Raw genomic sequence first — 44717 nt, 5'->3', positions numbered from 1 at the left:
ATCCAGGTCCAACGCCCAACCCGACACACTCACCGTCGCCCCCGACGCCGACAACCCGTCCCAGCTCCCGACCGGCAAGGCCTGCTGCGTGGTGATCGACCGGCAGCCCAGCTCCGCGTTCCGCGAGGGCACGTCCACGTCGATCGCGAACACACACACCCGGTGCGCCCCCGGCGCCACCGTCGTCGACCACGCGAAGCCGTGCGCGGACCCCGCACCGGAGAACGCCGCACCGATGTCCGGCCGCGACCGGTCAGCCGTCAACTCCACACCCCGACCGTCCACGTACACATGCACCTTCGACGACACCGACGGCTGATCCAGGTCCAACGCCCAACCCGACACACTCACCGTCGCCCCCGACGCCGACAACCCGTCCCAGCTCCCGACCGGCAGCCTCTGCTGCGTGGTGATCGACCGGCAGCCCAGCGAGTTGTTCTCCCCAGGATCGTCCACGTCGACCGCGAAGACGCAGACCCGATGCGTCCCCGGCGCCACCGTCGTGCTCGACGAGAAGCCGTGCGCATCCCCCGCCCCCGGGAACGCCCTGCCCACATCCGGCCGAGCACCGTCGGCGGTCACCGACCTCCCCCGGCCGTCCACGTAGACGTGCACCTGCCCCGACACCGCCGGCTGATCGGGGTCGAACGCCCACCCACTCACCGACAACGTCGAACCCGACGCCGACAGCCCATCCCAACTGGCCACCGGGAGGTTGTTCGCCGGCCGCACCTCCACCGACGCGGTGGCACCGAGGCCGGTGACCTTCACGCGGAACTGGCCGTCGGCCAGCAGGACCTCCGCGCCGACCGGCAGCACCGCGACCGTGTCCCTGTTCCACGACGACTGGCTGGACGGTGTGGCGTCCAGCAGCAGCGAGGAGTCACTGGCGCCTGCATGGGCCCGGCGTACCAGCACACCCGGCTGGACGCCGACCACGTTGGCCGCAGTCGTGAGCCAGCTGTCCTGCCCGCTGCCCGGCCGGAACTCCAGCCAGTAGGCGACCTTGCTGGAGGCGGTCAGCTTCACCGCTCGCGTGCCGCTGGACCCGGAGATGGGCGAGAGCGTGAAGGTCCCCGCCCCGCTGGCCGGGGTCACCTCCACCTGCTGCGCGGCCGGCAGGACGCCCAGGGCGCTCGCGTGGAGAGCGCTCAGGCTCCCCACCTGGCCCCAGGAGATCCCCATGACGTCGTAGTAGTCGCGGTAGGAGCTGACCTGACAGGTCGAGGCCGCCGACTCCTCCACCGTCGCCGAGCACTGGAGCTGCGACGAGTGGTTCAGCCCGAGGTTGTGCCCGAACTCGTGTGCCACCACCGAGGTGGCCGGGGCCTGGACGTAGGCGAGCCCGCCGCTGTCGATGCTCGTGCCCAGGGTGCCCAGGCCATAGCTGCAGCCGGGCGCCCCGGAGGGCACGTAGACGAGGAGGTGCTTGCGGGCGCCCGCGCTCCAGCCCGCCCGATCGGCGGCGGCCTGCCACAGGGCGAACGGCTCGCTGCAGGTCGCGGTCGTCGTCGCCCAGTCGAACCCGGCCACCACGCCGAAGCGCGCTGCGCCGGCGGACTGCTGCTCCCAGAAGTCACCCACCGCGCCGTTCACCACGTTCGTCAGGGTCGCGAGGGTGGTGGAGTCGCGGGCGAAGCCCCCGGGCTGCATCAGCACGACGGTGACCTCGTGGTTGACCGCGGCCACCGTCGGCGCTGTCGCCGGTTCCTCGGATGAGGCGAGGACCTCCGCAGCGACGAGTTCGTGTGCTGGCTCCAGCCCCTCAGCCGCCGCCTCGTCCTGCACTTCAGCGCCCAGGGTCACCTGGACGGTGGCACCCGCCTCCACGTCCGTCACGTCACCGGTGGAGACCCGGACCGTGTCGCCGGACTCGGTCTGGACCCAGCTGAGCAGCGTGGCGTCGTGCCCGCCCTCGTCGTGCCCGGCCGCGTCGTGCCCGGCCGGGTCGTGCTCGGCCTCCGCCTCGTGGCTCGGGTCGGACGGAGCCGGGTCCGCGTAGGCCTGCACCAGCTCACCCAGCACGGTGTCACCGGGCTCGGGCGCAGCCGCGTCGTCCGCCGGTTCCTCGGTGGTCGTCGCGGGCGCCTCGGTCGTCGCGGGCGCCTCGGTCGTCGCGGGCGCCTCGGTCGTCGCGGGCGCCTCGGTCGTCTCCGGTGCCTCGGTGGCCGAGGGCGCCTCGGTCGTCGCCGGTGCCTCGGTCGTGACCGGTGCCTCGGAGGTCAGCGGCGCCGCAGAGGTCGCCGGTGCCTCGGTCGCCGTGGGTGCCTCGGTCGCATCGGCGGTGACGGTCGGGGTGGCCGATGACGCGTCGTCCGCACGGGCGTGACTCGGGCCGGTCGCGAGCATCCCAGCCAGCACGAGTGAGACCGTGACCAGTCCTCCGGAACGGAGGCGCAGTCGGGGGTGGAAGTGCACGGGGAGAGCTCCTGACCGAGAAGGGATCTCGATCAGGATCGGCACGGCTGCGCCAGAACTGGAGTGGACGACCCGAGGGCCTCCCTCAGGGGCAGCGAGCCGGGCTCAGCTGTGCTCGTCCTCGATCCCCATCAGCCGGCGGCCGGCCTCGGTGATCGACCCGGACAGCGACGGGTAGATCGCGAAGGTCTGCGCCAGGTCCCCGGCGGTCAGGCCCTTGGTGACGGCCAGCGCGATCGGCAGGATCAGCTCCGACGCACCCGGCGCGACCACGACACCGCCGACGACGACGTCGGTGGAGCGGCGGGTGAACAGCTTGACAAACCCGCTGTGCAGGTCGCCCATCTTGGCCCGGGCGTTGGTGGCCAGCGGCAACCGCACGACCTCGACGTCGGCGTCCTCGGTCAGCGTCTTCTCCTGCACGCCGACGGTGGCGATCTCCGGGTGGGTGAAGACGTTGGCCGAGACGGTCTTCAGCCGGATCGGCGCGACCGCCTCGCCGAGGGCGTGCCACATGGCGATCCGGCCCTGCATGGCGGCGACGGAGGCGAGCTGGAACACCCCGGTCACGTCGCCGGCGGCGTAGACCCCGGCGACGGTGGTGCGGGAGACCCGGTCGACGACGATGTGCCCGGCCGGCGTGACCTCGACCCCGCAGGCCTCCAGGTTCATCCCACCGCTGTTGGGGACGGTGCCCACGGTCATCAGCGCGTGCGACCCCTCGACGACGCGACCGTCGGTGAGCTCGACCCGGACGCCCTTCTCGGTGCGTACGACCTTGTCCGCGCGGCTGCGCTCGGCGATCCGGCCACCCCGGGACTGGAAGACCTCCTCCACGACGGCCGCGGCGTCCGCGTCCTCCCCCGGCAGCACCTGGTCGCGCGAGGACACCAGGGTGACCGGTACGCCGGCTTCCAGGTAGCCGGAGGCGAACTCCGCCCCGGTGACGCCGGACCCGATCACGATCAGGTGCTCGGGCATCTCGTCGAGCTCGTAGACGTCGCGCCAGGACAGGATCCGCTCACCGTCCGGCTCGGCGCCCGGCAGCACCCGCGGGTCGGCGCCGGTGGCGATGAGCACCACGTCGCCCTCCAGCGTCTCGGTGACCTGCCCGTCGGCGTCCACGACCTCGACCCGGTGCACGGTCAGCCCGAGCTTCTCGTCGGCCAGCCGGGCCGAGGCACGGATGATCCGCACCCCCTCGGACTCCAGGCGGTGGTGGATGTCCGAGGACTGCGCGACCGCCAGCCCCTTGATCCGGCTGTTCACCGTCGCCAGGTCCAGCGCAGCCCGTCCCAGCTCGGTGCCGGTGACCCCCAGGGCGACGGAGTCGCGCACCCAGGTCATCGCACCGGCGGAGGCGATGAAGGTCTTCGACGGCACGCAGTCGGTCAGCACGCTGGCGCCGCCGATGCCGTCGCGCTCGACGACGGTGACGTCCGCGCCGAGCTGGGCGGCGACGAGCGCGGCCTCGTACCCGGCCGGGCCACCGCCGATGATCACGATGCGGGTCATGGGTGCTGCTCCCAGTGCTGGACCGATGTGTGCACCCGCCATTGTCCCTGTTGCCGTGTCCGCCGTCGCCCACCCACGCGGGCGGGCACCGGACGGCGTGCTCGTTACGCTCGTGCCGATGGGCGTCCATGCGGTGGACGGGTCGAACGCGAACTGAGGACGACGTGACCACCGAGCAGCAGAGGCCGGGCGACCTGTGGGGACAGCTGGTCCGTTTCGTCGTCGTCGGCCTGTTCAGCGCCGTCGTCGACCTCGCCGTCTACACCCTCGCCCTGCACCTCGGCCTGTGGGTGCACGCCGCCCGTGCGCTGAGCTTCCTCTGCGGCACGTCCACCGCGTATGCGTTGAACCGGCGGTGGGCATTCCGGGTGGCAGGTGGCCGTAACCGGGCGCTGGGCTTCACGCTGCTCTACAGCACGACGTTCTTCGTCATCCTCGGCGTGAACGCGCTCGCGCTCGCCGTCCTCCCCGAGCGCTCGTGGACGATCACGCTGGCCTGGGCGATCTCCCAGGGGTTCGGCACGGCGGTCAACTTCGTGATGCTGCGGACCGTCGTCTTCCGGAGCTGAGGGTCACGCCGGGGAGGTCCCGAAGGCGTCCAGCAGCCGGCGGGCGGCCAGCGCCGGGGTGAGCTCGCCGGCCAGCACCGCCGTCTCCAGCTCCGGCGCCGCTGACCGCACCGCGGGGTGCTCGCGCAGCTGGTGCTCCAGCCCGTCCCGGACCAGCTGCCAGGTCCAGCGCACCTGCTGCGCCCGGCGCCGCTCGTCGAGCTGCCCCGAGGCCCGCATCCGGTCCTGGTGCGCGACGACCGCGGCCCAGACCTCGGACAGCCCGGCGCCGCTGAGCCCCGCGCAGGTGAGCACGGGGACGGCCTCGCCGCGCAGCATCCGCATGGCCCCGGCCAGCTCGCGGGCGGCGCGGCGGGCGTCGACCTCCCCGGGGCCGTCGGCCTTGTTGACCGCGATGACGTCGGCGATCTCCAGGATCCCGCGCTTGATCCCCTGCAGCTGGTCGCCGGTGCGGGCCAGGGTGAGGAACAGGAAGGAGTCGACCATCTCCGCGACGGCGACCTCGGACTGGCCGACGCCGACGGTCTCCACCAGGACGACGTCGTGGCCGGCCGCCTCGACCACGACCATCGACTCCCGGGTCGCCTGGGCCACCCCGCCCAGCGTGCCGGCGGTCGGGGCGGGGCGGATGAACGCGTTCGGGTCGACGGCGAGGCGGGCCATCCGGGTCTTGTCGCCCAGGATCGAGCCGCCGGACCGGGCCGACGACGGGTCGACGGCGAGCACCGCCACCTTCGACCCGGCCGCGGTCAGGTCGACGCCGAGGGCGTCGATGAACGTCGACTTCCCGACCCCGGGGACCCCGCTGATCCCCACCCGCCGGGCGTTCCCGGCGTGCGGCAGCAGCTCCACCAGCAGCTCCTGGGCGGCCTCCCGGTGATCGGCCCGCCGCGACTCGACCAGCGTGATCGCCCGCGCCATCGCCCGCCGGTCCCCGCCGAGCACCCCCTCGGTCAGCCCGGGGACGTCGACGGTCCGACTCACACCGGCCCCCGACCCACCAAGATGGCCATTTTGGTGGAGATGGTCACGCGTGGCCGAGCCGGGTGGAGAGGGTGCGGAGCAGGTCCTGCGCGGCGTCGGCGATCACCGTGCCGGGCGGGAAGACGGCGGCCGCCCCCATCTCCTTCAGGGTCGGGACGTCGTCCGGCGGGATCACCCCGCCCACCACGACCAGGACGTCGTCGGCCCCCAGCTCGGCGAGGGCGTCGCGCAGCGCGGGCACCAGCGTGAGGTGGCCGGCGGCGAGCGAGGAGACGCCGACGACGTGCACGTCGGCCTCGACCGCCTGCCGGGCGACCTCCTCCGGCGTCTGGAACAGCGGGCCGACGTCGACGTCGAAGCCGAGGTCGGCGAAGGCGGTGGCGATCACCTTCTGCCCGCGGTCGTGCCCGTCCTGGCCCATCTTGGCCACCAGGATCCGGGGACGGCGACCCTCGGCCTCGGCGAACGCCGACGCCAGCGCACGGGTCTCGTCCACCGGGCCCGCTCCCCCTGCCTCGTCTCGGTACACGCCGGAGATGGTGCGCACCTGGCCGGAGTGCCGCCCGTAAACCGCCTCCAGCGCGTCGGAGATCTCCCCGACCGTCGCCTTCGCGCGGGCGGCATCGACGGCCAGCTTCAGCAGGTTGGCATCCAGGCCGCTCCCCCGCCGTCCCTCCGCCGCGGCGCGGGCGGCGTCGGTCAGCCGGCCCAGCGCCTCGGTCACCGCGGCGCCGTCCCGGGAGGCACGCAGCTCGGCCAGCTTCGCCTTCTGCTGGGCCAGCACGTCGGCGTTGTCGACCCGGAGCACGTCGACCGCCTCGTCGGCCTCGACCCGGTACTTGTTCACCCCGATCACCGGCTGGCGGCCGGAGTCGATCCGGGCCTGGGTGCGGGCCGCGGCCTCCTCGATCCGCAGCTTCGGGATGCCGTCGTCGATCGCCTGCGCCATGCCGCCGTGCTCGGCGACCTCCTGGATGTGCGCCCACGCGCGGCGGGCCAGGTCGTAGGTCAGCTTCTCCACGTACGCGGACCCGCCCCACGGGTCGATGACCCGCGTCGTCCCGGACTCCTGCTGCAGCAGCAGCTGGGTGTTGCGGGCGATCCGGGCGGAGAAGTCGGTGGGCAGCGCGAGCGCCTCGTCCAGGGCGTTGGTGTGCAGCGACTGGGTGTGCCCCTGGGTCGCGGCCATCGCCTCCAGGCAGGTGCGGACGACGTTGTTGTAGACGTCCTGCGCGGTCAGCGACCAGCCCGAGGTCTGGCAGTGGGTGCGCAACGACATCGACTTGTCCTTGGTCGCCCCCGCCTCCTTCACCAGCTTCGCCCACAGCAGCCGGCCGGCCCGCAGCTTGGCGACCTCCATGAAGAAGTTCATGCCGATGCCCCAGAAGAAGCTCAGCCGGGGCGCGAAGACGTCGACGTCCAGGCCCGCCGCCTTGCCGGCCTGCAGGTACTCCACCCCGTCGGCGAGGGTGTACGCCAGCTCCAGGTCGGCCGTCGCCCCGGCCTCCTGGATGTGGTAGCCGGAGATGGAGATCGAGTTGAACCGCGGCATCTGCGTGGAGGTGAAGCTGAAGATGTCGCTGATGATCTGCATCGAGGGCTTCGGCGGGTAGATGTAGGTGTTGCGGACCATGAACTCCTTGAGGATGTCGTTCTGGATCGTCCCCGTGAGCTGGTCCGGGCTCACCCCCTGCTCCTCCGCGGCGACGACGTAGAGCGCCATCACCGGCAGGACGGCGCCGTTCATCGTCATCGAGACGCTCATCTTGTCCAGCGGGATGCCGTCGAACAGCTGCCGCATGTCCAGGATCGAGTCGATCGCCACCCCGGCCATCCCCACGTCGCCGAGCACGCGCGGGTGGTCGGAGTCGTAGCCGCGGTGGGTGGGCAGGTCGAAGGCGACCGAGAGGCCCTTCTGCCCGGCGGCCAGGTTCCGTCGGTAGAAGGCGTTGGACTCCGAAGCGGTGGAGAACCCGGCGTACTGGCGCACCGTCCACGGCTGGGTCGTGTACATCGTCGGGTACGGCCCGCGCAGGTAGGGCGCGATGCCCGGGAGGGTGTCGAGGAAGTCGACGTCGGCCAGGTCGGCGGCGGTGAACAGCGGCGGGACGGCGATCCCCTCCGGTGTCTGCCAGGTCGCCTCGCCGGCGTCCCGGCCGGTGGCGTCGGCGTAGGCCTTCGCCCAGTCGTCCGGCGCCGCTGTCGGCACCGGGCGGCCCAGCTCCAGGTCGCCGAAGTCGGGGATCGCGCTCATGCCGACACCTCCTGGTCAGGACCACCGAAATGGCCATTTTGGTGGTCGGGGAGGAGGTCGGCGAGGACCGTCGTCAGCACCTCCAGGGCGTCACATCCCGCGTGCACGTAGCCGTCGACGCCGTCCACGCCCAGGGACGGCGGACCGGCCAGCCAGACTTGGGTGGCACCGGCGGCCCGCAGCTCCGCGGCGAGCGAGGCAGCGGAATCGGCGTAGTCGCGGTCGGTGCCGCAGATGCAGGCCACCGTCGTCCCGGCGAGGCCGTCCACCCCGTCCCCGGTCGGCGCCGCCAGCCCGCCGGCGCCGAAGAGGTTGGCCGCGAACGTGGCCCGGGCGGTGTGCCGGGCCACCGGACCGAGCGTGGCCAGGTGCACCCGCGGCCGGGGCTCGACCGCGTCGACCCGGTCGCGCAGCTGCTCGAACGCCTGCGCGGCCCGCACCCGCGGCAGCCCGCCCGGCGCCGCGGGCAGCGCCTCGGCCGCCGGACGACGGGTGGGCAGCACTTCGGTCGGGTTCGGGAACTCGGTGACGCCGGTGATCGCGTCGGTGCGGTGCGCCACCCGCTCCTGCCGCTCCGCCCACGCGGCACCGATCCGGTCGGCGACCAGCCCGGACGACAGCGCCGCGGCCAGCCCGCCGGCCCGCTCGACCTCGGTGAACCAGGCCCAGGCGGCCTGGGCGAGGGACTCGGTCAGCGACTCGACGTACCAGGAGCCACCGGCCGGGTCGAGCACCCGGGCGAGGTGCGCCTCCTCCACCAACAGGGCCTGGGTGTTGCGGGCGATCCGCCGGGCGAAGGCGTCGGGCAGCCCGAGCGCGGCGTCGAAGGGCTGCACCGTCACCACGTCGGCACCGCCGACCCCGGCGGCGAAGCAGGCGACCGTGGTGCGCAGCATGTTCACCCACGGGTCGTGCCGGGTCACCATCACGTTCGAGGTCACCGCGTGCTGCCGCATCGCCCGCGCCTCGGCCGGCACGCCGCTGGCCTCCCCGACCCGGTCCCACAGCCGGCGCGCCGCCCGCAGCGCGGCGATGGTGGTGAACTGGTCGGCGCTGGCAGAGAGCCGGAACTCCAGCTGGCCGAGGGCGTCGGCGACGTCCAGCCCGCCCTCGGTGAGCGCCCGCAGGTAGGCCACCCCGGCGGCGACCGCGCAGCCGAGCTCCTCCACCACCGAGCCACCGGCGTCGGTGAACACCGTGCCGTCGATGACGACGGTGCGCCAACCCGTGGGGGCGCGGCGGGCCAGGTCGGCCAGGCCGGTGAGGTCCTGGGGCTCCCCCGTCGCGGCCTGCACGCCGAGCGGGTCCAGCCCCAGGCAGCCCCCCGCGGCCAGGTCGGTGCGCCCCTCGACCAGCGCGAGGAACGCCTCCGCCGCCGGCACCCCGCCCTGCAGGGTCACCGGCGCCAGGTCCAGCAGGACGTCGGCCAGCACCTCGCCCAGCGCGTCGGCCGGCACCGCACCGTCGCCGACCACCAGCCACAGCGAGGAGACGCCGTTCTCCAGGTCCGCGGCGATCGCCTCCCGGGTGCGCGCCACGTCGGGGTCGGCGTGCCGCTGCCGCACGTCCCAGCCGGCCGGGACGTCGGGGTCGGCGCCCCCGGCCGCGGTCACCCCGGCGGCACCGGCCCGGGACCCGCGGACGAACGGCGGGAGACCCGGCACCCCGGCCAGCGCGGGCAGGTCCCCGGCGTCCTCGGCGGTGTAGAGCGGGGCGACGGTGACCCCGGTGGCGACGGTGCGCGCGAGCGCGTCCTCCACCGGGTCGGGCAGCTCGTCCCGGCCGGCCTTGCGCAGCACCCCGGCCACCAGGTCGCGCCACTGGGCTCGGCTCGCCGCGGGGAACTCCCCGGCCAGGGTCAGCAGGTCGGGGGCGGCCGGCTCGGCCGGTGGGCCCGTGGGGCGCTGGTCGGTGGAGCTCATCGTCGGGTCCCCGCCTCTCAGGTGCCTGAGGAAGTGCGTCGGAAGAGGTCTACAGGGCCGGGCCGACGGGTGTACCAGCGGGTACGGCATCGGCCGCCAGCGCGTGCAGCGCCGTGCGGGCCAGCAACCGCACCCCCACCCCGATCGCCCGCTCGTCGACGTCGAAGGTGCCGCGGTGCAGGTCCAACGTCTCGCCGCTGCCGTGCGTGCCCAGCCGGGCGAGCGCGATCGGCAGCACCTCGGCGAACCAGCCGAAGTCCTCCCCGCCCATGCTCTGGGGGGACAGCGCCACACCCTCGCTGCCCACCGTCTCCAGCGCCGCGGAGCGGAGCAGGGCCACGCTGCGCGGGTCGTTGACCACCGGCGGAACTCCGCGCACGTAGTCGATCGACACCCGGGCGCCCGAGGTGGTCGCGACGTCGGTGACCAGCCGGCGCACCAGCTCCTCGGCCTCGCTCCACACCGCGCGGTCGAGCACCCGCAGCGTGCCGCGCAGCTGCCCGGTCTCCGGGATGGTGTTGGCCGCCACCCCCGCGCTGATCGCACCCCACACCAGGGACACGCCGGCCCGCGGGTCGACCAGCCGGGACAGCAGCCCGGGCACCTCGGTGACCACCTGACCCATCGCGTGCACCAGGTCGACGGTCAGCTGCGGCCGGGCGGTGTGCCCACCGGGGCCGGTGAGCGTCACCTCCACCCGGTCACAGGCCGCGGTGATCGCCCCGGTGCGCAGCCCGACCGACCCGGCCGTCAGCGAGGGGTCGCAGTGCAGCGCGAACGCGCGGGTCGCACCGGCCAGCACGCCCTCGTCCAGGACCTCCAGCCCTCCACCGGGCACCTGCTCCTCGGCCGGCTGGAAGACGCATCGGACGGTGCCGGGCAGCTCGTCCAGCGAGGCCAGCGCCAGCGCGACCCCGAGCAGCACGGTGGTGTGCACGTCGTGGCCGCAGGCGTGGCAGAGCCCCTCGCGGGTGGAGGCGTACGGGACGACCTTGAGGTCTGCCAGCGGCAGCGCGTCGATGTCGGCGCGCAGCACGACCACCGGCCCGGCGTCCGGGTCGCCCCCGACGTCGCAGACCAGCCCGGTGCCGGACTTCAGCCGGCGGGGCACCAGGCCCGCCGCGGTGAGCCGCTGCTCCAGGAAGGCCGTCGTCTCGTGCTCGACGAAGCCCAGCTCGGGGTGGGCGTGCAGGTGCCGGCGGACGGCGACCAGCTCGTCCTGGTGTGCCTCCGACCAGGCGTCGACGGTCTGGCCGTGGACCTCCACCGCGCTGATCGTCTCCCCGCCGCTCACGCCGTCCCCGTCGTCGGCAGCCCGTCGCGGAGCTCGGCGAGCAGGCTGTCGACCACCGGCGGGAGCTCGCCGTCGTGCGCGGCGGCCACGGCGCGCTGGCGCTGGTAGGAGGCGCCGGCGTCCAGCACCCGCCGGACGTCGAGCAGCTCGTCCTCGCAGCCGAGCTTGCGGGCGGTCGGCAGCAGCTCCTCGACCACGTCGGCGATCGCCTCGCGCACCGGGCGCACGGTGCCCTGCTCGTCGACGACGATCTCGGCGTCCAAGCCGTAGCGCACCGCCCGCCACTTGTTCTCCCGCACGACCCAGTCCGCCGGCGAGGGCAGGGTGTAGCCACGGTCGAGCTGGGTGTCGAACTGCTCGACCAGGCACTGGGCGAGCGCGGCGACCGCACCGATCTCGTCGAGGGTGGGCAGGCCGTCGCAGATCCGCAGCTCGACGGTGCCGAAGTCGGGGTGCGGGCGGATGTCCCACCACACCTCGCGGACGCTCTCGATGGCGCCGGCGTCGATCAGCGTGCCCATGTACTGCTCGAACTCGCCCCAGTCGGCCAGCTGGTAGGGCAGCCCGGCGGTCGGCATCGCCTCGAAGACCTTGGTGCGGGCCGACGCCAGCCCGGTGTCGCAGCCGGACCAGTAGGGCGAGGACGCCGACAGCGCCAGGAAGTGCGGCACGTACTGGGTCAGCGCGTTCACGATCGGGATGATCTTGTCGGGCGAGCGGACGCCGACGTGCACGTGCACGCCGAAGATCTGCAGCCGCCGGGCCGGCCACTGCATCCGCTCGACGAGCTCCGCGTAGCGCTCCTTCGGCGAGATCTCCTGGCTGTCCCACCGGGTGAAGGGGTGACTGCCGGCGCACATGACACCCAGGCCGCGCCGCTCGGCGGAGGCGACCACCTCGGCCAGGGTGCCGGCCAGGTCGGCCTTCGCCTCGGCGACGGTGGTGCAGACCCCGGTGATGATCTCGATCGTCGACTGCAGCAGCTCGTGCTTGGCCTTGGGGTGCTCGTCGAGGCCCTCGGGGGTGAGCTCGGCGAGGATCTCGGTGGCGCCGGAGGTCAGCTCGCGGGTCTGGGGGTCGATGAGCTGCAGCTCCCACTCCACTCCCAGGCTGGCGCGCTCGGACGAGTGGAAGGGGATCTGCACCCCGCGAGTCTAGAGAGAGCGGCGGCCCCCCGCCGGACGATGAGCGACCCGCCCGCCCTTCCTATGCTCACGGGGTGAGCCAGCCGACCCCCGCGCACCCTGCCGATCCCGCCGCCCTCGCCGCCCAGGCGGCCGAGCAGCTGACCACCATCCTGGGCGAGGGCCACGACGTCGCCGTGGTGATGGGCTCGGGCTGGGCCCCGGCCGCTGACGCCTTCGGCGAGACGCTGGCCAGCGTGGCCATCGGCGACCTGCCCGGGTTCGCCGCCCCGACCGTCACCGGGCACGGCGGGGAGATCCGCTCGGTGCAGGTCGGCGCGCGCAAGGTGCTGCTCTTCCTCGGCCGCACGCACCTCTACGAGGGCCGCGGGGTCGAGCCGGTGGTGCACGGCATCCGCACCGCCGCCGCGGCCGGGGTGCGCACCGTCGTCCTCACCAACGCCGCCGGCGGCCTGCGCCCGGACCACCGGGTCGGGCAGGCGGTGCTGATCAGCGACCACCTGAACATGACCGCCCGTTCCCCGCTGGTGGGTGCCACCTTCGTCGACCTCACCGACCTGTACTCCGCCCGGCTGCGCACGCTGGCCAAGGAGATCGACCCGTCGCTGACCGAGGGCGTCTACGCGGCGCTGCCCGGCCCGCACTTCGAGACCCCGGCCGAGATCCGGATGCTCACCACGCTGGGTGCGGACCTGGTCGGCATGTCCACCGCACTGGAGGCGATCGCCGCCCGGGCGGCCGGGATGGAGGTGTTCGGCCTGTCGATGGTCACCAACGCCGCCGCCGGCATCACCGGCGAGGCGCTGGACCACCTCGAGGTGCTGGAGGCGGGCAAGGCCGCGGCCGGCCGGCTGGGCGCCTTCCTGGTGGAGCTGATCGGGCGGATGCCGTGACCGGGCCGGTCCTGGTCACCGGCGCCGCGGGCGGGCTCGGGACGGCGCTGCGCGGTGGGCTGCCCGAGCGCGGCTGGGCGGTGCGCAGCCTGGACGTGGTGCCGATCGAGGACCCGCGCCCGGGCGAGGAGCACCTGGTGGCCGACGCCGCCGACCTGCCCGCGGTGACCGAGGCGGCGCAGGGCGCGGCCGCCGTGGTGCACCTGGCCGGCATCCTCGGCGAGGCGACCTGGCCGGCGATCGTCCGCTCGCACATCGAGACCACCCGCACCGCGCTGGAGGCCGCCCGGAAGGCCGGCGTCCCCCGCGTGGTGCTGGCCAGCAGCAACCACGCCAGCGGCTTCACCCCCCGGCCGGGGTCCGGACTGCTCACCGAGGCCGACGCTTCCCCGCGCCCGGACACCTACTACGGGGTCGCCAAGGTGACCATGGAGGCGCTCGGCTCCCTGTACGCCGACCGGTACGGCCTGGACGTCGTCTGCCTGCGGATCGGCAGCGCCTTCCCCCGGCCGACCACGGTCCGCCAGCTGGCCACCTGGCTCTCCCCCGGCGACACCGTGCGGCTGGTCGACGCGGCGCTGCGCGCGCCCTCCCCCGGCTTCCGGGTGGTCTGGGGCGTCTCGGCGAACACCCGCGGCTGGTGGGACCTCACCGCCGCCCGCGCGCTGGGCTACGAGCCGGCCGACGACGCCGAGGCCTACGCCGCCGAGCTGATCGCCGCCCAGGGCGAGGCCGACCCGACCGACCCGGTGCACGCCCGGGTCGGCGGGGAGTACACGCTGCCCGGTGTGGACGTCGACGTGGTCGAGGCAGCGCAGGGGCCGGTCCAGCCGAGCGGGGGTCCGCGATGACCGACCTGCTGGCCACCGCCCGCGCCTGGGCCGCCGCCGACCCGCACGCCGGTGACCGCGCCGAGATCGAGGCCCTGGTCGACGCGGGTGACACGACCGAGCTGCAGCGCCGGTTCACCGGCCCGCTGACCTTCGGCACCGCCGGGCTGCGCGGCCCGCTGCGCGCCGGCCCGGCCGGGATGAACGCCGCCGTGGTCAGCCGCGCCGCCGCCGGGCTGGCCCGGTACCTCACCGACTCCGGCCAGGGCGGGCGCGGCGTGGTCATCGGCTACGACGCCCGGCACCGCTCCGACGAGTTCGCGCACGTCTCTGCCGCCGTCCTCGCCGGCGCCGGGTTCGCCGTCTCGGTGCTGCCCCGCCCGCTGCCCACGCCGGTGCTGTCCTACGCCGTCCGGGACCTGGGCGCGGTCGCCGGGGTGATGGTGACCGCCAGCCACAACCCGCCGCAGGACAACGGCTACAAGGTCTACCTCGCCGACGGCGCCCAGCTGGTCCCGCCGGCCGACCGGGAGATCGAGGCCGCGATCGCGGCCACCGGCCCGGCCCGCGACATCCCGCTCGGGGACGAGTGGACCACCCTCGGGGACGACGTCGAGGCCGACTACGTCGCCGCAGTGGTGCGCGCCCTGCAGCCCGACCGGGTGGACGCCGCGGCCCGCCGACGTCTCGTGGTGGCCTACACCGCGATGCACGGCGTGGGGTCGGCGACCACCCAGCGGGTGTTCGAGGCCGCCGGCTTCGCCGCGCTGCACTGCGTCGCGGAGCAGGACCGACCCGACCCGGCGTTCCCGACGGTCGCCTTCCCCAACCCGGAGGAGCCGGGCGCGGTCGACCTGCTGACCACCCTGGCCGACCGCACCGGTGCCGACGTCGCGATCGCCGAGGACCCGGACGCCGACCGCTGCTCGGTGGTGGTCGGTGGGCGTCAGCTGACCGGCGACGAGGTGGGCGTGCTGCTTGGCGACTGGCTGCTCCGCCGCGGGGTGCGCGGCACCTATGCGAACTCCCTGGTCAGCGGGTCGTTGCTGGGCGCGATCGCCGGCGCGCACGGGGCGCCGTTCGAGCAGACGCCGACCGGCTTCAAGTGGATCATCCGGGCCGGGTCGGCAGCGGCACCGCTGGTGTTCGGCTACGAGGAGGCGCTGGGCTACGCGGTGTCACCCTCGGTCGCGCACGACAAGGACGGCGTCTCCGCCGCCCTGGCGGTGGCGCTGCTGGCCGCTGAGCTCGCCGTCGACGGCCGCACGCTGACCGACCGGCTCGACGAGCTGGCGGTCGAGCACGGCCTGTTCGTCACCGGCCAGTACTCGGTGCGGGTCGAGGACCTGACGCTGATCTCCGGCGCGATGACCCGGCTGCGCGCCGAGCCGCCGGCCCAGCTGCTCGGCCGGCCGGTCGAGGTGGTCGACCTGCAGCACGCCGATCCCCCGCTGGACGCGGTCCGGCTGACCGGCGAGGGCGTGCGGGTGATCGTGCGGCCCAGCGGCACCGAGCCGAAGCTCAAGGCCTACCTGGAGACCGTCGTCCCGGTGCCCGACGCCGCCGGACTGCCGGCGGCCCGCGACCAGGGCGTGGACGAGCTGGACCGGCTGCGCACGGAGATGGCCACCGCGCTCGGGCTGTGACCGGTCGGCGTCAGCCCCAGTAGGGCGGCCGTTCCGGCTCGGCTGCCGGCTCGGACCGAGGCTGCGGCTGCTGGCCGACGGCCGGAGCCGCGGACGGCGGCGGGCCGTACCGGTTGGGGCCGCCGTCGCCGCCGAGGAAGCCGGTGATCACCAGCAGCGCCACCTGGCCGAACAGCGGCACCAGCCCGATCAGCAGCCACCACGCGGACATGCCGCGGTCGTGCAGCCGGGTGGCGCCACTGGAGATCGACGCAGGCGCAACGAGGAGCCCGATCGTCGTCACGATCGGCCCGTAGCCGGTCTCGCCCATGGCGATGCTCTCCAGCGAGCTGTTGCCGAGGGCCACGTCGGCCATCAGGGCCAGCACGCTGAGCACCCCGATGGGCAGGGCGTACTGCAGCCACCAGGTGCTCCTGTCGATGCGCCCGCGGCGCACGTACCACTGCCAGAAGTCCACGGGTCCAGTCTGCCTCGCCGAACGCGGGTCAGCGAGGAGGTGGCCCGTACCGGTTCGGCTGCGGCTGCGTCCCGAGGAAGCCGCAGGTGATGAACAGCACCAGCCACCCGAACACCGGGACGATCGCCCAGAGCAGCCACCAGGCCGAGTGGTCGCGGTCGTGCAGCCGGGTCACGGTGGCCGCGACGTTCGGCACGGCGAGCACGAGGGCGACGAGCGCGGTCACCGGCCCGCCCTCGGCGGGGAAGAACCAGAGGACGTCGGCCACGTCGACGACGCCCTCCCGGTCCTCGAACCTGGGCCAGCTGTCCGGGAACCACTGCGCGTCCACCACCGAGGCCATCAGCCCGAACAGGCCGATGAGCAGCACGTACCGCAGCCACCAGTCGCTGCGCCGGATCCGCCCGGTGGGCACGTACCAGCCGACCAGCCCTCTGCGGTCGACGTCTCCGCTCAACACTCGACGTGTCCGGGGCCGCCGGCCACCTGCTCCGGGTGCGGGCGGGCGATCAGTGGCCGGCAGGAGATCGGTTGCACGGCGGCCACCGTATCGACCCGTCAGCCGGTCGACACGCACCACAGGCATGTCGCCGCTCCGAGCGCGCCCGGGGCGCACAGGAGGGTTCCGTAGGCTCCCGTCTTCGGCCTCTCGGGGCCAGGACCAGGACCGGAGGCGGCGAGGAGACACGGTGGGTGGGCGATGGACCGGTGCGCGGAGGCGGACACTGTCCGGTCGGCGCAACGGCCGGACGGCCCGACGAGGGGGCGTTCGGCCGACGTCCCGGCTGCTGCTCGCCTGTCGCTGCCTGGCTGCCGCGCTGTCCGTGCTGGTGCTCGTCACCTCGGGCTGGGGATGGCATCTCGGCCGGCTGGCCGACGACAGCTTCAACCGCACCGATGCCCTGCCGAGCAGCGGCAACGACGGTGCCCCGGGGGTCGACGCCCCCGGCGAGGCGATGAACCTGCTGCTGGTCGGGAACGACAGCCGGGCGGGGGCGGACGACGAGCAGCTCGCGCAGGACCTCAACACCGGCGCCAACGACGGCATGAACACCGACACGATGATGGTGGTGCACGTGCCGGCCGACGGCTCGCACGCGTCGTTCGTCTCCCTGCCGCGGGACAGCTACGTGGAGATCCCCGGCCACGGCTGGGACAAGCTCAACGCGGCGTACGCCTACGGCTACCTCTTCGACGCCCCGGACGGCGCCACCGACTCCGAGCGCGAGGCCCACGGCGCACAGCTGCTCATCCGGACCATCAGCGCCCTCAGCGGGGTGCGCATCGACCACTACGCGGCCGTGGACCTGCTGGGCTTCTTCGACCTCTCCACGCTCGTCGGCGGTGTGGAGGTCGACCTCTGCGAGCCGGCGCAGGACGACTGGTCCGGGATCGACCTGCCGGCCGGCCCGCAGCTGATCGAGGGGGCGCAGGCGCTGGCGTTCGTCCGTCAGCGGTACGGCCTGCCCCGGGGCGACTTCGACCGGATCATCCGTCAGCAGACGTTCATCGCCGCGATGATCCGCACGGTGCTGTCCGAGGACACCCTGCTCGACCTCGGGCGTCAGCGGGACCTGGTGCAGGCGGCGGCCCGTTCGCTCACCGTCGACCAGGACCTGGACCTGTTCGCCCTCTCCACCCAGCTGCAGTCCGTCGACCCCGCGGCCGTGGACTTCCAGACCGTGCCCTACGTGGGCGACGACGAGGACGAGCAGGGGCGGTACATCCTGCGGCTGCAGGACCAGGACACCCTCCACCGCTTCTTCGGCCAGCTGGGCGAGGACACCGCCGACGTCCCGCCGCCCGCAGCCGAGCAGGGGGCCGACGCAGGTGCGCCAGAGCTCCCGGCCGAGCCGACGTCCCCTGCAGCGGGACAGCAGGCTCCGGTGGACGGCGAGGACCCGCGGACCGCCGACGACACCTCGTGCATCCGATGAGCCGCCCGGCACTCGTCGGCGCGGTTGCCCCGACCCCGCCGCCACGATGGCACTCACCGCCCACCTGCGGGAGCTGCGCCGCCGGCTCACGGTCTGCCTGATCGTCGTCGGGGCCACCTCCGCCGTCGCCTTCTGGTGGTACGACCACGCCCGGCATGGACGGCGACCGGTGATCGACACCCTGCTGTCCGGCCGAGGGGGCGCGGTCAGGACGCCCGTCCCCCGACCGCCACCGCCGCTCCCGCGTCCGGTCCTCCCGGTTCCGTCCGGTCCAGCCCGAGGGTGCGCCGGTGGTGGCGCACCGCGGCGAGCAACAGGAGGTGCACCAGCACGAGGCCCGCAGCGGCGAACTGCTCGGACCAGAAGAACAGCACGTCCACGGTGAGCAGGGCGGCCAGGAGCGCGGCGTTGGCGACGCCGGTGCCGCGGCGGTCCCGCCCGCGTGCCAGGAGCACGGCCGCGATCAGCAGGACGACGCCGAGGACCGCGTCCAGGACGATCCGGCAGGCGAACAGCACCACGCCGAGGTCGTCGAGGACGTCGACGACCACGTACTCGTCGACCGCGGCGGCCAGGTCGGTGGCCGTCCCTCCTGCCAGGTCCGTCGCGACCAACCCGACCAGCGCCAGGTCGGCGACGGTGGCGACGCCGAGCACCCCGACCGAGACGGCCAGCAGGACCCGCACCCGTCGTGGTGTCGACCAGTCGGCGAGCGCGTCGGCAGCGCGGCGCATCACGCGGTGCACGGGCCCGACGGGCTCCACCGCCGCGTCGAAGGCACCCTCCCGGGTCAGGGCGAGCAGCTCACCGGCCAGCCGGTGGACCTGCGGCTCGCTGGACCCGACGGCGACCTCCAGCCGGTGTTCGAGCCGGCGCCGGTCGTGCCTGGACAGGTCGTGGTCGACCACCCCGCCCAACAGCTCCACCGCCGCGTGCAGCTGGGCGGCGGGCGCCTGGTCGCGCCGCCGGCGCAGCCGCAGGAAGAGCAGGAGGGAGGCGACGAAGAGCAGGTAGGCGATCGGCGCCGCGGCGGCGAAGAAGTAGTCGTTGTCGACGGTGATGAACTTGCCGATCTCGTCGAAGAACAGCCCCGCACCCACGCCGGCGAGCAGCGCAGCCCAGGGCAGCACCGACCGGTTGACCATGGTGAGGGCCAGGCCTGCGCCGATGGTCAGCAGCAGGCCACCCCAGACGGCATGGGCGATGTGCAGGGTGTCGCCGCCCACGGTGGGGTAGCCGGTCAGCGCGAGGTAGGCGCGGGTGACGACGATCGACCCGGCGAACCCGACCAGCAGGAGGAAGGCGTGCCTGTCGGCATCGACCCGGCGTGCCAGGTGCCGCCCGGGCCGCTCCCGCTCGCTCAGCGGACGGTCTCCCGGCAGCCGGTCGCCAACGACCGTTGCGCGGCCTCCAGCACCCGGACGACGTCCCGCCCGAAGGTGACGTCGCACGGGTGCGCCCCGCCGGTCAGCGCAGCGGCCTGCAGCTCGTCGACGGCGACCGCGTGGGCCTCGACCGCGGTACCGGACTCGGGCAGCAGCACCAGCCGGCCGGCGTCCCCGTGCACCCAGGTGTCGATGCCGGTGGCCAGCTCGGCCACGGTCGCCGAGACGGTCACCGTGCTCGCGCGGCCCTCGGGGTGGGTGAGCACCAGGTGGACGGTGTCGCCCTGCCCGGCGCCGGCGTGCACCGCGCTGACCGGCCCGAGCGCCGGGACCAGGAGGGAGAGCGCGTGCGGTCCGACGTCCCACAGCGCGCCGTGCTCCAGCCGCCACGGCGTCTCGAACGGCGAACCCGCCAGCCGGCCCAGCCAGGTGACCGCACCGCCGGCCAGGGTGATGCGCGATGCCTGCTCGAGCCAGGTGGACGTCGCCGTCCGGAAGCGGCTGGTGAAGAAGACGACCGAGGCGACCCCGGCGTCCTCGACCGCGGCGACCACCCGGTCGGCCGCAGCGACCGACAGCGCCACCGGCTTCTCCAGCAGCAGGTGCTTGCCCGCGGCCGCCGCGCGCTCGGCGAGCGGCGCCTGCACGTCCGGCGGCAGCGCGAAGCTCACCGCGTCGACGTCGGCGAGCAGGGCGTCGAGGTCGTCGGTGCCGGGGACGTCGAACTGAGCCCCGGCCGCCTTCGCCTTGGCCAGGTCCCGGCCCCACACGCCGACCAGCTCGGCGCCCGGGTGCCCGGCCAGCGAGGTGGCGTGCACCTCGGTCGCCCAGAAGCCGGTGCCGAGCACGCCGAACCGCATGCTCAGACCGCGCCGAACTGGCGGTCCCCGGCATCACCCAGGCCGGGGACGATGTAGGCGTTCTCGTTGAGCCGCTCGTCGACGCTGGCCGTGAAGACGCGCAGCGGCAGGCCGCTGGCCTCCAGCCGCTCCAGCCCCTCGGGCGCGGCCAGCGCGCAGAGCACGGTGATGTCGGTGCAGCCGCGGTCGGTGAGCAGCGAGCAGCAGTGCACCAGCGAGCCGCCGGTGGCCAGCATCGGGTCGAGCACGAAGACCTGGCGGCCGACGAGCGACTCGGGCAGCGAGGCCATGTAGGCCTCCGGCTGGAAGGTCACCTCGTTGCGGGCCAGCCCGACGAAGCCCATCTGCGACTCCGGCAGCATCCCGTGCGCGGTGTCGGCCATGCCGAGGCCCGCGCGCAGCACCGGCACGATCAGCGGCGGTGCGGCCAGCCGGTAGCCGGTGGTGTCGGTGACCGGGGTGGTGATCGGCTCCTCGGCGACGGCGAGGTCGCGGCTGGCCTCGTAGACCAGGATCTGGGTGAGCTCCCGCAGCGCGGCCCGGAAGGCGGCGTTGTCGGTGCGCTCGTCGCGCATCCGCGACAGTCGGGCGCGGGCGATCGGGTGGTCGACGACGGTCAGCTGCACGGCGCACACCGTATCGGCCTGCGGCTGCAGGTCAGGAGCGGAGCCGGGCGGCGGCCTCCCCGACCCCCAGCCCGGTGACCCCGGACGCCGAGACCGACCGCCCGGTGGCCAGCAGCAGGAGGTCCCCGGCGCGGCCGCACACCTCGGGTCCGTCGCCTTCCACCCAGTCGGTGTCGGTGGCCACGAAGCGGAGCCCGCTCATCCGCCGGGCCGGGCGGCCGTAGAAGGCGTTGGACCAGACGTGGTGCAGCGCCGGGACGGCGAGGGCGGGCGGTGTCGGCAGCCGGCGACCGAGTGGGCGGGCGATGTCCTGGCTGTGCACGAGGACGTCGACCAGCGGGTCCCAGGGGCTGGACAGGCCGACCCGACGGTCGAGCGCCGCGGTCTCCCGCAACTGGGCGAGGAGCGTGGCCGGCGGGTACACCGCGGCACGTTCCCGAGCGGCGCGGGCCTCGGCCCAGTCGAAGTCGCCGCGGGCCCGCAGGATGCGCAGCACCATGCCGGCGGTGGACTGCCGGGTGGAGAGGGTCAGGTGGGCCAGCACGTCGTGCACCGTCCAACCGGGGCAGAGCGAGGGCGCCGTCCACTCCTCGCGGTGCAGGGTGTCGAGCAGGTCGGCGAGAGCACGCCGCTGAGCAGCGACCTCGGGGAGCATGGCGACGCGGGGTTCGGGCACGGGTTCCTCGCACGGGACGGTGGACGGCGGTCGGGGCGAGGACTCCCGTGCCACCAGGAACTCATCGCACCCCGACGTCGCGCTCATCGAGTCCGACTCGGTCCCGCCGAGCGGGCAGGCTGAGGGGCATGGCTCGCGCACCACGCACTCCCACCGGCGGCGCACTGGCGGCACTCGGCCTGGTCGCCTTGTCCGCCTGGGTCGTCTTCATCGTGATCGAGCTCGCCACCGTGCCCGAGCCCGGCGCCCCGACGGTGGACGCACTGGCCACCCAGACCGCGTCGTCCCTCACTCAGGGGAACGCCGAGGCGCTGCAGGCTCTCCTGGTGGACGACGCCCCCGCTGACTACGCCGAGCAGCTCCTCGCCGGGCTCCCCGCCACGGAAGGCGATCTGGAGGCCGTGGTCCGGGACTCCGGCCGAGGCGACGTGATCGTGGTGCGCGCACCGGCAGGCGGCGACAGCTGTCTCGCGTGGCAGGTGGTCCCGGAGGACGACCGCTACCTCCTCGGCGTCGTCCCACCCGTCAACGGCTGCTGACCGAGGTGTGGACCAGCACGGCGGCGGCCAAGGGCCCCACCACCGCGGATGGCAGCGCGTGCCCCATCCCCGGCACGGTCACGACGGTGGCGCCGGAGATGGCCTCAGCAAGGCGAAGCGCCGCCGGCGGTGGGTTGATCGGGTCGTTCGGCGCCACGACGACCAACGTCGGGACCGTCACCTGGGCGAGTTCCGCACCGCGGGCCAGCCCAGCCTGGTCGGCTCGTGCGTGCGCCGCCGTGTTGTCGTGCCGCCCGGCGTGGTCGATGACCTGTTCCTCCATGAGGCGGAACTCCTCGGCGTCGAAGGGGACGTCTGCACCGTTCAGCAGCCGCCAGTGCTCCACCCGCCAGGCGACCTCGGCGTCCCGGTCGCGTGGGTCCGCGAGGTGCTGCCACAGCTCCAGCAGCCGAGGGTCGGTGTCGGTGGAGGCTGCGGGCGCGGCACCGTCCGGGCCTGCGCCCTCCAACGCCGCCGTCGCGAAGAGGGTGGCCGAGAGCAGGCGGTCCGGGTGGTCGAGCAGCAGCAGTTGGACGAGCGTGCCGCCCATCGACATCCCGACCACGTGGGCACGTGCGATGCCGAGCGCGTCCAGGACGGCGACCGCATCGTCCGCGAGGTCTCGGACCGCGTACGGCTGGACGTCGAAGGCCCAGGTCGACCGTCCCGTGTCGCGGAGGTCGTAGCGGATGACGCGGTGCCGCTCACCGAGTGCGCGCACGAGGTCGTCCGGCCACGTGCGGCCCGAGGCGTTGGCGCCCATGATCAGCAGCAGCGGCGACCCGTCCGCGCGGCCCGCCTCCTCGACCCAGAGCCGGACATCAGGTGCGACCTCGACGATCGTCTCCACCGCGGCATCCGACCACGGCGCAGAGCCCCACCGCGACGGATTTGCCGACCGAGCCGACTGCGCACCGCAGCAGGCACAGCGCACACGTCGCCGACCGCCCAGGAGTCATGGGGAGCCCAACCAGGCCGTCAAGTCAGCAGCGGACCGATGAGGATCTCGGTGCCGTCGGGGCGATAGGTGCGCCATCGCCCGTCCGGTGGGCGTTCCACCCGGAAGCCGTGATGGACCTTGGTGTGATGGCGTTCGCACAACAACGCTGAGTTCTGCAGCGAGGTCTCGCCGCCGTGCAGCCAGTGGATCAGGTGGTGGACGTCGCACCACCAGGACGGGGCGCCGCAGCCGGCGAACACGCAGGACTTGTCCCGCCGCTCGACCGCCTTGCGCAGGCCCGGGGTGACCACCCGGTGATCCCGACCGAGGTCCAGAGGGACGCCGTCGGGGCCCATCACGATCCGGGAGATGCTGCCGTCACAGGCCAGGTAGCGAGCCCGCGCCGCCGAGATCGTCGCCCCGAACCCGGTGCTCGCCGCCCCGACACCCGTGGCCGGGTCGACCAGGTCGTCGAGGTCGATGCCCACCACCACGTGCGGCTTCACCGTCCGCAGGATCGGCAGGTTGCCGCTGGCCAGCTGGTTGTCACACAGCTGCACGAGCGCGTCGGCGTTCTGCTGGGCTCGGGTCCGGTCGTCGCCCCGGGGTCGGTCGGCCTGCACGATCGACTCGATCGCCGCCTGCACCTTCTCCCCGCCGACCGCGTCCAGGTCGAACCGGCCGGTGATGCTGCCGTCGGCGTGCTTGGCGATCGTCAACCGGCGACCCTCCGTCGGGTCCGGCTCCGGGCCGTCCGGGTCCAGCGCGTCCTCGAAGGCCTGCACCGCCGCCACCAGCGACTGGTGCGGCGACTCGGCCGCCACCTGCGCCCACGCCCGGTCGAACGCGCCCAGGTCGATGCCCTGCTCGGCGGCCCGGGCCCGCTCCCGCTCCCCCACCGCCGCGGCGACCACGTCCATCTGCGCCGCCGTCACCGACCCCTCAGCGAACCCGGCGGCCAGCGCCGGGAAGTGCTCCAACGCCCGACCCGACCGCAGGATCCGCGACGCCTCGGCCGGGGCCAGCCGCACGTGCCCGATCAACCACGACCGAATGCTCTTCAACCCGTCGCGCTCCGCGGCCTGCGTGGTCTCCGCGCGCCGGACCGTGCGGGTCAACTCCGCCGAGGCGCGATTGACCAGCTGCGCCAGCATCGCCGTCCGGGTCCAGCACCTGACCGTCCGTGAGCGCGTGGAGATCGTCGGCCGCGAGGGCGTCCAGAGCTGACATCAACTCGCTCACGACACCTCCCGACGCATTCGAACGTGTGTACGAATACTATCGCCGGAGCGAGGACCGGGCAACCCGAATCCGCAGGTCAAACGCCTGTCCACAGATGCGAGAAGCCACTTGACACACAACCCGGCAGAGCCGCGAGAAGGGCGATGGGCGCCGCACCGTGTCCGATCCATCCGAGCCGCAGTGGAGAATGCGCGCATGACCCACGTGCTGGACCCGAACGCGCTGGCCGACACCAGCGGCGGAGCGGGCACCCCGCCCGACCCGTTCGCCGACGTCACCCGCTCGAACGGCGCCTTCCGCGCGTTCCTGCACGGCCTCCCCGGCGTCGACCAGGTCGGCGCCGAGGCGCGGGCGAAGGTGCTGGGCACGCGGTCGATCAAGACGACCGCCAAGGCGTGGGCGATCGACACGGCGATCTCGATGGTCGACCTGACCACGCTGGAGGGCGCGGACACCCCGGGGAAGGTCCGCAGCCTGGCCGCCAAGGCCCGCCGTCCCGACCCGACGGACCCGGCCTGCCCGGCCGTCGCCGCGGTCTGCGTCTACGGCGACCTGGCCGGCGTGGCCAAGGAGGCCCTGGCCGGCACCGGCATCAACGTCGCCGCGGTCGCCACCGCCTTCCCCAGCGGCCGGGCCAGCCGGGAGGTCAAGCTCGCCGACGTCCGAGACGCCGTGGCCAACGGCGCCGACGAGATCGACATGGTCATCGACCGCGGCGCGTTCCTGACCGGCCGCTACCTCGACGTCTTCGAGGAGATCGTCGCGGTCAAGGAGGCCTGCGGGTCCGCGCACCTCAAGGTGATCCTGGAGACCGGCGAGCTGGTCACCCTGGACGCCGTCCGCCGCGCCTCCTGGCTGGCGATGCTGGCCGGCGGCGACTTCATCAAGACCTCCACCGGGAAGGTCTCCCCCGCCGCGACCCTGCCGGTCTGCCTGGTGATGCTGGAGGCCGTGCGCGACTTCCGCGCCGCCACCGGCCGCCAGGTCGGCGTCAAGCCCGCCGGCGGCATCCGGACGACGAAGGACGCCGTCAAGCACCTGGTCCTCATCAACGAGACCGTGGGCGCGGACTGGCTGTCCCCCGACTGGTTCCGTTTCGGCGCCTCCAGCCTGCTCAACGACCTGCTCCTGCAGCGCCAGAAGCTCCGCACCGGCCACTACTCCGGCCCCGACCACGTGAGCGTCGACTGATGAGCATCTTCGAGTACGCCCCCGCGCCCGAGTCGCGGTCGATCGTCGACATCCGGCCCAGCTACGGGCTGTTCGTCGACGGCGAGTTCGCCGACGGCACCGGCACGCCCTTCACGACGGTCAACCCGGCCACCGAGGAGGTGCTGAGCGAGGTCGCCACCGGCAGCGACGCCGACGTCGACCGCGCCGTGCGCGCCGCCCGCCGCGCCTTCACCCGGGTGTGGGGCCCGATGCGCCCGGCCGACCGCGGCAAGTACCTGTTCCGCATCGCCCGGCTGCTGCAGGAGCGGGCCCGGGAGTTCGCCGTCCTGGAGACGCTGGACAACGGCAAGCCGATCCGGGAGAGCCGGGACGTCGACGTCCCGCTGGCCGCGGCGCACTTCTTCTACCACGCAGGCTGGGCCGACAAGCTCGAGCACGCGGGCCTCGGGCCGGCCCCGCGGCCGCTCGGCGTGGCCGGGCAGGTCATCCCGTGGAACTTCCCGCTGCTGATGCTGGCGTGGAAGGTCGCCCCGGCGCTGGCCACCGGGAACACCGTCGTCCTCAAGCCGGCCGAGACCACCCCGCTGACCGCACTGCTGTTCGCCGAGATCTGCCAGCAGGCCGACCTGCCCCCGGGCGTGGTCAACATCGTGACCGGCGCCGGGGAGACCGGCCGTGCGGTGATCAGCCACCCGGACGTCGACAAGGTCGCCTTCACCGGCTCGACCGAGGTGGGCCGCGCCATCGCCCGCTCGGTCGCCGGCACCGAGAAGCGGCTGACCCTGGAGCTCGGCGGCAAGGCGGCGAACATCGTCTTCGACGACGCCCCGATCGACCAGGCCGTCGAGGGCATCGTCCGCGGCATCTTCTTCAACCAGGGCCACGTGTGCTGCGCCGGCTCCCGACTGCTGGTGCAGGAGTCGGTGCACGACGAGGTGGTCGCTTCGCTGCAGCGGCGGATCGGCACGCTGCGGGTCGGTGACCCGATGGACAAGAACACCGACCTGGGCGCGATCAACTCGGCCGAGCAGCTGGCCCGCATCCGTGAGCTGACCGCCTTCGGCGAGACCGAGGGCGCGACCTGCTGGCAGCCCGAGGGCGACCTGCCCGACCGCGGCTTCTGGTTCAAGCCGACTGTCTTCACCGACGTGTCCCCCGCCCACCGGATCGCCCGCGACGAGGTGTTCGGCCCGGTCCTCTCGGTGATGACCTTCCGCACCCCCGACGAGGCGGTCGCGAAGGCCAACAACAGCACCTACGGGCTCTCGGCCGGCGTCTGGTCGGAGAAGGGCTCCCGGATCCTGAAGATCACCGACCAGCTGCGCGCCGGCGTCGTGTGGGCCAACACGTTCAACGAACTCGACCCCACCTCGCCGTTCGGCGGCTACAAGCAGTCCGGCTACGGCCGCGAGGGCGGCCGGCAGGGGCTCGCCGCCTACCTGAGGAGCGACTCCTGATGAGCGACCGGCTCACCGTGCGCAAGACGTACAAGCTCTACCTGGGCGGGGCCTTCCCCCGGTCGGAGTCCGGCCGCACCTACGAGGTGCACGACACGAAGGGGCACTTCCTGGCCAACGCCGCCTGGGCCTCCCGCAAGGACGGCCGGGACGCCGTGGTCGCCGCCCGCGGCGCGTTCGCGAAGTGGTCGGGAGCCACCGCCTACAACCGCGGCCAGGTGCTCTACCGGGTCGCCGAGGTGATGGAGGGGCGCGCCGCCCAGTTCACCGAGGAGGTCGCCGCCGGCGAGGGGCTCTCCACCGCGAAGGCCCGTGCCGCGGTGGACGCCGCGATCGACCGCTGGGTCTGGTACGCCGGGTGGACCGACAAGCTCGCCGCCGTGCTGGGCAGCACCAACCCGGTCGCCGGGCCGTACTTCGGCTTCTCGGTGCCCGAGCCGACCGGCGTCGTCGCGGTGCTCGCGCCGCAGCGCAGCTCGCTGCTCGGGCTGGTCAGCGTGCTCGCCCCGGTGCTGGCCGCGGGAAACACCGCCGTGGTGGTCAGCTCCAAGGAGCGCCCGCTGCCGGCGATCACCCTCGGCGAGGTGCTGGCCACCTCCGACGTCCCCGGCGGCGTGGTCAACCTGCTCACCGGTGACGCCGCGGAAATCGGACCGTGGCTGGCCGAGCACGCCAACGTCGACGCGATCGACCTGGCCGGCGCCCCCGCGCCGCTGGCGATGGAGCTGGAACGCTCCGCCGCCGGGACGATCAAGCGTGTGCTGCGAGCCCCGGCCGAGGAACCCGACTGGTCGGCCGACCCGGGGCTCTCCCGGCTGCGACCCTTCCTGGAGACGAAGAGCGTCTGGCACCCGATCGGCGTGTAGCGGGGCCGGGCAGCAGGCAGCGACACCGGCCTGCGCGGACCCGGACTCACCGGGCAGGATGGGCGGGTGCCCAGGCCCAGCATCGTCCCCATCGCCCTGACCCTCGACGACCGCACGGGCTACACGCTCTGGGCGCCGCCGTGGGAAGAGGACGGCGAGGAGTGGCAGGCGTTCCTCGGCAGCACCGTCGACGTGCCGGCCGACATCAACGACGACGACCCCGAGGCCCCCGGCCCCACCGCGGTCGTCCACCTGTTCCCCTCGCCGGCCGCACTGGCCGCGTTCTGTCGGGTGAGCACCGACCACGACCTGGTCGACCACCCGGTCTGGCCCGTGGTGTCGACGCTGGGCGCCGCCGACCTCACCCCTGACGAGGACCACCGCTACGACCTGGACGGCGTCTACGACATCGTCGCGGAGAACCCCGACCGCTGGGCCGTCGAGGAGCTCGCCGCCGACGTGGACATCGTCGGCCGGCTCGCCGAGTGCTGCGACACCACCGGCGACGAGGACGACGAGGACCTCGACGACGACGAGACCAGCTTCGAGGCCGTCGCCGAGCTGGTCTCCCGCCCCGAGATCGCGGCGCTCGGCCTGGGCGTCGGGGCGTTCCTCGGCCGCAGCGGCGAGGAGAGCTGGGCACGGCTGGGCACCGCCGTCGACGAGCTGTGGGAGGACGTCCTCGAGGAGCTCGACGAGCACCTGGACTGGACCGGCGCCGGCACCGTGTCGACGGACGACTACCCCTCCGCCGCCGAGGAGGCCGAGGCCCGCGCCGCCGACCCGGACGACGAGGAGGACGACGAGGAGGTCGACGTCGCCCCGACGGACCGCCCCGCCGCCGGTTCCACCGCGGCCAGCCCGGCGGAGGCGTCCACCGCCGGCGTCCGGACCGTCCGCAGCGGCAGCGGGCTGACCGCGACCCCCGCGGCCGTCGCCGCCGCCCAGGAGTTCTGGGAGGCGGTCGGCATCCTCCCGGTGGAGCTGGTCGTCCCGGAGGGTGCCGGGGTCACCCTGCGCTGCTACGTCGACGACCGGGCGCGCTTCCTCGGCCGGGACGGTCAGGTGTTCGTCTTCCCGACCCCGGTCGAGCTGGCGCGGTTCTGCGCCGGCGACGAGGCGCACGACCTCACCGAGATCGCCTCCTGGCCCGAGGTGGCCGACACCGACACGATGCCGCTGCCGGCCGACGAGGACCGCTACGACCTGTCCGCGCTGGCCGAGGTGCTGGCCGAGGTGGCCGGGGGCGCCGGCGGACTGGTGACCCACCAGGCACTGGCCCAGCCGGCCGAGGGCGCATTGGACCTGGCCGAGTACGCCGGGCTCCCGCGGGTGCAGCAGCAGTTCAGCCCGGGCGCCGCGCTCGGCCAGGCCGTGGCCCGCAGCGAGACCGAGCCGACCGCCCCGCTGTCGGGCGAGGACGCTGCGGTGCTGGCCGGGGCGTGGGCCGACGTCCTCGCCGACATCGGCACCGCCCTGGTCTTCCGCAGCGACGTCGAGCGCTAGGGAGACCCGGACACGGCAACGGCCGGCCCCCGCGATGCGGGAGCCGGCCGTTGCCGTTCAGGCCCCGTCGCTACGGACGGGGCCCCTGCTCAGAAGGAGCGGGCCGGGCGCGAGGGCCGGCCACCGGCGCGGTGCCCCTCGCTCGAGCCGCGGTAGCCACCGGTGCGACGCTCGCCGCCACCGGAACGATCCCGATCGCCGTAGGAGCGCTCGCCCGAGGGGCGGTCTCCGTACGAGCGGTCGCGGTCGCCGGAGGGACGGGCAGCCACACCGCGATCCCGATCGCCGTAGGAGCGCTCGCCCGAGGGGCGGTCTCCGTACGTGCGATCGCGGTCGCCGGAGGGACGGCGCGGGCCGCCACGGTAGCCACCGGGGCGCTCACCGGTGGGACGACGCCCGCCGGAACCGCCGGCCGGACGGCGCGACTCGCGCACCGGACGGACGATGGGCTCGACGAACGTGCCACCGGCGACGAGGTCCGCGATCGGGGCGTCGCCCGGGCGGATCCGCGACACCTGCGGGTCGAGCTTGGCCTGGCGGAACCGGCGCTTGGCCTGGCCCACCTGGTCCGGCAGGAGCAGCGAGACCACGACGCCTGCGGCACCGGCGCGCGCGGTGCGGCCGGAACGGTGCAGGTAGGTCTTGTGGTCTGCCGGCGGGTCGTAGTGCAGGACCAGCGACACGTCGTCGACGTGGATGCCACGCGCGGCGACGTCGGTGGCCACCAGCACCGGGCTGCGGGCGTCGGTGAACGCCTCCAGCGCGCGGCGGCGGGCCGCCTGCGGGAGCCCACCGTGGATGGGCTCGGCCGCGATGCCGACCTGCTGCAGGTTGCCGGCCAGCCGGTCGGCACCGTGCTGGGTGCGCACGAAGATGATGATCCGGCCCGGACGGGCGGCCATCGCCTCGGTGATCTTCAGCTTGTCCGGGAAGGACACGCTGTAGGCCAGGTGCTCGGCCTGCGGACCGGTGTCCGCTGCCTTGGCGACCTCGTGGCGGGCCGGGTCCTTGAGGTAGCGACGCACCAGGGTGTCGACCTCGCCGTCCAGCGTGGCCGAGAACAGCAGCCGCTGGCCGTCGTTCCGGGTCTGGTCGAGCAGCTCCTTGACCACCGGCAGGAAGCCGAGGTCGGACATGAAGTCGGCCTCGTCGATGACCGAGACGACGACCTCGGAGAGGGTCGCCTCGCCCTGGTTGATCAGGTCCTGCAGCCGCCCGGGGGTGGCGATGAGCACGTCGACGCCGCGACGCAGCTGCTGGATCTGGCGGTACATCGAGGCACCGCCGTAGACGGCGGCCAGCTGGACGCCGTTGGACTGCCCCAGCGGGGCCAGGTTGTCGTGCACCTGCTGGGCCAGCTCACGGGTCGGCACCAGGATCAGGCCACGCGGCGCGCGGCGGCCCTGCTGGGCGTCGGCACCGAGCCGGGCCAGCAGCGGGAGGCCGAAGGCCAGCGTCTTGCCCGAGCCGGTGGCGGCCTTGCCGAGCACGTCGCGCCCGGCGAGGGCGTCCGGCAGGGCGGAGGTCTGGATGGCGAAGGGGTGACGGATGCCCTTGCGCTCGAGCGCGGTGACCAGCGGCTGGGGCAGGCCCAGCTGGGCGAAGGTCGGGCCGGTGGGCTCGGGCGCCGCCTCGGCCACGGGGGCCTCGGTGACGGGCGCGTCGAGGACGGCGGCGTCAGCCGGGGCGTCCTGCAGAGCGGGGGTGTTCTGAACGTCGACAGAGTCGAACGAGGACAAGCGGGGACTCCGATACAGATCGGCGCGCGTCCCGTGGTGAAGGTGGTCGCCGGATGTCCGGCGTCCACGCTGGTGATCGGGGGCGTCTGCTATGACGCGTGATCTGCACGGATGCGCTGTGCCCGGGCAGGACCGCCCGGGAGGATGACCGGCGTTCACCGGCACGTCCAGGTTAGCAGCGACCGCGCCCAGAAGATTCCCGAGCGTGGGTGACCCTGCTCGCGCGAGTCAGGAGCGCAGCGCCTCGAAGCCCGGGCTGAGCACGTCGGTGAACACCCGGGCACGCACCGCGTCGTCGGCGAAACCGCCGCGCAGCGCCCGCTCGGCGACCGCCTGCACGTCGTCCCAGCCCCACCCGAAGGTGTCCACGACGGCGGCCAGCTCGCTGGTCGCCGACACCCCGCTCATCAGCCGGTTGTCGGTGTTGAGGGTCACGGTGAAGCCGGCCCGGTGCAGCCGGTCGACGGGGTGGTCGGCCAGCGTCGGGTAGGCGCCGGTCTGCACGTTGGACGACGGCGCGACCTCCAGCGGCACCTGCTCGTCGCGCACCCGCTCGGCCAGCTCGCCCAGGGGCCCGTCGACCGGCACCTCGTCGGCGATCCGCACCCCGTGGCCGAGCCGCTCGGCACCGGCGCCGTCCAGCGCCGCCCGGATGGACTCGATGCCGGCCGCCTCCCCGGCGTGCACCGTGCGGTGGGCACCGGCGCGGTCCAGCAGCTCGATCGCCGCGGGGATGCGGTCCGGCGGGAATCCGTCCTCCGGCCCGGCCAGGTCGAAGCCGACCACCCCGGCCTCCCGGTGCCGCACGACCTGCTCGGCGACCTCCACCCAGCGGTCGGTCTGGCGCATCGCGCACAACAGCGTGCCGACGACGATCGGGTGCCCGGCGGCCGCGGCCTCCCGGCTGCCCTGGGCGTAGCCGTCGAGCATCGCCTCGACCGCGGCGTCCAGCGACATGCCGCCCGCGGTCAGCAGCTCCGGCGCCATCCGCACCTCGGCGTAGACGACCCCGTCGGCGGCCAGGTCCAGCGCGCACTCGCGGGCCACCCGCTGCACCGCCTCGGGACGCTGCATCACCGCGACGGTGTGCGCGAAGGTCAGCAGATAGCGCTCCAGCGACCCAGAGTCGGCGGCCTCGCGGAACCACCGGCCCAGCGCCTCCGGCTCGGCGGCGGGCAGCTCGCGGTAGCCCACCTCGTCGGCCAGTTCGAGCACCGTCTGCGGCCGCAGCCCGCCGTCCAGGTGGTCGTGCAGCAGCACCTTCGGCGCGCGGGTGAGGGTCTCGACGTCCAGGGGCGCGGCGGGCATCCCCGCACGTTACCCAGGCGTTCCCGGGACCCTGCGCTGCGTCACCGGTCGACGCGGTCCTGCCAGCGGAAGGTGCGCACGCAGAGCACCAGGCCGACGACGCACCAGATGGCCAGCACCAGGGCGACCCGGCCCAGCTCCCAGCTGCCGGCCGGCTCCTGCGCGGCCAGCGCGTCGGGGAGGAACACCGACCGCAGCCCCTGCGCCATCCACTTCAGCGGGAAGACCGCAGCCACCGTCTGCAGCCAGGTGGGCACCTCGCTGAACTGGAAGAACACCCCGGAGATGAACTGCAGGACCAGCGCCACCGGAGTGACCGTCGCCGAGGCGGAGCGCCCGTTGCGGGCCAGGCTGGAGACGGCGATGCCCAGCAGCGTGCAGGCCGCCGAGCCCAGCGCGGCGACCCAGGCGAAGGTCAGCCAGTCGGCCCCGGACGGCAGGTCGACGTCGTAGAACACCACCCCGATGACCAGCAGGATCGCCACGATCGCCACGGTGACGACCAGGACCTGGACGACCTTCCCGACGAAGTAGGCGCTCTTGGGCATCGGGGTGCCGGCCAGGCCCTTGAGGGTGCCGTCGCTGCGCTCGGTGGCGATGCCGATGGCCATGTTCTGCAGGCTGGCGCCGAGGATCCCGGCGGCGATCACGCCGGCCATGAAGTACTGGGTGAAGCTGACCCCGGAGCCGAGCTCGTAGTCCAGCACCGCCCCGAACACCAGCAGCAGGATCACCGGGAACATCAGGGTGAAGACGACGGACTCCCGCTGCCGGAAGAACTCCTTGAGCTCGACCCCCGCCCGGGTGCGGCAGACGCTGCCGATCGACGGCAGCGAGCGTTCCTCGGTCGTGGTCATGACGGTTCGCCGATCATCCGCAGGTAGACGTCCTCGAGCGTCGGCCGGGCGACGGCCAGGTCGGGCACCTCGCCGGGGAAGCGGGTGGCCAGCTCCGCGACGAGGGCCGTCGGGCTGGCGGTCTCCGCGGTGCGCCGGACGCCGTCCTCGGTCCAGCTGACGACGGCCGGCGCCGTCCCCCGCCCGCCCAGCGCGGAGGGAACGGCCACCTCGACCAACCGGCCCCGGGTGATGACGCCGACCCGGTCGGCCAGTTCCTCGGCCTCGTCCAGGTAGTGCGTGGTCAGCAGCATCGTGGTGCCCAGGTCGCGCAGCGAGCGGATCAGCGACCAGAACTGCCGGCGGGCCTCCGGGTCGAAGCCGGTGGTGGGCTCGTCGAGGAACAGCAGCCGCGGCCGGCCGACGATTCCCAGCGCGACGTCCAGCCGGCGGCGCTGACCGCCGGAGAGCGTCCGCCCGCGGGCACCGGCCTTCTCGGTCAACCCGACCAGCTCCAGCACCTCGGCCGGGTCCCGCGGGTCGGGGTAGTAGGCGGCCTGCGCGCGCAGCAGCTCCAGGCAGCTCAGCTGGCTGTCCCCCGCGCCGGACTGCAGCACGATGCCGAGCTCGGCCTTCCAGCGTCGCCCACCGGCCGCCGGGTCGACGCCGAGCACGCGGACGTCGCCGCCGTCACGGGCGCGGTAGCCCTCCAGCACCTCGACGGTGGTCGTCTTGCCCGCACCGTTGGGGCCGAGCAGGGCGAAGATCTCCCCGCGCCGGATGTCCAGGTCCACGCCGTCGACGGCGTTGCGGTCGCCGTAGCGCTTCACCAGCCCGCGGATGCTGATCGCGGCATCCGGATCGAGTGAGGTGGACGGCTGGACCGCTCCGGGCGCGGGTGCGGCGGGCGTTCGGGTCACGAACGGTCAGTGTCCTCTCCCCGGCTGTGCACCCCGCGCCGCCCCTCTTCCGACGATCATGGAGCCGGCGGGACGACTCACCGGCTCTGTCCCCCTCGCAGAGCCCCGCCGCGAGCCTGCGAGTGGTGGGGGGCGAGGGGTCCTCCTAGATCCGGTCGAGCAGCAGGGGCAGCGGCTCGTCGTCGGTGTCGACGCCGACCGCGCCTTCCAGCGCCTCCAGCGCGCGCGGGATGCGGGCGGCGTCGTCGGTCTGCAGCTCCAGCAGCGGCTGGCCGGCGGTCACCTGCTCCCCCACCCCGGCGTGCCAGACGACGCCGGCCGCGGCCGACACCGGGTCCTCCTTGCGGGCCCGGCCGGCACCCAGCCGCCACGCCGCCACCCCGAGCGCGTAGGCGTCCAGCCGGGTCAGCGTGCCGGTGGCCGGCGCGGTCACCACGTGCCGCTCGGCCGGCTGCGGCAGCGCGGCGTCCGGGTCACCGCCCTGGGCGGTGATCATCCGGCGCCACACGTCCATCGCCCGGCCGTCGGCCAGGGCGTCGGCGGGGTCGACGTCGTCCCGGCCCACGCCGGCGAGCATCTCCCGCGCCAGGGCGAGGGTCAGCTCGACCACGTCGGCCGGCCCACCCCCGGCCAGCACCTCCACCGACTCGGCGACCTCGACCGCGTTGCCGGCGGCCCGACCCAGCGGCCGGTCCATCGCGGTCACCAGGGCCACCGTGCGCACCCCGGCCGCCTCGCCCAGCCCGACCATCGTGCGGGCCAGGGTGCGGGCGTCGGCCGGGTCGCGCATGAACGCACCTGACCCGGTCTTCACGTCCAGCACCAGCGCGTCGGCACCCTCGGCGATCTTCTTGCTCATGATCGAGCTGGCGATCAGCGGGATCGACTCGACGGTGCCGGTCACGTCCCGGAGGGCGTAGAGCACCTTGTCCGCCGGGGCCAGGTCCGAACCCGCGGCGCAGATGACCGCGCCGACGTCCCGGAGCTGGGCCAGGTAGGCCTCCTCGTGGACGTCGGCCCGCCACCCGGGGATCGACTCGAGCTTGTCCAGGGTGCCGCCGGTGTGCCCGAGCCCGCGGCCGGACAGCTGCGGCACCGCGACACCGCAGGCGGCGACCAACGGGGCCAGCGGCAGGGTGATCTTGTCGCCCACGCCGCCGGTGGAGTGCTTGTCCGCGGTCGGCCGGCCCAGCGAGGAGAGGTCCTTGCGGACGCCGGAGTCGATCATCGCCTGGGTCCAGGCCGCGAGCTCGTCGGCGGACATGCCGCGGAAGAAGACTGCCATGAGCAGTGCGCTCATCTGCTCGTCGGGCACGACCCGGTCGGTGTAGGCGCCGACCACCCAGCGGATCTGCTCCGGGGTCAGCGACCGGCCGTCGCGCTTGGCCCGGATGACGTCGATGGCGTCGAACGGCTGCGTCATCGGGACGCCGCCTTCACCAGGTCGTCGGGGCCGAACGCGTCGGGCAGGACCTCGCGCATCGGCACGATCCCCAGCGACACCGTCTCGATCATCATCTCGGCTCCCCCGTGCTCCCAGAGCAGTTGCCGGCACCGGCCGCACGGCATCAGTGGCTGCCCGTCCCCGCCCACGCAGGCCACCGCGACCAGCCGGCCACCGCCGGAGCGGGCCAGGTCGCTGACCATGCCGCACTCGGCGCACAGCCCGAGCCCGTAGGAGGCGTTCTCCACGTTGCACCCGGTGACCACGCGCCCGTCGTCGACCAGGCCGGCCACCCCCACCGGGAACCGCGAGTAGGGGGCGTAGGCGTGGCCCATCGCCTCCCGGGCGGCGCTCCGCAGGACGTCCCAGTCGATCTCGGGCACTAGTGCTCTCCTCGTCGGTAGACCAGCCCGTCGGCCTTCGGCGGCCGCAGCCGTTGCGAGGCCAGCGACAGGACCAGCAGCGTGGTCAGGTGCGGGGTGAAGGAGACGATGCCGTCGGGCAGCTCGTCGATGGTCCAGAACGCCGCCAGCGCCGCGGCCGCGAAGGCGGCCGCGATGATCGCCTGGGTGTGCTTGCCGCGGACGACCTGCCAGACGGCCACCGCAGCGAGCAGGAACGCCACCAGCAGCAGCAGTGCCACCACCGCGGTCTGGCTGCGCAGCTGGAGCGCATCGGCGAAGCCGAACAGGCCGGCGCCGGCAGCCAGGCCACCCGGCCGCCAGTTGCCGAAGATCAGCGCGGCCAGACCGATGAACCCGCGCCCGTTGGTCTGCCCCTCCCGGTAGATGTTGGCGATGAAGACCAGGAAGACACCGCCCAGGCCGGCGAGCATGCCGGAGATGACCACCGCGATGTACTTGAGCCGGTAGACCGGGACACCGAGGGAGTCCGCGGCCGCCGGGTTCTCCCCGCAGGAGCGCAGCCGCAGGCCGAACGCCGTCCGCCAGAGCACCAGGTAGGCCGCCGGGACCATCAGGACGGCAAGCACGGTCAGCACGCCGACACCGTTGCTCACCCCGCGGAGCAGGCCGGCCAGGTCGCTGATCAGGAACCAGCCCTGGGACTCCAGGTCACCGAGCAGGTCGGGGCCGGAGGAGAGCACCGGCAGCGAGAAGCTCGGTGGGCGGCTGGACAGCGTCGGTGACTGGGTGACACCACCGCCCGCGGCGTTGTCGGTGTAGAGGAGCTCGGAGAGGAAGCGGACGACGCCGGCGGCCAGGATGTTGATGGCCACGCCGGAGACGACGTGGTCGACGCCGAAGGTGACGGTGGCGACGGCGTGCAGCAGGCCGCCGAGCGCCCCGAAGAGCGCGCCACCGGCCAGGGCACCGACCCAGCCCCACTGATAGCCGGCCCAGCCGGCTCCCCAGGTGCCCAGGATCATCATTCCCTCGAGCCCGATGTTCACCACGCCCGCGCGCTCGGCGAACAAGCCGCCGAGGGCGACCAGCAGGAGCGGCACGGCGAGCAGCAGCGCGGCGCCGAAGGTCGACGACGACGTCAGCGCCTGCTGCCCGGAGATCACCCGGACGGCGGAGAACAAGACCAGCAGCCCGACCAGCAGCCAGGCCACCCTCCTGGCCCGGCCACCGCCGAGGAACAGCTCGGCCAACGGGCCCCGGCCGGTGCCGGCACCGGGTACGGCGGTCGCGGTGCTCATGCTCCTGCTCCCTGACGGCTGTCGGTGCGGCCGGCGTCACCGGCCGCGTTGCGGACCCCGACGCCGGTCCCGGTGCCGGTCGTGGGGCCGACGTCCGGTGGCGGCCCGTCACCGGGCCCCTGCCCGCCACCGGTGCTGCCGTCACCGGAGGTGGGCGGCGCGACGGCGCTGCCGCCCTCGGCCTGCCGCCTGGTCACGCGGCGGGCGACCTCGTTGGCGATGACGACGGCGAGCACGATCGTGCCCTGGATGATCGTGACCACCGAGGCCGGGATGTCGGCGAACTGCAGCGGGATCGCGGCCCGGTCCAGGAAGGCGAACAGCAGCGCACCGAACGCGATCCCCAGCGGGGAGTTGCGGCCCAGCAGCGCCACGGCGATGCCCAGGAAGCCCAGGCCGGCGGTGAACTCGGTGTTGTAGCTGCGCGCGTCACCGAGCAGGTCGGGCATGCCGATCAGGCCGGCGATGGCGCCGGAGATGAGCATCGTCTTGAGCACCATCGCGCGGGCGTCCACGCCGCTGGCGGTGGCCGCGGACGCCGACATCCCGGTGGCCCGCAGGTCGAAGCCGAACCGGGTGCGCTTGATCAGCACCGCCACGGCGATGCCGACCACCACGGCCACGACCAGGAAGCCGTAGAGCTCCGAGCGCGGCTCGGCCAGGCCCAGCCCGGTGAGCACGCCGTTCAGCCCGGGGAACCAGCCGGACTCGGGGATCGGGCTGGTGGTGATGATCGAGGCGCCCTCAGCGGAACCCCGCAGCGGCCCGGTGAGCAGGTACGACGCCAACCCCAGGGCGATGAAGTTGAGCATGATCGAGCTGATCACCTCGCTCACGCCCCGGGTCACCTTCAGCACGGCGACGATGCCGGCCCAGAAGGCCCCGACCGCCATCGCGACGGCGATGATGAACAGCAGGTGCAGCGGGCCGGGCAGGACCACCGCCGCACCGGCGCCGGCGGCCAGCACCGTCGCGATCCGGTACTGGCCCTCGACGCCGATGTTGAACAGCCCCATCCGGAAGGCCACCGAGACCGCCAGCCCGGCCAGGAAGAGCGGCACGGCCCGGTTGAGCACGACCACGATCGCCTGGGTCTGCTGGGCGGGCGAGTCGCCGAAGTCGAACATCACCCGGACCGCGGTGGCCGGGTTCTGGCCGATCAGTGCGATGACGGCCGCGGACAGGACGAGCGCCACGACCAGCGCGATGGCGGGGGCCATCAGCGACAGGCCCAACCGGCGGAGGGCGGTCACGCGGCACCGACCGAGTCGTCGCCGCGCGCAGCGCCGGTCATGTGCCCACCGAGCTCCTCCGGGGTGACCTGCCTGGGGTCCAGCGTCGCGACCAGCGCCCCGCGGAGCATCACGTGCAGCGTGTCGGACAAGCTGATCAGCTCGTCCAGGTCGGCCGAGACCAGCAGGATCCCCATCCCCTCCGCGCGCGCGTCCTTCAGCAGTTCCCAGATGCCCGACTGGGCGCCGACGTCGACACCGCGGGTCGGGTGGGCGGCGACCAGCAGCCGCGGGTGCGCGCTCATCTCCCGCCCGACGATCAGCTTCTGCTGGTTGCCCCCGGACAGCGCGATCGCCGCGGTGTCCGGCCCGGGTGCCCGGACGTCGTACTCCTGCATGATCCGGGCGGTGTCCGCGCGGGCGGCCCGCCGGTCGATGAACGCGCCCTTGACCGCCGGGGGCCGGGTCTGGTGCCCGAGGATCCGGTTCTCCCACAGCGGCGCGTCCAGCAGCATCCCCTGCCGGTGCCGGTCCTCGGGGACGAAGCCGATGCCGCCCTCGCGGCGCCGGCGGGTGCTCCAGTGCGCGACGTCCTCGTCGCCGAGCCGGAGCTCACCGGCGGCCAGCGGCCGCAGGCCCATGATCGCGTCGACGAGCTCCGCCTGGCCGTTGCCCTCGACCCCGGCGATGCCGACGACCTCTCCCTCACGGACGGTGAGGGAGACGTCGTCGACGACCGCCCGGCCACCGGCCGCGGCGGTGACGGTGACCCCGCGCATCCGGAGGACGGGGACCTCCCGCACCGTGGACTCGCGCTTCGCCGCGACGGGCAGCTCGGCACCGACCATCATCTCCGCCAGCTCCTTGGCCGACGTCGTCCGCGGGGCGGCGGTGCCGACGGTCGTGCCCCGGCGGATGACGGTGATCGAGTCGGCGACCTTGCGCACCTCGTCCAGCTTGTGCGAGATGAAGATGACGGTGAGGCCCTCGCGCTTGAGCTCGGCGAGGTTGCCGAACAGCTCGTCGACCTCCTGCGGGACCAGGACGGCGGTCGGCTCGTCGAGGATCAGGGTGGTGGCGCCCCGGTAGAGCACCTTCGCGATCTCCACGCGCTGCCGGTCGCCTACGCCGAGGTCCTCGACCAGGGTGTCGGGGTCCAGGCCCAGCGCGTAGCTGTCGGAGATCTCCTTGATCCGGCGGCGGGCCGAACTGCGGTCCAGCCGGCCGCCCTTGGTCGGCTCGCTGCCGAGCACGACGTTCTCCAGCACCGTGAAGTTGTCGGCCAGCATGAAGTGCTGGTGGACCATCCCGATGCCCGCGGCGATCGCGTCCGCCGGGCTCCGGAAGGTCACCGGCTCCCCGCCGAGCAGGATCTGCCCCTCGTCGGGGCGGTGCATGCCGTACAGCGTCTTCATCAGCGTCGACTTGCCCGCGCCGTTCTCGCCCACGATGGCGTGCACCTCACCGCGCCGGACGCGCAGTTCGATGTCCTTGTTGGCCACGACGCCGGGGAAGCGCTTGGTGATGCCGCGCAGCTCGACCGCCAGTGGTGCCGACTCGTTCAACGGGGTCTCCAGGTGGGCGCAGGACCGGGGCTGGTGACCGGAGGTCTTCCGGTCGTGAGCGCGTCGGACGACGTCCGGTCCGACGCGGAGACGGTACACACGGAAAACGGCGGGCCCAGGGGCGTGTACCGCCCCCTGGCCCGCCGCGTCCGTGCTGCTCAGGACGAGCGCGTCACGGGATCGCCGGGACCTCGATCTCGCCGTCGATGATCTGCTGGCGGAACTCGTCGATCTGGGTCTGGATGTCGTCGATCTGCCCGCCGGAGGTGGACAGGCCCACGCCGTCGGTGGACAGGTCGTTGATGATGTCCTGACCGCCCTCGACGGCGTCCTCGGAGTAGTCGGAGATGAACGACTCCACCGCGTTGTCGACCCGCTTCAGCATCGACGTCATGATCACCGCCTGCAGGGCCGGGTCACCGACCGTCTCGTACTGGTCGGAGTCGACGCCGATCGCCCGGCCACCGGAGGCGGCAGCCGCCTCGAAGACGCCCTGACCGGAGCCGCCGGCCGCGTGGTAGACGATGTCGGCACCGGCGTCGAACATGCCCTGGGCGACGATCTGGCCGCGGGCCGGGTCGCCGAAGCCGGAGAAGTCACCGGCCGGCGAGATGTACTGGGTGTCGACGACGATGTCCGGGTTCACCGCCTTGGCACCGGCCACGTAGCCGGCCTCGAACTTCTGGATCAGCGGGTTCTCGACGCCGCCGACGAAGCCGATGTGGTCGGTCTCGGACTTCAGCGCTGCAGCCGCGCCCGCGAGGAAGGACCCCTCCTCCTCGGCGAAGAGCAGGCCGGTCAGGTTCTCCGCGCCCATCTGCTCCACCGACGAGTCGACGACGGCGAACGTCGTCTCGGGGTACTCGGCGGCGATGTCGCCGATGATCTCGCCGTAGGCGAAGCCCACCCCGATGACCGGGTCGTAGCCCTGCTCGGCCAGCTGGGTGAGCAGCTCGGCCCGGTCGGAACCGTCGTCGTTGGGCGACAGCTCCTGCACCTCGCCGCCCATCTCCTCGATGGCGGCCTCGACCCCGGCGTAGGCCGAGTCGTTGAACGACTTGTCGCCGCGACCGCCGGTGTCGTAGGCGAGCCCGACCATCAACTCCTCGCCGGAGGCGCTGCCGCCGCCGCCGCCGCCATCGCCGGAACCGGTGTCGGTCTCGTCACTCGCGCAGGCCGCCAGGGCCATGCTGCCGGCCAGCAGCAGAGCTGCGGCCTTCATCCCACGCACTCGGCGCAAGACGGTCTCCTCTCTGAGAGGGCTCCTCCGACCAGTGGTCGGACGGAGCCCCGGTGCGGTGTGTTCCAGGCCTGCTGCGCCGTCCGGCTCACACGTACCGGCTCACGGGTACGAGGCGGTTCCGACGGCGACGTGCGCACGCTAACCGCGGCTCGGGCGCCGGAGACCCCCAGGCGAACGGATAGAGACCCGATCGTTGCCAAGGGGCAACACCCGGCACACACGACGAGCCCTCCGGGAGACCTCCGGCACACCGTCGACCGCCGCTGTTCGATCGGGCAGGCCACCGCGGGTTAGCGTCGGGCATGCGCCGACCCCTGCCGCTGCGCCGGCTGACCGCCGTGCTGCTCGTGGCCGGGCTGTGGGTGATCGGGCTCCTGCTGGCCCCCGCCGGCCCGGCCATCGCCGAGTGGTCCCGGCCGACCGTCGACCCCTCGGCGCCGACCCCGACCACCCCGCACCCGGACGGGCCGCCGCAGGGCAGCGCCCCCGACGGCAGCACCGTCGGCGGCGAACGGCTGGACACCCGCGGCCTGGTGACCGTGGCCGGTGCACCGCCGCTCCCCGAGGGCATCGACGCCCGCGGCTGGCTGGTCGCCGACGCCGGGACCGGTGCGGTGCTGGGCGCGCGGGACCCACACGGCCGCTACTACCCGGCCAGCACCCTCAAGGCGCTGACGTTGCTCACCCTGGTGCCCGTCCTGGACCCCGCGCTGGTCGTCGAGAGCACCGTCGAGGACGAGGCGATCGAGGGCAGCCGGGTGGGTCTGGTGCGCGGCGGCCAGTACCCCGTCGACCTGCTCTTCCGCGCCCTGGTCATGCAGTCGGGCAACGACGTGGCCAACGCCCTCGCCCGGGCCGCCGGCGGAGTGGGGACGACCCTCGCCGCGATGAACGAGACGGCGGCCCACCTCGGCGCCCACGACACCGTGGCGGGCACGCCCTCCGGGCTGGACGTGGCCGGGCAGTCGTCCTCGCCCTACGACCTCGCGCTGATCCTGCGCCAGCTCGTCACCGACCCGTACAGCCTGGACCTGCTGCAGACCCGCACCGCACAGATGCCGACCGTCGGGACCTACGAGGGCTACCAGATCCAGAACCAGAACACCCTGCTCAGCAGCTACCCGGGCACCCTCGCCGGGAAGACGGGGTTCACCGACGCGGCCCGGCACACCTTCGTGGTGGCCGCCGAGCGCGACGGCCGGCGCCTGGTGGTCAGCGTCATGCAGGCCGAACGACGCCCGGTGCACGAGCTGGAGCAGGCCCGGCGGCTGCTGGACTGGGGCTTCGCCGTCCCGGCCGACGCCGAGCCCGTCGGCCGGCTGGTCGAGCCGGGTGAAGTCGCCGCCGCGATGGAGGCCGCGGAGGCCGCCGAGCAGATGGCGGCGGAGAAGACGGCGGCGATGGCGACCTCTGGCGGGACCGCGGCCGCCACCCCGGACACCCGAGCCGGCACGGGCTCCGTGGCAGCCCCCGGCTCCGCGACGGGCACCGCACCCCTCGTGCCCGCCGGGCTGGCGGCCGGCGCGCTGGTCATCGTGGCGGCCACCGTCATCGGCCGGCGTCGGGCGGTGCGCCGGATCGCACCGCCCGAGCCCGCCCCCGATCTGCACGACGGGCGATGAGCCGGGGCAGCAACCGGCCCGCAGCCGCGCCGACGACCGCGCCGGCCCCCAGCAGGGCGACGGCGAGCCGGCCCGGGGACGGGCTCGCCGCCCGCTCGTCGACCCGTGCGATGTCCGGCAGCGGCGTCGGCCCCGCTGGTCCGTGCGGGACGAGCGTGTCGGCGTGCTCGATCGCGGGGATCGTCGCCGTCCAGCAGGCGGTGAAGAACGCGAACCGGCAGACCACGTTGATCCAGACGATCAAGCCGACCAGACCGCCGAACGTCGAGGCGGTCACGTTGCCCCCGATGACCGTCAGGTAGAGGCCGCCGACCAGCTTCAGCGCCTCGAAGCCCACGGCGCCGAAGAACGCGCCGGGCATCAGTTGCCGGTAGCCGAACGGGGTGCCCGGCACCCCCCTGAGCAGCCACAGGAACAGCAGGACGTCCCCGGCCACGGCCAGCACGATCGGCAGGGTCCGGGCGAGCAGGAAGAAGCCGGGCGCCTCATCGACCTCGGTCAGCCCGAACACCCGGCCCGCGATGCTCGTCGCGCCGGTGGTGAGCGCGATGCTGAGCGCGCCCGCGACGCCGAACCAGAACAGCGACAGCAGGTCCCTGGCCCGGTCGGCCAGGAACTGCGGCGGGTCTGCCCGACCCCGCCAGACGATGTCCATGCCGATGCGCAGCTTGTCCATGGCGGCCAGCCCGATGAACACCACACCGAACAGGCCGACCACACCGAAGGTGGTGGCGCTGTCGACGGCCGTGGTGACGGTGTCCGCCAGGCTGTCCCCCGTCTCCCCGGGAATCGCGTCCCGCAGGGCCTGGAGGAGCTGGTCCTGCAGCAGCGGGTTGCCACGCAGCACCAGCCCGGCGACCGCCACGAGCAGCAGGGTCACCGGCGCCAGGGCGAGGAAGACGTAGTACGTCACCCCGGAGGCCATCAGGGTGGCGTGCACCCGGATGTAGCGCCGGCCGGCGCGGACCAGGTGGTCCAGCCAGGAGCGCCGGGCCCGCTGGCGCCGCACCGACCGCTTGGCCGCACCGGCCGCCCGGCTGACGGGGTTGGTCACCGGAGCCAGTCTGGGTGTCGCCCAGCGACCCCGCGCGGCAGCGGGCAGGGCCCGCCGCGGCCGCTGGTCAGCGCGGCGGACCGGACAGCGGGTACTCGCGGGACACGGCCCACGCCCCACCGGGCAGCTGCTCGAACTCGGTGAAGGTGTCGACCCGGAACTCCGCGTGCACGTCGGCCAGGCCGGCGTAGGCCATGTCCAGCATGTCGGCGGGCACGTCGTGGGCCACGGTGACGTGCGGGTGGTACGGGAAGCTCAACGGCCGGGCCAGCGGCCCGGTCCGGACGTCGGTCGCGATCAGCTCGCAGTCGGCGATGCCCAGCGCGACCGCCACGAACACCACCTCCGAGATCGGGCGGAAGGTGCCCGTGCCCGACAGGTGCATGTCGAACGGGGGGTGCCGGGCGGCCACCCGGGACAGGTGCTCGGTGATCGCCGGGCGGGTGCCGATCGGCACCTCGGTGGGCGGCAGCAGCGTCACGTGCGGGGGCACGAGGGTGGCCTGCGGGTCGCCGCACTTGCCCCGCCACTCGACCAGCAGCTGCGCCCAGGGCTCCGGGACCGACACCACGACGCCGAGGACGGCGGTGTCCGGCGACGACTCCGAGCCGGCGTCGAGCCGGTGCACGAAGGTGTCGTCGGCGCGGAGCGGCCGGTCCCTCACGTCGGTGCCCCGACGGCGGGCAGGAAGCCGACCCGCTCGTAGACCGTGGCCAGCGTGGGAGCCGCGACCTCGCGGGCCCGGGCGGCCCCGGCGGCGAGCACGCGCTCCAGCTCGGCGGGGTCGGCCAGGAGCTCGGCGGTGCGCTGCTGGATCGGGGTCAGCGCGTCGGTGACGACCTCGGCGAGCTCCTTCTTCAGGTCGCCGTAGCCACGGCCGGCGAAGTGCTCCTCCAGCTCGGCGGTGCTCTTCCCGGACAGCGCCGAGTGGATGGCCAGCAGGTTGGTCACCCCGGG

Annotated in this window: 39 protein-coding genes and 1 pseudogene (1 of these 40 running past the window's edge); 12 read left to right on the top strand and 28 right to left on the bottom strand. The window is 73.8% G+C overall.

Features of this window, described 5'->3' with window-relative positions:
• The coding region (locus O2W53_RS10905; RefSeq protein ID WP_269163038.1) for a reprolysin-like metallopeptidase at positions 1–2025 on the bottom strand (2025 nt) is incomplete at its 3' end.
• Between the two features lie 46 nt (positions 2026–2071).
• Here O2W53_RS10905 and O2W53_RS10900 point away from each other — a divergent pair.
• Positions 2072–2329, top strand: coding sequence for a hypothetical protein (locus tag O2W53_RS10900; protein ID WP_269163037.1), 258 nt, complete (start codon positions 2072–2074; stop codon positions 2327–2329).
• Between the two features lie 194 nt (positions 2330–2523).
• Here O2W53_RS10900 and O2W53_RS10895 read toward each other — a convergent pair whose 3' ends face one another.
• Positions 2524–3933 carry an NAD(P)H-quinone dehydrogenase gene (locus O2W53_RS10895; protein WP_269163036.1) on the bottom strand — a complete coding sequence of 470 codons (1410 nt, stop codon included), beginning with the start codon at positions 3931–3933 and terminating at the stop codon, positions 2524–2526.
• Between the two features lie 164 nt (positions 3934–4097).
• On the opposite strand from O2W53_RS10895, the gene O2W53_RS10890 reads away from it, so the two are divergent.
• Entirely contained in the window at positions 4098–4502 is a 405-nt protein-coding gene (locus O2W53_RS10890; protein ID WP_269163035.1) for a GtrA family protein, read from the top strand.
• A 3-nt stretch (positions 4503–4505) separates the two neighbouring features.
• On the opposite strand, the gene meaB is transcribed toward O2W53_RS10890, so the two are convergent.
• From meaB to O2W53_RS10865, 5 genes are read right to left on the bottom strand one after another with little or no spacing between them, the layout of a single operon-like run.
• The gene (gene meaB, locus O2W53_RS10885) at positions 4506–5486 is read right to left on the bottom strand and encodes a methylmalonyl Co-A mutase-associated GTPase MeaB (RefSeq protein ID WP_269163034.1); all 981 of its coding nucleotides are present in this window, start codon (positions 5484–5486) and stop codon (positions 4506–4508) included.
• Positions 5487–5529: 43 nt separating this feature from the next.
• The gene (gene scpA / locus O2W53_RS10880; protein ID WP_269163033.1) at positions 5530–7740 is read right to left on the bottom strand and encodes a methylmalonyl-CoA mutase; all 2211 of its coding nucleotides are present in this window, start codon (positions 7738–7740) and stop codon (positions 5530–5532) included.
• Positions 7737–9662 (bottom strand): methylmalonyl-CoA mutase family protein, encoded by a 1926-nt coding sequence (locus O2W53_RS10875; protein WP_269163032.1) that lies wholly within the window; start codon positions 9660–9662, stop codon positions 7737–7739. Before O2W53_RS10875 ends, scpA begins: the two co-directional genes overlap by 4 nt.
• A gap of 49 nt (positions 9663–9711) precedes the next feature.
• A complete protein-coding gene (locus O2W53_RS10870) occupies positions 9712–10956 on the bottom strand; it encodes an amidohydrolase (RefSeq protein ID WP_269163031.1) in 1245 nt (414 codons plus the stop codon).
• On the bottom strand, positions 10953–12101 hold the full coding sequence (locus tag O2W53_RS10865) for a glutamate--cysteine ligase (protein ID WP_269163030.1): 1149 nt from the start codon (positions 12099–12101) through the stop codon (positions 10953–10955). The genes O2W53_RS10870 and O2W53_RS10865 overlap by 4 nt, the downstream gene beginning before the upstream one ends.
• Before the next feature lie 74 nt (positions 12102–12175).
• On the opposite strand from O2W53_RS10865, the gene O2W53_RS10860 reads away from it, so the two are divergent.
• The 3 genes from O2W53_RS10860 to O2W53_RS10850 are packed head-to-tail and all read left to right on the top strand — an operon-like array spanning position 12176 to position 15470.
• Positions 12176–12994 (top strand): purine-nucleoside phosphorylase, encoded by an 819-nt coding sequence (locus O2W53_RS10860; RefSeq protein WP_269163029.1) that lies wholly within the window; start codon positions 12176–12178, stop codon positions 12992–12994.
• Positions 12991–13845 carry an NAD-dependent epimerase/dehydratase family protein gene (locus tag O2W53_RS10855; RefSeq protein ID WP_269163028.1) on the top strand — a complete coding sequence of 285 codons (855 nt, stop codon included), beginning with the start codon at positions 12991–12993 and terminating at the stop codon, positions 13843–13845. Before O2W53_RS10860 ends, O2W53_RS10855 begins: the two co-directional genes overlap by 4 nt.
• Positions 13842–15470, top strand: coding sequence for a phospho-sugar mutase (locus tag O2W53_RS10850; protein ID WP_269163027.1), 1629 nt, complete (start codon positions 13842–13844; stop codon positions 15468–15470). Before O2W53_RS10855 ends, O2W53_RS10850 begins: the two co-directional genes overlap by 4 nt.
• A 10-nt stretch (positions 15471–15480) precedes the next feature.
• Here O2W53_RS10850 and O2W53_RS10845 read toward each other — a convergent pair whose 3' ends face one another.
• Both O2W53_RS10845 and O2W53_RS10840 read right to left on the bottom strand, forming a co-directional pair.
• Positions 15481–15927 (bottom strand): DUF805 domain-containing protein, encoded by a 447-nt coding sequence (locus tag O2W53_RS10845; protein WP_269163026.1) that lies wholly within the window; start codon positions 15925–15927, stop codon positions 15481–15483.
• A gap of 28 nt (positions 15928–15955) precedes the next feature.
• Entirely contained in the window at positions 15956–16384 is a 429-nt protein-coding gene (locus tag O2W53_RS10840) for a DUF805 domain-containing protein (protein WP_269163025.1), read from the bottom strand.
• A gap of 367 nt (positions 16385–16751) precedes the next feature.
• Here O2W53_RS10840 and O2W53_RS10835 point away from each other — a divergent pair, with 367 nt between their 5' ends.
• Positions 16752–17864 (top strand): LCP family protein, encoded by a 1113-nt coding sequence (locus O2W53_RS10835; RefSeq protein WP_269163024.1) that lies wholly within the window; start codon positions 16752–16754, stop codon positions 17862–17864.
• Between the two features lie 206 nt (positions 17865–18070).
• Here O2W53_RS10835 and O2W53_RS10830 read toward each other — a convergent pair whose 3' ends face one another.
• Genes O2W53_RS10830 through O2W53_RS10815 form a run of 4 tightly spaced genes read right to left on the bottom strand, consistent with a single transcriptional unit; the run spans position 18071 to position 21411 of the window.
• Positions 18071–19315 carry a hypothetical protein gene (locus tag O2W53_RS10830; RefSeq protein ID WP_269163023.1) on the bottom strand — a complete coding sequence of 415 codons (1245 nt, stop codon included), beginning with the start codon at positions 19313–19315 and terminating at the stop codon, positions 18071–18073.
• The gene (locus O2W53_RS10825) at positions 19225–20109 is read right to left on the bottom strand and encodes a Gfo/Idh/MocA family protein (protein ID WP_269163022.1); all 885 of its coding nucleotides are present in this window, start codon (positions 20107–20109) and stop codon (positions 19225–19227) included. Before O2W53_RS10825 ends, O2W53_RS10830 begins: the two co-directional genes overlap by 91 nt.
• 2 nt (positions 20110–20111) lie before the next feature.
• Positions 20112–20735: a uracil phosphoribosyltransferase gene (gene upp, locus O2W53_RS10820; protein WP_269163021.1), complete on the bottom strand. Its 624-nt coding sequence runs from the start codon at positions 20733–20735 to the stop codon at positions 20112–20114.
• 31 nt (positions 20736–20766) lie between these two features.
• Positions 20767–21411 carry a maleylpyruvate isomerase family mycothiol-dependent enzyme gene (locus O2W53_RS10815; RefSeq protein ID WP_269163020.1) on the bottom strand — a complete coding sequence of 215 codons (645 nt, stop codon included), beginning with the start codon at positions 21409–21411 and terminating at the stop codon, positions 20767–20769.
• 128 nt (positions 21412–21539) lie between these two features.
• Between O2W53_RS10815 and O2W53_RS10810 the strand changes: the two genes are divergently transcribed.
• Positions 21540–21950 carry a hypothetical protein gene (locus tag O2W53_RS10810; protein ID WP_269163019.1) on the top strand — a complete coding sequence of 137 codons (411 nt, stop codon included), beginning with the start codon at positions 21540–21542 and terminating at the stop codon, positions 21948–21950.
• Here O2W53_RS10810 and O2W53_RS10805 read toward each other — a convergent pair.
• Together O2W53_RS10805 and O2W53_RS10800 are read right to left on the bottom strand one after the other, a co-directional pair.
• Positions 21937–22800: an alpha/beta fold hydrolase gene (locus O2W53_RS10805; RefSeq protein WP_269163018.1), complete on the bottom strand. Its 864-nt coding sequence runs from the start codon at positions 22798–22800 to the stop codon at positions 21937–21939. The two genes, O2W53_RS10810 and O2W53_RS10805, sit on opposite strands and share 14 nt — an antisense overlap.
• A gap of 128 nt (positions 22801–22928) precedes the next feature.
• A pseudogene (locus tag O2W53_RS10800) lies at positions 22929–24132 on the bottom strand (DUF222 domain-containing protein).
• Positions 24133–24327: 195 nt separating this feature from the next.
• Here O2W53_RS10800 and deoC point away from each other — a divergent pair.
• The 4 genes from deoC (at position 24328) to O2W53_RS10780 (ending at position 29134) form a co-directional block, all read left to right on the top strand.
• Positions 24328–25323, top strand: coding sequence for a deoxyribose-phosphate aldolase (gene deoC / locus O2W53_RS10795; RefSeq protein WP_269163017.1), 996 nt, complete (start codon positions 24328–24330; stop codon positions 25321–25323).
• Positions 25323–26762 carry an aldehyde dehydrogenase family protein gene (locus O2W53_RS10790; RefSeq protein ID WP_269163016.1) on the top strand — a complete coding sequence of 480 codons (1440 nt, stop codon included), beginning with the start codon at positions 25323–25325 and terminating at the stop codon, positions 26760–26762. Before deoC ends, O2W53_RS10790 begins: the two co-directional genes overlap by 1 nt.
• Positions 26762–27628: an aldehyde dehydrogenase family protein gene (locus tag O2W53_RS10785; protein ID WP_269163015.1), complete on the top strand. Its 867-nt coding sequence runs from the start codon at positions 26762–26764 to the stop codon at positions 27626–27628. Before O2W53_RS10790 ends, O2W53_RS10785 begins: the two co-directional genes overlap by 1 nt.
• A 66-nt stretch (positions 27629–27694) precedes the next feature.
• Complete coding sequence (locus O2W53_RS10780; RefSeq protein ID WP_269163014.1) at positions 27695–29134, top strand: hypothetical protein; 1440 nt, start codon at positions 27695–27697, stop codon at positions 29132–29134.
• Positions 29135–29223: 89 nt separating this feature from the next.
• Here the strand turns inward: O2W53_RS10780 and O2W53_RS10775 are convergent, their stop codons facing one another.
• The 10 genes from O2W53_RS10775 to O2W53_RS10730 all read right to left on the bottom strand — a co-directional run bounded on the left by O2W53_RS10775 (position 29224) and on the right by O2W53_RS10730 (position 41072).
• Positions 29224–30873, bottom strand: coding sequence for a DEAD/DEAH box helicase (locus O2W53_RS10775; RefSeq protein ID WP_269163013.1), 1650 nt, complete (start codon positions 30871–30873; stop codon positions 29224–29226).
• 228 nt (positions 30874–31101) lie between these two features.
• Positions 31102–32181, bottom strand: a complete 1080-nt coding sequence (locus tag O2W53_RS10770; protein ID WP_269163012.1) for an adenosine deaminase — start codon at positions 32179–32181, stop codon at positions 31102–31104.
• A gap of 41 nt (positions 32182–32222) precedes the next feature.
• Complete coding sequence (locus O2W53_RS10765) at positions 32223–33038, bottom strand: ABC transporter permease (protein WP_269163011.1); 816 nt, start codon at positions 33036–33038, stop codon at positions 32223–32225.
• Positions 33035–33937 carry an ABC transporter ATP-binding protein gene (locus tag O2W53_RS10760; protein ID WP_269163010.1) on the bottom strand — a complete coding sequence of 301 codons (903 nt, stop codon included), beginning with the start codon at positions 33935–33937 and terminating at the stop codon, positions 33035–33037. The genes O2W53_RS10765 and O2W53_RS10760 overlap by 4 nt, the downstream gene beginning before the upstream one ends.
• Positions 33938–34082: 145 nt before the next feature.
• Entirely contained in the window at positions 34083–35360 is a 1278-nt protein-coding gene (locus O2W53_RS10755) for a thymidine phosphorylase (protein WP_269163009.1), read from the bottom strand.
• Entirely contained in the window at positions 35357–35764 is a 408-nt protein-coding gene (locus O2W53_RS10750) for a cytidine deaminase (protein ID WP_269163008.1), read from the bottom strand. The genes O2W53_RS10755 and O2W53_RS10750 overlap by 4 nt, the downstream gene beginning before the upstream one ends.
• On the bottom strand, positions 35764–37044 hold the full coding sequence (locus tag O2W53_RS10745) for an ABC transporter permease (RefSeq protein ID WP_269163007.1): 1281 nt from the start codon (positions 37042–37044) through the stop codon (positions 35764–35766). Before O2W53_RS10745 ends, O2W53_RS10750 begins: the two co-directional genes overlap by 1 nt.
• Complete coding sequence (locus O2W53_RS10740; protein WP_269163006.1) at positions 37041–38297, bottom strand: ABC transporter permease; 1257 nt, start codon at positions 38295–38297, stop codon at positions 37041–37043. Before O2W53_RS10740 ends, O2W53_RS10745 begins: the two co-directional genes overlap by 4 nt.
• Positions 38294–39841, bottom strand: coding sequence for an ABC transporter ATP-binding protein (locus O2W53_RS10735; protein ID WP_269163005.1), 1548 nt, complete (start codon positions 39839–39841; stop codon positions 38294–38296). The genes O2W53_RS10740 and O2W53_RS10735 overlap by 4 nt, the downstream gene beginning before the upstream one ends.
• 172 nt (positions 39842–40013) lie before the next feature.
• The gene (locus tag O2W53_RS10730) at positions 40014–41072 is read right to left on the bottom strand and encodes a BMP family lipoprotein (protein WP_269163063.1); all 1059 of its coding nucleotides are present in this window, start codon (positions 41070–41072) and stop codon (positions 40014–40016) included.
• 314 nt (positions 41073–41386) lie between these two features.
• On the opposite strand from O2W53_RS10730, the gene O2W53_RS10725 reads away from it, so the two are divergent.
• Positions 41387–42706, top strand: coding sequence for a D-alanyl-D-alanine carboxypeptidase family protein (locus O2W53_RS10725; RefSeq protein ID WP_269163004.1), 1320 nt, complete (start codon positions 41387–41389; stop codon positions 42704–42706).
• Here O2W53_RS10725 and O2W53_RS10720 read toward each other — a convergent pair.
• From O2W53_RS10720 to trpS, 3 genes are all read right to left on the bottom strand, one after another.
• Complete coding sequence (locus O2W53_RS10720; RefSeq protein WP_269163003.1) at positions 42633–43760, bottom strand: YihY/virulence factor BrkB family protein; 1128 nt, start codon at positions 43758–43760, stop codon at positions 42633–42635. The genes O2W53_RS10725 and O2W53_RS10720 overlap by 74 nt on opposite strands.
• Before the next feature lie 67 nt (positions 43761–43827).
• Entirely contained in the window at positions 43828–44424 is a 597-nt protein-coding gene (locus O2W53_RS10715; RefSeq protein ID WP_269163002.1) for a 2'-5' RNA ligase family protein, read from the bottom strand.
• Positions 44421–44717: the final stretch of a tryptophan--tRNA ligase gene (trpS, locus tag O2W53_RS10710; protein WP_442928851.1), read on the bottom strand. It continues 729 nt past the right edge of the window; only the last 297 of its 1026 coding nucleotides appear in the window; its start codon lies off the right edge, out of view; its stop codon occupies positions 44421–44423. Before trpS ends, O2W53_RS10715 begins: the two co-directional genes overlap by 4 nt.

This window comes from Modestobacter sp. VKM Ac-2978, from assembly GCF_026968025.1.
Classification (GTDB): Bacteria; Actinomycetota; Actinomycetes; order Mycobacteriales; family Geodermatophilaceae; genus Modestobacter.
This window is presented reverse-complemented; position numbering and strand designations above follow the sequence as displayed.

What these genes read in the sequence shown, in the direction of transcription:
- O2W53_RS10895 (WP_269163036.1), bottom strand. Translation starts at nt 3,933, where the DNA reads ATGACCCGCATCGTGATCATCGGCGGTGGCCCGGCCGGGTACGAGGCC.
- O2W53_RS10875 (WP_269163032.1), bottom strand. Translation starts at nt 9,662, where the DNA reads ATGAGCTCCACCGACCAGCGCCCCACGGGCCCACCGGCCGAGCCGGCC.
- O2W53_RS10785 (WP_269163015.1), top strand. Translation starts at nt 26,762, where the DNA reads ATGAGCGACCGGCTCACCGTGCGCAAGACGTACAAGCTCTACCTGGGC.
- O2W53_RS10725 (WP_269163004.1), top strand. Translation starts at nt 41,387, where the DNA reads ATGCGCCGACCCCTGCCGCTGCGCCGGCTGACCGCCGTGCTGCTCGTG.
- O2W53_RS10790 (WP_269163016.1), top strand. Translation starts at nt 25,323, where the DNA reads ATGAGCATCTTCGAGTACGCCCCCGCGCCCGAGTCGCGGTCGATCGTC.
- O2W53_RS10810 (WP_269163019.1), top strand. Translation starts at nt 21,540, where the DNA reads ATGGCTCGCGCACCACGCACTCCCACCGGCGGCGCACTGGCGGCACTC.
- O2W53_RS10745 (WP_269163007.1), bottom strand. Translation starts at nt 37,044, where the DNA reads ATGAGCACCGCGACCGCCGTACCCGGTGCCGGCACCGGCCGGGGCCCG.
- deoC (WP_269163017.1), top strand. Translation starts at nt 24,328, where the DNA reads ATGACCCACGTGCTGGACCCGAACGCGCTGGCCGACACCAGCGGCGGA.
- O2W53_RS10765 (WP_269163011.1), bottom strand. Translation starts at nt 33,038, where the DNA reads ATGACCACGACCGAGGAACGCTCGCTGCCGTCGATCGGCAGCGTCTGC.
- O2W53_RS10850 (WP_269163027.1), top strand. Translation starts at nt 13,842, where the DNA reads ATGACCGACCTGCTGGCCACCGCCCGCGCCTGGGCCGCCGCCGACCCG.
- O2W53_RS10755 (WP_269163009.1), bottom strand. Translation starts at nt 35,360, where the DNA reads ATGACGCAGCCGTTCGACGCCATCGACGTCATCCGGGCCAAGCGCGAC.
- scpA (WP_269163033.1), bottom strand. Translation starts at nt 7,740, where the DNA reads ATGAGCGCGATCCCCGACTTCGGCGACCTGGAGCTGGGCCGCCCGGTG.
- O2W53_RS10770 (WP_269163012.1), bottom strand. Translation starts at nt 32,181, where the DNA reads ATGCCCGCCGCGCCCCTGGACGTCGAGACCCTCACCCGCGCGCCGAAG.
- O2W53_RS10825 (WP_269163022.1), bottom strand. Translation starts at nt 20,109, where the DNA reads ATGCGGTTCGGCGTGCTCGGCACCGGCTTCTGGGCGACCGAGGTGCAC.